This window comes from uncultured Corynebacterium sp. (assembly GCF_946998835.1).
Taxonomy (GTDB): domain Bacteria; phylum Actinomycetota; class Actinomycetes; order Mycobacteriales; family Mycobacteriaceae; genus Corynebacterium.
Genome location: NZ_CAMQAZ010000013.1, coordinates 1 through 57,671, shown reverse-complemented (window position 1 = coordinate 57,671; position 57,671 = coordinate 1). Strand labels below are relative to the sequence as shown.

The following is a 57,671-nucleotide window of genomic DNA, read 5'->3' as shown; positions in this document are numbered from 1 at the left end:
ACGAACCTGCAACCGTGACAGTGACCTTCTGGCCTGGGAAAAGCTCCTGTGCCATTTAGATATCCATTCCTTCGATACGAATGACGTTATTGATAGCCAGAACAGCGTCGTTAGCGCGCAGCTCCTCGACGGTTGCCTCCAGGTCCTTCTCCAGCGCCTTGTGGGTCACGATGACCAGGCGAGCACCATTGGCCCCCTCTTCCTGGCGGACCGTGCGCAGCGAAATGTTGTGGTCTGCGAAGGTGTGGGCGACATCGGCAAGCACTCCGACGCGGTCATCGACGTGCAGGTCGATGTGGTAGCGGGTGCGAACGTCGCCGAAGTCCAGAATCGGCAGGTTGGCGTAGGTGGAGTCTCCCGGTGCACGACCACCGTGGATGATGTTGCGAGCAGCGGCAACCAGGTCGCCGAGCACTGCGGAAGCGGTCGGATTACCACCAGCGCCGTTGCCGTAGAACATCAGGCGGCCAGCGGCCTCGGCCTCAATGAAGACAGCATTGAAGGACTCACGCACTGTTGCCAGCGGGTGGCGACGTGGAATCAGCGCCGGGTATACGCGGGCTGAGATAGCTTCCTTGCCGTCCTCGTCCTCGACTCGCTCACAGGTAGCCAGCAGTTTAATGGTGCAGTCAGCGCTCTTGGCTGCAGCAATATCATCAGCGGTGATCTGGGTAATGCCCTCACAGTGAACATCTGCGGCAGTCACGCGGGTGTGGAATGCCAGGCTGGCCAGAATAGCGGCCTTCGAAGCGGCATCGTGACCCTCGACATCTGCGGTCGGGTCGGCTTCGGCGTAGCCCAGGCGGGTGGCCTCTGCCAGCATCTCGTCGTAGTCCGCACCAGTGGAGTCCATCGCATCGAGGATGAAGTTGGTGGTGCCGTTGACAATGCCTATGACCTTGTTGACAGTGTCACCGGCCAACGAACGGCGCAGCGGACCGACGACCGGAATAGCTGCAGCCACAGCTGCCTCGAAGAACAGGTCCGCCCCGGAGGAATCGGCAGCCTCGGAGAGCTCCTCGCCGTGAGCAGCGACAAGTGCCTTGTTGGCGGTCACGACCGACTTTCCTGCACGCAGTGCCTCCAGCACAACGCGACGTGGGTAATCAATCCCACCGATAACCTCGACCACCAGGTCAACGTCATCGCGCTGAACCAGCGAAAACGCATCGTCAGTAAGAAGGTCCTGATCGACGTTCGGACGCGGCTTAGTCTTATCGCTCACAGCAATGCCGACGACCTCAACCGGGCCGCCAATGCGACGCTCAAAGTCCTCAGCCTTTTCGTTCAGCAGGCGGTAAACCTCAGTACCGACTGTGCCAAGACCTAAAATGGCGACGCCGACCTTGTGGCCCTCGCCCTTTCCAGGATTATTCGTTGCGGCAGTCATTATGGCGTTTCACACTCCAGGCTTAGTAAGTCTTGTACGGTTTCTCGTCTTAACAGTTGGGTCGCTCGACCATCACACACTGACACTACTGGTGGGCGCGTCAGCATGTTGTAGCGGCTAGCCATTGCGTAACAGTATGCCCCAGTAGCAGCCAGCGCGAACAAATCCCCCTCGACAATGTCATTCGGGTAGTTCGCGTCATTAATCAGAATGTCTCCCGATTCGCAGTGCTTTCCGACGACACGGGTGGGAATCCTGGAACCTGACACTTCACGATTAACGATGCGACCATCATAGTTGGAGCCGTAGAGCGCCGGACGAATATTGTCGCTCATTCCGCCATCGACAGATACGTAACGACGGGTCATGCCGTCATCGATGGTCACATCCTTCAAAGTGCCCACTTCGTACACCGTGACCATGGACGGCCCCACGATGGCACGACCTGGCTCAACCGCCACGGTCGGAGTCGCAATGCCGATACGCTGCGCGAGCTTGTCGACGGCAGCGAGAATCTCGTCGGCAAGCGGAGCAACATCAAGGGGCTGCTCCCCGGCCGTGTAGGCGATACCGAAACCGCCGCCGAGGTCGAGGGTGTTGAAGTGCTCGGAGATTTCAGTGCCGTGGCGTTCAACAAGCTTTTCCACCAGCGAGAACACACGCTCAGCGGCGAGAATGAAGCCATCGGAGTCAACAATCTGGGAGCCGATGTGGCAGTGTAGGCCGATCAGGCGCAGATTGTCGTCCTCTTCTACGAGGCTGGCGGCTTCCAGCGCAGATCCGGACGCAAGAGAGAATCCGAACTTCTGATCCTCGTGCGCGGTAGCGATGAACTCGTGGGTGTGTGCCTCTACACCGGGCTTCACGCGGACGAGCACGTCCTGCACCACGCCGGCTTCAGCCGCCACCTGGGACAGGCGACGCAGTTCCGAGCGGGAGTCAAGCACAATCTTGCCGACACCAGCGGAGACAGCATCGCGCAGCTCCGTGGTGGACTTGTTGTTGCCGTGGAAGGTCATGTCCTTGGCCGGGAAATTTGCGGCCAGAGCGATGGCCATCTCATTGCCAGAAGCGACATCGAGATGCAGCCCCTCCTCCATTACCCAGCGGGCAATGGTCTTGGACAGGAATGCCTTGGACGCGTAGTGAACATGCTCCGCACCGCGGAAAGCCTTGGCCATCGCGCGGCAGCGGGAGCGGAAGTCCTGCTCATCGACGACAAAAACCGGTGTGCCAAATTCCTTGGCAATGTCGACCAGACTCATACCGCCAATTTCCACCGAACCGGGGTTTTCTTCGTCATCGCCGCGACGACGGGCGGTAGTTGGCCAGACATGCGCTGGTAGTTCATTGAATTGGGTGGAATCGGGTCGGGTGTAACCACCCAGCTCGAAACCGTTGCCGTCGATAGGCACGAAATAGCTCTCTTTCTCCGTAGCCTCGGGCAGGACCACGGGGTGCGTAGTTCTTGAGGGCGCGTTCGACTACATGCGCTCAGGCGCGGTAACACCGAGCAGCTGCAGAGCATTGGCCAGCGTCTGACGGGTGGCCTCTGCCAAGCCGAGACGAGCGCGGTGCAGCTCGGATACCTCTTCACCGGTCTTCGGCAGAATCTGGCAGGTGTCGTAGAAGCGGTGGAAGACACCGGCGAGCTGCTCAGCGTAGCGAGCAATGCGGTGCGGTTCCCGCAGGTCGGCAGCAGACTTGATAATGGCCGGGAATTCACCGATGGTGCGGATGAGCTCACCCTCGCGGTCCTCAACCAACAGGGAGAAGTCGGCACCTTCACTGGTAACACCGGCCTCTTCGGCACGACGCCCGATTGAACACAGGCGCGCGTGGCCGTACTGAACGTAGTAGACCGGGTTGTCGCTGGACTGTGAAGCCCACAGTCCCAGGTCGATGTCCAGGCTGGAGTCCACGGAGGAACGAATCAGCGAGTAGCGAGCAGCATCGACACCGATGGCCTCAACCAGGTCATCCAAGGTCACCACTGTGCCCGCACGTTTGGACATTCGGACGGCCTTGCCGTCGCGAAGCAAATTGACCATCTGACCGATCAGGACTTCGACGCCGTCGGCGTTGTAGCCGAGCGCAGCAGCGGCGGCGCGCAGACGTGCGATGTAGCCGTGGTGGTCAGCGCCGAGCATGTAAATGCATAGGTTGTGGCCGCGGTCGAACTTGTTCTTGACGTAGGCGATGTCACCCGCGATGTAGGCTGCGTCGCCGTCGGACTTGATGACTACGCGGTCCTTGTCATCGCCGTAATCGGTGGATTTGAGCCACCATGCGCCGTCGGACTCGTAGAGCTTTCCGTTTTCCTTCAGGGAATTGACCGCCGCCTCCACCTCTCCGGACTCGAACAGCGAGTTTTCATGGAAGTAGACGTCGAAGTCGGTGCCGAACTCGTGCAAAGACTCCTTGATATGTTCGAACATCATGTCCACACCAATGGCGCGGAAATTCTCCCGAACCTCATCTTCGGAGCCCTCAAGCGCCTGCGGGTTCTTTTCCAGCACGGCAGCGGCGATGTCCTGGATGTAGTCTCCGCCGTAGCCGTCCTCCGGGGTCGGCTGATTACGAGCGGCGGCAACCAGCGAGTTGGAGAAGCGGTCAATCTGGCGACCGTGGTCGTTGAAGTAGTACTCGCGGGTGACCTTGGCGCCGGTCGCGGACAGAACGCGACCGAGAGCGTCACCAACCGCGGCCCAGCGGGTTCCGCCCAGGTGGATTGGGCCGGTTGGGTTTGCAGAGACGAACTCCAGGTTCACGTCGAGGTTGGAGTTGAAGTCAGCATGGCCCCACTTCTCCCCTGCTGCCAGGACATCTTCGACGATCTTGCCCTGGGCATCCGAGGCCAGGCGGATGTTAATGAAGCCCGGGCCTGCGATGGTTGCCTCATCGATGCCCTCAGAAGCACCGAGTGCTGCGGCGATTTCGGTTGCCAAGTCGCGCGGCACCATGCCGACGCGCTTGCCCAGCTGCATGGCGATATTGGTTGCGTAGTCGCCGTGCTCAGGGTTACGCGGACGCTCGACGGTCGGGTTCTCCGGCACGATAGAGACATCGGCATCGTGGGACGTCAAAACCTCGACGGTGACGTTTCGGACTAGTACAGCAAGATCAGCAGGATTCACGATTGCCTATCCTATTAGGTCAATCGCAGTCGTGGAAACATCAGCCACCAAAAGATTGATTTGAGGGGCAGCTGCGGGGTGAGATGCTCGGCTTAAGCTCTTTACTTTCATGTTTTACTTTCACACGTTTTCTTTCACGATCCAGCCGAATTTGCGTTGAGGACAGATTTAATCCGGACCTAGGCGTAGCATTCAGGTAGGAAAACATTGCCTTACCCTCAACCCATTTTTGGAGCGACCGTGAAAGTAGCACTTTTCGCGACCTGCATTGGGGACATCATGTTTCCAGATGCAGTGAGCGCTACCGCCAGAGTCCTCGCACGCCTCGGATGCGATGTGGTCTTTCCACCACAACAAACCTGCTGTGGCCAGATGCACGTCAACACCGGGTACCAGAAGGAAATCCTCCCACAGCTAGACACGTACGCCGATGCGTTTGCAGATTCCTCCATCGACTACGTCGTCGCCCCGTCCGGCTCCTGCGCCGGCGCAGTCCGCCACCAGCATCCGATGATTGCTGCCCGCTACGGCACTCGCGCACAGACCCACGCAGCACAGGCCTGTGCGAACAAGACGCTGGATCTCTCAGAGTTCATCACCGATGTCGCTGGAGTGACGGATGTCGGCGCGTACTTCCCCCACTCGGTGACCTACCACTCCACTTGCCACAGCTTGCGTGTGCTCAAAGTGGGCGACCGCCCGTGGCGGCTGCTCAGCGCAGTCGATGGCATCGATTTGCGCGAGCTGCCCGGCGCGGCGGAGTGCTGTGGTTTCGGCGGCACCTTCTCGGTGAAGAATGCGGAGACTTCCGCTGCGATGGTTGCCGACAAGACAGCCAATATTCGCGCAACGGAAGCAGAGTTCGTCACCGCTGGTGACGCCTCTTGTCTGCTCAATATCGGTGGCGCGCTACGTCGCCAGGATTCGGGAGTGCACGCTATCCACTTGGCCGAAATTCTGGCCTCTACTAAGGACACTCCTTTTGACTTGCGCAACCGCCAAGAGACTCCATTGCGAGGTGAGAAGTAATGGTTGCAATTAACGTCGGCATGCCAGCTCTTCCCCCACGCGCGTCGCACGATGTCGGCCATCTGCGCGGTGAGCGCGGATTCACAGCCGCGGCGCACGAGGAACTCAAGAACACGCGCATGCGCGAAAATGTCGGTCACGCCACGCGTTCGATTCGTGAGAAGCGTGCGCATGTCGTAGCGGAGAAGAATGATTGGGAGCAGCTGCGGCTCGCGGGCAGCCACATCAAGCGCGATGTCATGGCGCGTCTGCCGGAGCTGCTGGAACAGTTCGAAGAGTCGGTCACAAACGCTGGTGGTCATGTGCACTGGGCGCGCGATGCCGCCGAGGCGAACCGCATCATCACTGACCTGGTCAAGGAGACTGGCGAGGACAAGGTCGTCAAGATCAAGTCGATGGCCACCCAGGAAATCGGTTTGAACGAAGCGCTTGCCGACGCCGGCATCACCGCCCGCGAAACTGATCTGGCGGAGCTCATCGTTCAGCTTGCCGACGATATGCCGAGCCACATCCTGGTGCCTGCTATCCACCGCAATCGCGAAGATATTCGCGAGATCTTCCTCAATGGAATCCCCGGAGTCGACCCAGGTCTGAAAGCAAATCCGGCCGATTTGGCCGAGGCATCCCGTAAGTTCCTGCGCGAGCAGTTTATGGAAGCCAAGGTTGCAATCTCCGGTGCCAACTTCGGTGTCGCCGAGACCGGCACCGTGGCCGTCGTCGAGTCTGAGGGCAACGGCCGCATGTGTCTCACGCTGCCGGAGACACTGATTTCTGTGATGGGTATTGAAAAGCTGCTTCCCACCTTCCAGGATTTGGAAGTTTTCTTGCAGCTGCTGCCGCGGTCGTCGACAGGCGAGCGTATGAACCCCTACACCTCCCTGTGGACGGGGACTACGGAGGGCGACGGCCCGAAGAATTTCCACGTTGTACTGCTGGATAATGGGCGCTCGGCAACACTTGCCGATCCGATTGGGCGCGAGGCACTGAAGTGCATTCGCTGCTCTGCGTGCCTGAATATCTGCCCGGTTTACGAGCACGTGGGCGGTCATGCTTACGGTTCGGTCTACCCGGGCCCGATTGGTGCGATTTTGTCTCCGCAGCTCACCGGCATGGATTCCTACGATGATCCGAATGCTTCGCTGCCCTACGCCTCCTCGCTGTGCGGGGCTTGCTTTGAGGTCTGCCCGGTGCGGATTGACATCCCCGCGGCACTGCTGGAGTTGCGCCACCGTAAGGTTTCCGAGCATCGTCCGCCGGTGGAGGGCAAGCTCTTTAGCACTCTCGGGTTCATTATGGGCAACGAGAAGCTGTGGAATATGAGCGCCAAGATGGCCTCCCTCGCCCGCGTACTCGGGTTGAAGGACGGCGAGATTCACTGGCTGCCGCTCTTCCTCGGTGGGTGGTCGGATGTGCGTGATACTCCGGTTCCGCCAAAAAAGCCGTTCCGCTCACTGTGGGGCTCGCAGGATCTGACCACGGAGCTTGCTCACGAATCCGCCAATCAGGTTCCGACCAAGATTAATGGTCTGTCGGATGCCAACAAGCCCGACATGTCTGACAATTCCGGCAAGTCCAGTAATTCCGGCAAGGAGGCCTAGCGATGTCCCATTCCTCAACATCTGCGAACATTGCCAAAAGCGACATTCTCGAACGCATCCGCAGCGCTCAAAAAATCGCCTTCGAAGGCCGTGACTTGGCCTCTGACGTGGGCATTATCCCTGGCGAGCCCGGCGCGCATTTCGATATCCCCCGCGACTACGAGCGATCCTCCGACCTAGCGGCCGAAGAGATCATTTCGCTTGCCGACGAGCGCATTGCCGATTACAAAGCCGACGTGCGCCGCTGTGGCAGCTCGGCAACTGAAATCAATGAGGCTGTGAAGAAGGCGATTGCCGAGGCCGGCGCTCATCTGGTTGGTATCCCCGAGGGTTTGGACCGCCAGTGGGTGGCGGGGTTAGGTGACGCTGCGGATGGGTCAGCTGCTGATGGTTCGTCGGTTGAGCTGCGCGTCGACACCGGTTTCAACGCCCGAGAACTGGACGAACTCGATGCAATCGTCACCAGTTCGGCCGTCACCTGCGCCGAGACCGGCACCGTCTTCTTGGATGGATCGGCTACCTCAGGGCGTCGTGCGCTGACCTTGGTGCCGGACATTCACATCTGCGTTGTGCCTACGTCCACAATTGTCTATGGCATTCCGGAGGCTATTTCCCGCCTCCGCGAGAGTGATCCGACCGCTCCCATCACCATGATTTCGGGGCCTTCTGCGACCTCGGACATCGAGCTTGCTCGAGTCGAAGGTGTCCACGGACCACGTACGCTGATTGTGATTATTGCTGGGTAGGAGCCACCAGGGAGCATTTTTTCATGAGCGGCTCGCATAACGGATCGACACGCAGTGATGAATGGTTCGAATCGAACGGAGTGCGGTGTGCAGCCGCGGTCTAACGGCCCAATGGCAACCTGGGCACGAGTGTGACGAAAACTCTGGGACTGAAGACTCCGGCTGTAGCGATGGGGCATGGCTTTGGTACTCCCCGAGCGCTGTGCCTCTACCGCTACGCTGAAGAGTTCGCGCAGGCCAGCTATATTATTGTGGTTTTCGATTACCGATACTTCGGCGAAAGCGACGGTGAACCTCGACAGCTTTTAGATATCAAGCAAATCACTTTACGAGTTCACCGTAGTGGCCACTTCGCGCTGTACATGGAGCCGGAGTTCACCGAAATCATTGCCGAGCAACTCGAATTCCTCCATCGGGCTGTGCCGCTAGAGCAACGGTGATTTAAAAACACTCTAAAGATTTTGAAAGACTCCGCGTCGATACAGCGCAAACGCCATTATGTTCGAATTAATTGTTTTTAAATCCACCAATGCTGATATTTCTTTAGGTGCGGCGTTTCCTTATCCCCTCGCCGTTGGTCACAGCACCTATGAAAGAAAGATCAAATGAAGAAGAAACGAGTACTCTCCTATACCGGCCTGGTAATCGGAGCCCTACTTCTCATAAACGGATTCACCGCTGGCACGTCGGAGCTACTCCCCTCCCTGCTACTAGCTTTTGCTATTGGAGGGCCAGCAGTGTGGTGGTTTCATTGCGAGAAAAAGGACCAAGAGTACCTCGACGAGCATGCGCAACTCGCAAAGACCTACGAATATCTCAACGAGGAAGATCTCCGCTTCCTAGCCCCGCTGGAAGAACCGAAAAAGTATGACAGGAAGTGGAAGATTGTTGCTCCGGTAGCTATTGCAGCTTTTCTTCTCGGCGGATCGCTGTTGCCAGAGCAAACAGGTGCAGCCACTATAAACACCGCACCGGTGCCCACAACATCAACCGTCCCCACCAGCAGCTAAAATAAAAATCCCTCAAGCAATCAGGCGAACCTAATCAGACCTAATCGCTTGAGGGATGACCCGTGCCCCCGAGAGGAGTCGAACCTCCGACCTTCGGTACCGGAAACCGGCGCTCTATCCACTGAGCTACGGGGGCGTATGGCACAAGTACAACAAGTGCAACGAGAAAAGATGTTACCACTTGGCTGGGGCGATTAGCGAAAGGCCCCACACCCAAGCTAAACACCCAGCCTAACCCCGACCAAAACCGCACTACGCAGCCTCAGAGACCTGCACTTCCTCAATGGGGCAGACAACAGGCACGCCACCGTCATCAAGCACGCGGGCTCTAATTCCATAGGCGCTGGCCAGAAGATCGGGAGTAAGTACGTTAGCAGGACTTCCCTGGGCAACCACGTGGCCGTCGTGAAGCATGACCAGCTCATCGCAGTAGCGAGCTGCGAGATTGAGATCATGGATTGCGACGAGCGCCAAGGAGCTCCGTGAGGCGACCTCCGCGCGAATCAGCTGTAGCAGTTCCACCTGGTGGCGTAGGTCGAGGGCCGAGGTGGGTTCGTCGAGAAGCATGATCTCGGGTTCGCGGACGAACATCTGCGCGACGGCGACGAGTTGGCGTTGGCCACCCGAGAGTTCTCCGACGAAGCGGTCGGCAAGGTGCTCAATTCCGACCTTTCGGAGAACCGCCGCCGTGTGTTCAATCTCGGAGCCCCGCACACGTAGCCGCCCAGCACGTCGCCCAGAGACCAGCACCGACTCAAACGCAGTCAGCGAGGCACTGGCAGACAGGTCCTGCGGCACGTAGCCCACGACGTCGCGCAGCTCAGAGCCGGTAATCTGCTTGTTGTCACGGGTCACGGTAATCTCGCCGGACATCGGCTTTCGAATCCCCGCCAGTGTCGTCATCAATGTGGACTTGCCCGCAGCGTTTGGCCCGAGCAGCCCTGTCACCGTCCCCGGTTTCAGCGTGCACATTGATGCCCCGCGCAGCACTTGTCGTTTACCATAGCCCGCGACTACGCCATTGACATCGAGAATTACACTCATTAGTTCCACACCGTCCTCTTGCGTAGGAAAACCAGGCCGATAAAGAATGGGACACCGACGATTGCGGTGATGATGCCAATCGGCACCGCCACGCCGGGCACCACCGTGATGGACACCGCATGGGCCCCCGCAAGCAGCGCCGCGCCCGCCGCCATCGACGCCGGGGCAAAGAAGCGCTGCTCCTCACCGACCAGCATGCGTGCGATATGCGGACCGACCAGCCCGATAAACCCGATGATGCCGGCAAAAGCCACGGCCGTGGCCGCCAACAGCGAGGCCACAATCAGCGTCGTAATGCGCAGCCTATCCACATTGATACCCAGGGCTTTGGCGCGGGCATCCCCCAGCCTCAGCACTGTCAGCGCCCAGGCATAGCGAATAGTAAACGGAATCGCGATCAGCAGCGCTGCCGCGATGATGCCGTTGGCCACCCAGTTCGCACGCTGCAAAGAGCCCATCGTCCAAAACACGATCTGTTGCAGCGCCTCGGTAGTCGCGCGGTACTGCAGCAGCGCCAGCAGCGCCTGAAACAGAAATACCAGGCCAATACCCAGCAGAATCATCGACTCCTTACCCGAGCCGCGCCACACTGATGCCGCCGCCACGATCGCAACGGCAATCACCGATGACACCCAGGCCACAGCTGCGAGGTTGAACTGCGGATGCGGAATAATCACCCAACCGAGCACAATCGATGCCGCCCCACCAAATGCCGCTGCGGCCGAAATGCCGAGAGTAAAAGGCTCGGCCAGCGGGTTGTCGAGGATCGTTTGCATCTGCGCTCCGGCAAGCGACAGCGCTGCACCAATCAGCACAGCCATCACCGATGCCGGCAGACGCAGCTTCCACAGCACCGTGCGAGTGGTTTCGTCAACATCATTCGGGCGCACGATGCCGTGGACAACGTCACCCACACTCAGCGCCATCGGCCCCACGATTGTGGCCACCACAAATGCACACACGGCCAGGCCTACCAGCACCGCAATGATGGCGATCTTCCGGGCCGAGCGTCGTCGGTACTGTCGCGCAGAGTCGTAGGTCATGCTTGACGACGGACACTCGTGCTGTTCGGCAGCGGGCCGCGCCTTTTGACCGCCCGTGTCGTTGGTGGAGGTGGGCTCGCGGGGTTCGTCGTCAAGCCCTGACGCGGGAGCGTGCAGGTTGGTGTATGTCATCGGAATCCTTCTTCGGTGGTGGGAGGTGGGTTACTTGGTCGGCTCCAACGAGGTGAAGAAGGTGCCGCTGAGCTCGAAGGGCAGGTAATCTTTGTGGAACTTGGCGAAGTCCGCGACCGGATCGAGGTCCGTGAACTCTTCGGGGTGGATCCACTTCGCAAACTGCTCAAGGGCAAAGACGTTGTACGGCGAGTCGTAGAACTGGTGGAAGGCGGCGTGCAGTTCGCCCTTCTTCGGTGCTGTTAGCGTGTCGAAGCCCGGGGTCTTCAGCAGGCCTTCCAGAGTGCGCTGAGCAGTCTCCGGGGAGGCGGTGTAGCCGAGTTCGACGTGCGGCAGAACTTCAGGCTTCTTCGGGTCGAGTGCCCAGGAACCACCGGTGGCGATGATTCTCTCGGGCTGAACGGACAGGACCTTCTCTGCGGTCACGTCGCCGGACTCGGTGTCGAGGAGACTGTCACCGAGGTTCTCACCGCCGACGGCCGTGACGAGGTCGCCGAGGTTGGACTTGTTGACTGTCGAGCAGCAATCCTTGAGGCCGGCTGCTCGCCAGACGAAGGTCTTTGGCTTGTCTTCGAGCTTGGCGGCACGCTCGGTGATCTCGTTGACGCGTTTGGTGTAGAAGTCAGTGAACTTCTTTGCCGTGTCCTGCTCGTCGACAATCTGGCCGAGAAGCTCGACGGACTTGGCGGTGTTCTCCAGCGGCTTTTGGCGGAAGTCAGTGAAGATGTACTGCAGACCCGCCTGATCGAGCTTGGTGAGGAAACCAGACTCTTCAGCGGCCTTCTTGTGGTCGAGGGTCATAACGACCACGTCCGGGTTGTGCGAGATGAGGTTTTCCACCGTGACATCGCCCTTGGCTATATTGCCGATGGTTGGCATGTCCTTCAGCTCTGGGTTCGACTCGAAGAGCTTGGCTTCGAAGGACGGTGCGGCCTTGTGGAGGTCGCTGCCCATGGCGACAATATGTTCGCCCGGGTTATCGCGGTCGAGCATCGCGGTGACGAACATGGCGCGGCCTTCACCGAGCACGACTCGCTCTGGCTGCTTGTCAAAGGTCACCGTGCGACCGGCGACGTCAGTGACCGTGAGTTCACCCTTGTTGACGGCAGCCTCGTTCGACTCCGCGTCGGCACCACAAGCTGTGGCGACGAAGCTCAGCGCTGCGCATCCGATGGCAGCGAGGGTTTTGGTTTTCGGCATTCCTTTTGCCTTGGCGAATATATTGGCTCTCATACTTTCTTATTTCTGTGTTGTTTTTAGTGCGTAGCTTTTGGTGTTTAGGGTGCACAAAATGAAGTTGACACTTACCTTTTTGCATTAGGCACGCCTTACCTTACAGCTTGAGTCGAGAATAAAAAAGAGCCCTGCTAGTGGCAGTTTTTGCTAGCAGGGCAGAGCGGACGTGGTCGTAGAGAATTTATTTCCTATCGAGGACCGCTTGGAAACACCTCAGCATCACTTCGCGGTCTCCGTCGGCAAGTGGTGTAATTACTTCCTCTCGGACGGTGTCCACATAATCTGGTGCGGCCTCGGCAAATACATGGCGGCCGACGCCTGTCAGGACGACGACGTAATCAGAGTCGGGGTCTTCGCCGTGATCTTCGGTGTGAATAAAACCGCGCTTTTCCAGCCTTTTGGTGTGCAGCAGCGCGCGGGGATGGTTCCACTTCAGCCGGTCACAAATCCTGTCGACATGCAGGATGCCATCTTCCACCTCATGCAAAGCGATAAGCAGTGTAAAGTCCGCGAACGTTAGCCCGGTTCGGCTGCGTAGGCTGCGCTCAATATTGCGCTCTACCTCGCGAAAAGCAGACACCATCGACTGCCAAAAGAGCTGTTCGTCATCGCTTAGCCATTCATAGGAGTTCATACTGCTCAAGGCTAATGGTGAAAGCCTAGGCAGTGGAGGCAAATGGGAAAACAGCTTCAAAAAAGTTTTAACTACTCCCCTTTTTCACCAATTGGGTTGGTGACCGTTGCATCGGCGGTCTCGGTGATTCTGTCCAACACAGCCGAAATCCCCTGATAGTCGATATTTTCGCCCAATACATCAAACAAAACGTGGCGCACGAGCTTCACATGGTTCGGCGCGGCTTTTTCAATCACGTTTCGGCCGTGTTCGGTGAGTGTGACATCGATACCACGGTTATCGCAGGCACAGCGCTCCTTGGTTACCAGTCCGCGTCGCTCCATCCGGGTAATTTGATGCGACATTCGGCTGCGGTCCCAGTCCAGGGACTCGCACAGTGTGCGCATGCGCACAACGTTGTTTTCGGCCTCGGAGAGAACAACAAGAACCGAAAAATCTGCAGTGGAAATATCGAGAGATTCTTGCAGTTGAAGGTCAATTGACCTATCAACGGCCCGTTTTGCATTCAGAATTGAACGCCATAACCGCTGCTCTTCATCGGTTAACCACTGAACATCTTGCATGTGTACTGAGCCTACTATCTTGAAACCAAATCCTGAATTTTCATAAATTCCGCTCCTGTCACGCGATCGAAGCGCGCTTCGTCACATGTCAGGACTAGCACCTGCATATCCCGCCCAGCTTTGGCGAGGGCATTGTTCATTCGCCGCAAGCGGTGTTCGTCTGAGTAACCTAGTGCGTCATCGATAATCACAGGAGCGCCTTGTCCGCCTTCCATGACACCGGCCACGGCCATGCGCAGCAGAATGTCCAATTGTTCCTGCGCTCCACCAGACAGCTCATCGACGTCGAACTTGCCGTCAGCATTGGACCGTGACTCAATCTGCAGGTCCTCGTTCATCGTGAACTGGGTTCCTGCGCCGAACACGCCACCGCCGTACTCTTCAAGTTTACGAAGCAGCGGTTCAGCCAGTGCATTGCGCGATGCCGCACGCGCCTGCGTCATTACTTCCACCAGGGTTTTAGCAGCGGCCGCACGTCGACGAACCGAATCGAGATCTCGCTGTATCCGCTCCACCGCGCCTTCCGCGGCTGCCAGCTTTTCATTCGCGCTATCGAAGTAATCCAAGTGCACACGAATTTCCTGCCGACGGCTTTCCAGCTCACTCAGTCGATTCTCGACAGCGTCCCTTCGTTGCTTAGCACCCGCCAACGATGCTTCCACATCGTCTGCGTCCCGCTGTTCCAACTCCTTCTGTGCCGCAGTGAGCTTCTCTTCCGCTGCCTGGAAATCCTTGGCACGGTTCTCGACCGCAGCAAAAATCTCAGCATCCGAGGCTTTTTCTCGCGCTGTAGTAAGCGAATCTTCCCGCACTTTCAGAACGGATCGAAACCCTTCCAGCTCGCTGCTGGCCTTCGTATAGTTAGCGTGTGCAGGGCGCTTTTCCAGCTTCGATAGGCGCATATCAGCATTGTCGCGCTCAGATTCGGCATCTCTACGCTGCGCGGCAGCTTCCTCCAACCGCGTCCTTGCCGATGCCAAATCAATCTCCGCCGGCGCCTCCTCGCCCGCGAGCTTTCGGTACCGCTCGCTGTGTACGCGCGCTTGTTCGGCTACATCATCTAACTCGGCTGTGAGCTGGTGATACTGGGCCCCGTCGGACACCGCTGTAATGGATGTCTCCACCTGGAATTTCGCTTTCTCCGCTTCACGACGCAGTGTAAGGGCCTTTTGCGCTTCTGCGACGGAGTCAGCGCCTGCCGCCTCCAGCTGTTCCTTGAGCGATGTCTCAGCTTTTTCTAACTTCCGTTGCTGAGAATCGGATCCGTCGCCGGGTTGGATAGCAACCGTCACGTGGCCCACTTCAATAGCCAGCGGTTTCGTGACCGCACGCTGAATCGTCTCAGCCCCAGGCGTTAGCTCCATTTTCTCGCCATCGACCGCAATCTCTTGCGCGCTGCTAGCCGAAAGCTCCACGCTCGGGCTTGACGCTTCCAACACCGCAGTGGCTGTTGCGACCTCGCGCTCACAGGCCAACAGCTTTTCCATTACATCATCGGTAACGGCGTGCCGAGCGATAACGTCCTTGTGCTGCGCCAGTTGCGCACGAAGTTCATCGAGCTTCTCCACTCGCTTCGTCAGCGTTTCAACCAAGCTCCGCTTCTCCCCCAGCGTGACTTCAGCGGCAGCCAGCTCTTCCGACTTCCGAGCCTCGCGGTAGGAGACCACTACCGCATCGCGTTCTTCCTGCGCCTTCTTTAAAGCGGTGACCTCCTTATCAAAAGCTTCTTTGAGTTCAGCGACTTTCTTCTCTGCAGCGGAGTGCTCGTCCGTGGCATCCTGGGCCTGCTGAATAAGGGTCTCCCGCTCTTGCTGCGCTTGCTTCGCTAAGTCCAGCTGCTGCTTTGCCGCTGCAGAGACCTCTTGCGCCTGGGACACCGCAACCCTAAACTTCTCGAGCTCTTCTAGCGCCTGGCCCCAGTGCTCGACCTCCGCCTTGGCCTCTGGCAGCAATGCCCGCTGAGTGTGCTGACTTTCTTCATTACGAGCAGCTTCCTCGTTGAGCGCTTCGAATTCTCGAACCTTCTTCACAGCTTCGTCACGCACGTGCTGGGCTTCTTTTAGCTCCTTGTCTACGTCGGTAAGCTGCTTTCTTTCCTTGCCATTTTTTTGGAAATATTTGCCGTACTCAGCTTCAATAGCTTCGAAAAGACCGACTTCCTCTGCGGTTTCTGCGCGCTGCCCAGAGGCAGATTGCAGTGCACTAGTAACCTGCGCATAGCCTCCCAAGGACAGGGTCTTTTGCGCCTGTCCTTGCTCGGCAACGAAGACCTGCCACAGGTTTTTGGTGTCCGCATTATTCATTCGGGCGGCCAGCCACTCTTCCGCCTGATCGTCTTTGAGAACCACGGACGTCGGCGAATGGACGGTCACAATTGTGCCAGTGTCTTTGGTGTTTCCGAAGACTTTGTTCAGAGTAAATTCGTAGCCGTCAAGCTCCATCCTCAGCTTGACTTGAGGCTTTTCCTGGCTGAAGTGGCTGTTTAGGCTGAGTGCCTCGCTGGAGCGGGACTTCCATTTTGTCGTCAACGCAACATGAATGGCCTTCGCGATAGTGGTCTTGCCCGACTCATTTTCACCGGAAATCACTACCACGCCGCGCTCGGCGAGCCCGGTGATTGAGAGCGAATCAATCGCACGTACATTGTGTAATTCGATGTCGTGGAAACGCATGCTTTATTCCTTCTCTCCTGCCAGACGGGCCAGCAAGCGAAGCGCATCGGCTGCTGCGGTGGTTTCTGCTTCTGATAGTGGGCTACCGGTCTCGGTTCGCCCTTGGCTGAGTTCTGTCAGCTTTTCTGCAGCTGCCAGCGGATATCCGGTGAGATTGAGGTTAGAGATATCTCCCTCGGAGGGAACCACTGTCAAATCTGAGCCACTCTGCCGCCTGTAAAGAGCGGCGAAAAGCTGTTGATATTGCTCTAATCGGTTTTCAAAGGCCGTTGACTCCGACAGTGTCACGGTTCCTCGCAGTGAATACTTCACCGCCGTGTCCGTCTTCGCCTCAATACCGTCAAGTTCAGCAAAGAATTCGTCGAGCTCTTCTGCGTCAGTGATATCCATGTCGATCGAGTGAAAAGCCCACTGCCCAACTCGGTGGGAGGTAACGGTGACTGCCCCCTTTTCGGCACCGCCTTCTGCGATGTCGACGACTAGCGCATTGCCAGAATCTCTCTCTTTGTCGTCATACGCCGTGGTCTCATGTGCACCGGAAAAATAAACTCTGCCAGCATGGTCCAGCTGGCTCGTAGAGTGCGAATCCCCCAATGCAACGTAGTGCAACGCTTCGCGCTCAATCGCCTGTTCCAAACTCGTCAGGTCAATAGTGGCACCGGCATCAGCGCCAAATCCCTCCACTTGCCCATGCGCGACCATTACTCGAATCCCATCAGTTGGTTCAAGCTCCATGGCCAACTCCGCCACTACGTCGTCCGCCGAATATTTCCCGCGTACTGGCACACCAATGAGTTCCACCGCGTCCCGGATGGTGATGGGATTGCTGTCGCGTATCACGAAGACTCCTTGGTCTTCCAGGGATTCGAAGGCGCTACGTCGATATATGGAAGAAGCGTCAAGTGCATCATGGTTTCCCGGTAGGAGGTATACCGGCACCGGTAGTTTGGCGATTCGGTCGAGGGCCCGCAAGAACACCTTGTCCGGCAGTGTATTGGAATCAAACACGTCACCGGCGACAACGATGAACTCTGCGCCTTCTCTCGTCGCCAACTCTCCGATGCGGTCGATGGCACTCAGGCGGCTTTCGTGGAACCGTGCTTGAGCTTCGCCTCCATCGAGTTCGAGGAACCACCGCGTCATTCCCAATTGCCAATCTGAGGTGTGAATGAATTTCATGATTAGCGCTCCTTTTGTCCCAGGCTCAGTGATTCCTGCAGATGCTGCCAACAGTCTTCCAAATCGGCGACTGCACGAATGGTTTCTCTCGAAATTACGCAGGTTGGCTGCAATGCTTCATGCAGCAAGCTGCGGTCGGTAACTGCTAACGGGTCAATAATCTCAAGTGATGGAACACTGACCCGTTCCAGGTCATTGCCCCAATAATCGGTCTCGACAGCGAAGAGCTCGGTAGCCTTTTGCTGATTGTTGTCACCGCCATGTGCTCCACTGTCATCATCCGACTGCTGCTTAGATTGATTGGGATTCTCGCGAACAGCACCACCGAGGCCGAGTCGCTTCGGTGCAGTTCGCTTTTGCAGCAGCGTTAGTTCCTGCAGTCGCCGCTGTAATTCCCGCTGGGGATAATCGCGCAGTTGCATCAGTGACAGCGGGTTGCGGTCGATATCAGCGACAAGTTGAGCTCCCACTGCGACGATGTGCTTACACACGGGCGCCGGATCCGGGCAGGTGCATTCGCTGTAAATGTGCTCTTCGCCATCGCACAGAAGCATTTCCATTTGTTCATACGGCAACTCGCCGCGTTCAAACTCCGTAAACGCCGAAGGATTGCTTACCAACCACCTCAGTACGTCGTCAATTTGTTTCTGTTCTCGTCGTGGGAATCGGATGAAGACTGAAAAAGGTTCCGGTTGGCTACCTTGGACTTCGCCGATGATGTAGCCATCGGCGATTCGAAGCCCAAGCACATTGCCGTCAAACCTGTACTTCTCACCTCTGTGGACACGGCCCGAATCAGCGCCGCGGATGATGAACTCCCACACCCACCGAGCAAAGGTTGTCCGTGGCTCGACCGCCACTCGCGCCGCGGTTCCACGTCGCTGTTGCCCGGTAAATGCACCTGCCCAGTCCTGGGTGGCCAGCAGCTTTTCTATCGTCGAGCTAGTTGCCGGCGCGCTTCGTCTCGTAGACCTTTTGCGACCGCGTTTTCCCGAGGGGCCCTTACCGAACTCGGCAAAGATGACATTGTCGCCCCATTTCACATCTCCATCGCCGGCCATTAGTACCACCTCTTCTGGGCTCGAAACGGGGTCACATTATTTGGGATTGGAGCAGAATCCGAAGTCGTGGCATCCGAGGAAGCGGAATCCCGCTCGCTTGCACCAGCGGAACCACGTCCGGTCAAAGCCCCATCCGTCGAATCCTTCATTGAACTGCGCAACGACTGAATCTTGTCCTTGTCCAATTGCCATAGCGAACGCAATCGGTGAAAGTCCATCTCCGTCAACTTGGTTTCACCAGCGCGCACCACCGCATCGGCCAATTCTGCCTTTTCAAAAATCAGCTCGTCGATGCGTTCTTCGAGAGTTCCCACGCTAACCAGCTTGTGCACGTGCACATCTTTACGCTGACCTATGCGGTAGGAACGGTCCGTCGCTTGATTCTCCACCGCTGGATTCCACCATCTGTCGATGTGAATGACATGGTTGGCGGCCACCAGGTTAATACCAACACCCGCAGCTAGGGTCGACAGCAAAATAATTGGTGGCCCATCCGGAGCATTGAATTCTGCCACCACTTTTTCACGCTGTGCCGGGGTCATCGAGCCTTGAATAAACGGAATGTCTACGCCCAGTCGCTTACTGAAATGGGGAGCAAGCATCTTGCCGAACTCCACAAACTGGGTGAATACCAGCGCACGTTCACCGTTTTGGACAATCTCATCTACGAGCTCTTCCAGCCGCGCGACCTTTCCTGAGCGATGCTGCCCATGATTGAGCAGCCCGGAGCCATCATGCTGGTAATGCGCTGGGTGGTTGCAGATTTGCTTCAACTTCATGATTCCGCCCAGGATGATGCTCTTTCGACCGAAATTGCCAGAGCGATTCCGCTTCGAGCGCTTGAGCTTGTCTTCGAGATCCTTCACTGCCTCTTGGTACAAGAACGCTTGCTCCGCAGTGAGTGGAACCATCTCCACCTGCTCGTTCTTCTTGGGCAGGTCTGGGGCAATAGCGGGGTCAGACTTGAGCCTGCGCAGGATAAAAGGCGCTGTAATCGACTGCAGTTGCAGCAGCATTTCCGCGTTTCCATCGCGCTCAATTGGAATCGCGAACTTGTTGCGGAATGCATTCGCCGAGCCGAGCATACCGGGATTACAAAAATCCATGATGGTACGCAATTCGCCTAGGTCATTTTCCACGGGAGTACCGGTCATGGCAATGTTGTGCCTCGAACGTAAACTACGCAGCGCCCTCGATACCTGCGCGTTGGGGTTTTTAATCGCCTGTGCTTCATCAGCAATCACGTGGTCCCATTTCACTTGGACCAGTTCATTCACATCGCGAGTCGCGACACCGTAGGTCGTCACAACCACATCGTGGTCCGCAATGAAATCCTGTAGTTCTTCCCCCTGTGGCCGATTTGAACCATGCAACAGCCCGACCTTGAGCTCTGGCGTGAACTTTTTAGCTTCGGCGGCCCAGTTGCGCAGCACGCCTGTCGGAACTACCAGAAGCGATGTTTTGTGCTCTTGATTCACAGCATCCGCTTGACGACGGCAGCGTTCGTACTCCAGCAGCGCCAAAATCTGCACCGTCTTACCAAGCCCCATGTCATCAGCGAGGATGACACCGAAGCCGCGGTTAGACATATCCGCCAACCACTCCACACCGCGCTGCTGATACTCCCGCAGCTCACCAGTAAAACTCGATGGCACCTCGACTGCCCCCGAGGAGGGTGTGGAACCGTCGGAGTACTTCAACACCAGAGCCTTTAGCCACGAGGGATCCCTGGGTGCTACCGGCACCGGTGCCGGAGTTTTCGCCTCCAGACCGCCGTCAAATACCAGCTCTTTCAGAGTGGCTTGCCCCTTACCGGTTTCTTCTCCAGCCTTGGTCTGTTCCACCAAGAACTTCAGGGCTTCTCTGGCTACCTCCGGGTTCGCGTGAACCCAGTGATCACGAAGATGGACAAGGCCGGTACTCGATGCAGCGAGCTCCCTCATTTCCGCTTCCGTCAGCACCGTGTCCCCCACAGCCAGCTTCCACTCGTAATCAACCAGCTGGTCAAATCCGAGCTTCGGTTCCGAACGGCGGCCTGCCGGCCCCGTCGGATCAAGCTGCGGGACTTCCGTATGCAACTGCAGCGTCGTCTCCACCGACTTCCAGTTTGGCGGCAGCATCACATCGATATCGACCTTTGCCAACCGAGAGATTCCGCTAGTCATCAGCTCGATAAGTTGCTCCGATGTCAGCAACAAATCCAGGCCCGGATGCCCTGCGGCTTTCGCATTTTTCAGTGTTGGGAACGCCTCTTGGGCTGCTAATAGTTGGGGCCGAAGCAGCGACAGCACCGACCGACGGCACATCTCAGGATTCAGCCGCTCTGGAGCTGCCACGCCAATGCGGTAGTACATCCGCAATGGCCACAGAGTCTCGTGCTCCACCGCGGCCGCACGCGGGTCAAAGCGGGTCACAGAGCCGCCTTCTGCATCCGCCCGGTCGCGCAACTCCAACAGTTGTGGAAGATCCACATCGGGCAAGTCTTCCAGTTGGCCCTCAAATCCAACCGGTTCCTGCACCATTAGCTGCAGACGAACATTCTCGCCATCGGCTGACAGCCTCCACTTTGCCAGCGACTGCGCCACTCCCGGTGTCGCCCGCCCAAGTGACTCGGACTGTAACAACGACCGCACAAAACTCTGCCGCTGTTCCGCCGGTTCATCCAGATCCGCCAGAAGTGCGTTAGTGACCCAATGGAACATCCGATTGATGAAGTCTTCAGCCACCGTGGCACCTCCGTTATCTATCAACACCGGTGGGGTGCGGGAGATGACCTGGCTTTGCCAGGCAATCTCACTAATCCCCTCCGACATCCGCCACGTCGGCCACCACTCGTTGTCTTCCCATGCCAGTGCCACCAAAGCCCGGCCCGACCGGGCGAAAGCATCTAGCCCCTGCACGACATCTACAAAAAACCGAAGATCCGGGGCCATGGCCGCGGAAGAGACATCCTCCTGTAACTGCACCAGCACCGACACAGCAGACCACGGCGGAAACACCCACGTGGGGACAACTTTCTCTACCTCCCGCCCCTTCGGGGTGCGCAACTTTAACGTCAGTTGTGCTCGATGCCCCTGCCCCAGAACCGCGAAGAGTCGGCGTTGATGAGCCGGAACCTCCAGCAAATCCACATCCGAAACAATCCGGTGCCCCTCTGGGCGCTCTACCCACAGGTGAAGACCCGAATCGTCCTTCCAGACCGCGTGCAGTAGCAACGGCACCGTCGACTTTGCAACTTCGCCCATTACTTCCTCCCCACTGCTTGCTCAGTCATCCTTTTACTCAGTCAACTTCTACTCGGTCATCTTTTTCGGCCATCACTGTCCAAACATCTGGCGGCTTCGCCACCGGATTTTTCTTCACAGAAGATTGTGCCACGCACCCCGGAGTAGGCTTTTCACCACACCACTAGATTAGCACGCCTGTTCGAATTCCGTTTTTGGTAAAAATACTTCACTCCTACTCAAATACCCCTTTTTCCAGGTAAATTATCCGTCTTAACCGATTTTTACGACATTTTTCGTCGCGTCTTATCTTGCAATGCAGCGCGTCACATGCAAACGTCGTATGGGCTACAAGAATTAAAAATGTGTGACTCGCGCAATAGTCCTGTCACAGTTCGACTCACAGCTGCCGCCATTTCTGTCGGCCGCTTTATGGCCCAATATGGCTCGATAGTGTTAAAGCGCTGTGAACGTCGCCAAGCAAATGCTGGCAAGGGAAATTGAGTGATACGCCGTCGGAAGCGTTTTCTGACGTGCTGGGACAGTGTGCGAGTCCGACTGTACGCCTAATAAATAATGAGGAGTTGACCTGTGGACCAACACACATGGTTCATCATCGCACTAGTCATTTATCTGCTGTTGATGGTCTACATCGGCTGGACCGGATGGAAAAAGACCGCAGAGTATGACGAATACATGATTGGTGGTCGTGGCCTGCATCCGTTCGTCGCGGCACTATCGGCGGGCGCATCGGACATGTCCGGCTGGCTGCTGATGGGTCTTCCCGGCGCGATTTACCTTTCCGGTCTAAATCAGACGTGGATCGCAATCGGCCTGGTCGCAGGCGCATGGCTGAACTGGAAGTTCACCGCACCACGCCTGCGTAGTTACACCAAGATTGCTCGTAACTCGATTACCGTGCCGTCGTTCTTGGAGAATCGTCTGCACGATACGTCGAAGGTGCTGCGCGTTGCCGCAGGCCTGATTATTTTGCTGTTCTTCACCTTCTACGTCTCCTCGGGCATGGTCGCAGGTGGCCGCTACTGGGAGTCGACGTTCGGTGGCAACTACCTTGTCGGCATGCTGTTGGTTGCGGCTATCACTGTCGCATACACCCTGTTCGGTGGCTTCCTGGCTGTGTCCTACACGGACACTGTACAGGGCGTCATTATGTTCATCGCGCTGCTGACGGTTCCGACTGTCGGCATCATCTACCTGGTCAACAATGGCAATTCCTTCTCGGACATCTTCAGCTTTGCTGCTAACAACCCCTACCCGGGCAGCGAGGGACAGCCGGTCGAGACCTTCTTCGATCCGTTCGCTGGCATTCCGTTCATCACGATTATCGGTCTGCTCGGTTGGGGTCTGGGCTACTTCGGCCAGCCGCACATCATCGTTCGCTTTATGGCTCTGCGTAGCGCAAAGGACGCAACCGAGGGTCGTCGCTGGGGCGTTGGCTGGCAGGCATTGTGCATGCTCGGCTCGGTCCTCGTGGCGCTGACTGCAACTGTCTTTTTCGCTACGAACCCGGATGCTTCGGTCACGGATGCATCTTCTTACGAGACCATCTTCCTGGACATGACCCGCATCCTGTTCCACCCGCTGATCGCAGGTCTGATTCTGACTGCGGTGCTGGCCGCAATTATGTCCACCATTTCTTCGCAGCTGCTGGTGTCTTCCTCCGCGCTGATTGAGGACTTGTTCAAGGCAACGGTCAACAAGTCGCTGCGTCCGAAGACCTACATGACTCTCTCCCGCGTCGCTGTCGCACTAATCGCCGTCATCGCCGCAATCATCGCGGCTAACCCGAACAGCTCCATTCTGGATCTGGTTGGCTTCGCGTGGGCTGGCTTCGGCTCGGCATTCGGCCCGGTTCTGCTGGCTTCGCTCTACTGGTCGCGTCTGAACACCCCAGGTGCGGCAGCCGGCATGATCACTGGTGCGGTTGTCTCCTTCGTATGGGGCATGAGCTCGCTCAGCGATACTCTCTATGAGATTGTCCCGGGCTTCGCCGCTGCAACTGTCGTGATGATCATTGTCACGCTGGCTACGAAGGAACCGAGCGAGAAGATTAAGGAAGAGTTCGACCACGCAGCCAAGCAGGCTCTGGTCTAAGACTTTGGTCTAGGCTCCGCCTCCGCTAGCCCCGCAGGCTAGCCCCGGCGCATACCTCAAAGGGAACCGAAAAAGTATTTTTCGCGCCCAATTAGGTATGCGCCCTTTTTTATTTGCCACCCTCGCCGCCCTCTTCCTCTCATCTTTTGCCGTCACGCGACTTTTCGTTCCACCCTCCCCCGCTGGGCCGGGCGCGGAGGCCGTCGTCAAGCAATTGCGTGCCGTGCGCGTCGTAGCCGACCGCCCTACCGTCACCGGCTACAAGCGCGAGCGCTTCTCAGTGTGGGACGGTTCTGCTGACTGCAATACGCGCCACAAGGTGCTGGCGGCGTGGTTCGGGGGTTCTGCATGTTCGCTTGACGACGGCTCCCCGCGCGAGATCCCCGACCCTTACACGGGTGATCCGGTGGGTGCGCATGAGGTCGATATTGACCACATTTATCCACTGGCGGCGGCGTGGGATTTCGGAGCCTATGCCTGGGATACTAAGCGGCGTCGGGAATTCGGCAACGATATGGAGACCAACCTCGTGCCCACGCGGAGTGCGGTCAACCGGGATAAGGGCGATGCCAGTCCGGCGGAATGGCTTCCCGAGGATGCGGAAGCGTGTGACTATTCACATCGGTATTTGACCGTGGCCATTAAATGGAATCTGCCCGTGTCCTCGGCAGATTGGAAGGCGATGGCCACGGCGTGTGGAATCCGCACTGGAAAAGGTGCGAAATAGAGAAAATAGTGCGAGCACGTTAAGTTAGGGACTGGTCTTAACAAGGAAAATTTTCAGGCCATTCCTCGCTTAAACGCGAGGCCTACATTTTTCAGTCGTGGAAAGGTAATACGTGCAAAACGTAGTTCTTATGGTTCACGTCCTGGCGGCAATTCTGCTGCTGGGGCCGGTGACTGTCGCAATTTCGATGTTCCCGAAGCTCGCGCTTGCAGCCCGCGGCGGAGAGGCTGGAACGGTCGGCGCCGCTCGCACCATGCACGCCATTTCGCGCACCTACGGCATGTGGTCGCTGCTCGTGCCACTGCTCGGCTTCGGTGTCATGTTCACCGATGTGTCCACCTACATGAAGTCCGGCGCAATGCACGCAGCAATTCTGCTGGCAATCATCGCCTGGGCGCTGCTGTTCTTCCTGGTCATCCCGCGCCAGCGTCTGATGATGGCCGGTCTCGGCATCGCTGACGAAGATGAGGATGCAAACGATCCGGAGTTCATCGAGCGCCGCAAGAAGGCCGAGGAGCTGGACTGGGACAAGCAGAAGGGCCAGCTGGCCATGTTCTCCGGCATCTTCTCCCTGCTGTGGGTTGTCGCCGGCATCCTGATGTTCTTCATCTAAGAATTGAGCGCTAGCGCTTAGGACTTGCGCCTCAGCGCTCTGCCTCGGACATAGTAAAACTGCCGGTGCGCCTGTACGTTTCGGCCCGACTAATCGGGTTTGGAAGTACATGCGCACCGGCAGTTTTTGGGTTGAGTAGCAAAAAGTATGTCAGCCCGACGTGTCGCCGGGTGGGCACCATTTGCTACTTAGACCTACTTAGGCCCAAGGCAAGTTAGTGACCGCGTTTATGGCTGGCGCCGGTGGGCCAATGCGAATTACTGACCCCGCTTATAGCAAAAATGGCCAGAAAAATTGCCTGAAAGTGCTATAAACTCACACAGTTTCACATTTGCAGCCCGTATTCACGTGTGTATTTACATGTGTATTCACATGTGCAGCCCAATTTATAGGGTCTGACCAGGCACCATCTTGAGAATCAGACACACTTTTGTCTATTAACCCCAGTTTTGTATTGAGGTCTGTGTTTAGGTTCGCGCCAAGGGCGGTAATCGGTAGTCGCCTGACGACGACCACCTCACTCACCTAGCAGGTTTAGCGGCGTCCGCCACGGTAACCACCGCGGCGGTCATCACGGTCACCACGGTAGCCACCACGGCCACGGCCACCGAAATCGTCACCGTCATCGAAGTTGCCACGGTAGCCACCACGGCCACGTCCGCCACTACGACGATCACCACGGTCGCCACGGCCACGGCCACCACGGTAACCTCCGCGACCACGGCCACCACCACGACGATCGCCACGGTATCCACCACGGCCACCGCGGTAGTCATCGCTGTCGTCGACCGAGGTGCCGTCGTCAAGCGTCAGCCCAATGAGCTGGCCGGAGATGCGGGTGTCGGAGAGATTGTCGATGACCTCCTGCGGAAGGTTGGCCGGCAGTTCGACCAGAGTGTGATCGCCGCGGATGTCGATGTGGCCGAAGTCCTTGGAGGACAGGCCGCCCTCGTTGGCGATTGCGCCGACGATGGCACCCGGGCGGACATGCTGGCGACGACCGACGCTGATGCGGTAGGTTGCGGTGCCCTCGCGGTCGAAGTCGACCAGGTCAGCGCGCTTGCCCTGACCGCGCTCACCACGGGAGCGACCATCGCGGCCACGGTTGCGGTCGCGGTCGAAACGATCACGGTCGCGATCATTACGACGGCCGCGCGGCGGCTCCTTCATCAGGAAGTCGCCCGACTGTGCCTGTGCAGCAATCGCAGCAGCAATATCGACCAGCGGAGTGTCGTGCTCTTCTGCGTACTCCTCGATGAGCTCGCGGAAGACCGGAACCTGCGAATCGGCAAGAGCCTCAGTCAGGTCATCGGCGAACTTCTGCTTACGGGAGTCGTTGACCTCATCGACGGTCGGCAACTTCATCTCGTGCAGCTGGGACTTGGTCGCACGCTCGATCGAGCGCAGCAGACGTCCCTCGCGCGGGGTGACAAAGAGCAGCGCCTCACCGGAACGACCTGCACGACCGGTACGACCGATGCGGTGGACGTAGGACTCGGTGTCGTGCGGAATGTCGTAGTTGACCACGTGGGAAATGCGGTCGACATCCAGGCCACGAGCAGCCACGTCCGTTGCCACCAGGATGTCCAGACGACCGTCCTTGAGCTGGTCAATCGTGCGCTCACGCAGGGTCTGCGGGATGTCGCCGTTGATTGCGGCAGCGGAGAAACCACGGGCACGCAGTTTCTCGGCGAGCTCCTCAGTCTCATGCTTGGTGCGCACGAACATGATCATCGCTTCGAATTCCTCGACCTCGAGGATGCGAGTCAGCGCGTCCAGCTTGTTGCGGTGGCTGACCATCAGGAAGCGCTGGCGAATGTTGTCCGCCGTGCGAGTCTGCGACTTGACGGTAATCTCTTCCGGCTCCGTCAGGTACTGCTTAGACAGGCGACGAATCGCAGCCGGCATGGTGGCCGAGAACAGCGCAACCTGCTTGTCATCCGGGGTGTCGGCAAGAATGCGCTCGACATCCTCCTGGAAGCCCATCTGCAGCATCTCGTCGGCTTCGTCCAGCACCAGGAAGCGCAGATCGGAGATGTCCAGCGAGCCCTTCTCCAAGTGGTCGATAACACGACCAGGCGTGCCGACGATAATCTGCGCGCCTCGGCGCAGACCCGACAGCTGTACTCCGTAGGACTGACCACCGTAGATTGGCAAAACCTGAATCTTGCCCAGGTGATCAGCGAAAGACTGGAAGGAGTCCGCAACCTGCAGCGCCAGCTCACGAGTCGGAGCGAGCACCAGCGCCTGCGGCGCACGGACGGAGCGATCAATGCGAGCCAGAATCGGCAGCGCAAACGCAGCGGTCTTGCCGGTACCGGTCTGAGCCAGGCCGACAACGTCGCGGCCACTCATCAGAGTCGGGATAGTTGCAGCCTGAATTGGGGACGGAGTCTCAAACCCAACCTTGCGAACTGCATTGACAATGTCATCCGGCAGCTCAAGCTCATCGAAGCCGACAGTATCTTCGTCGTTGTCGGCTTTGTTCTTCTCGACCTTCACAATTGCGTCTTCGCGCTGGTTTTCGCGCTGATCCTCGCGGTTTTCCTCGACGCTGCCATTCATTTCATTATTAGCCATTTGGGGCTCTTCCTGGGCCTTCTCGCCCGCACACTCAATATTCAACAGTTAATTACTCACAGTTGGGTCGCACATACATGACCCGCCCAATTTACGTTCTTGTTTTCAGTGCTCTCACGTCGGAATTGCGATGACATCGCTTCTCTTGCACATACTTCGAAAATTCGCACCCCAAAACCCATTTCAGCTTTTACTACTAAGGAGGGGCGCCCATCATGCGCTATGCACTTTCAAGCGTTTCACCAGCGAATTTTTACCGCTGCCAGATTCTCTGCGACATTGTCGTCAGGATTTCACACCGACTGTCCAGGTTACGCCAGCGTCGGTCAAAAAACCATTTACCGTCAGCAAGGTCACAATACTGGGGCCATCGTCAAGCAACCGAATCGCACCCACTTCGGGGTATCTATTTTGCAATTGTATGGGGTGAGGTAGTTAACATTTCCCTTACACGTTTGTACACATATCACCTATTTTCCGCCTTGGAACACCCACCATTTGGCGGATTTTTGCAATTACGCAACGTATAAGTCCAAGGTCGCTAGAAAATGTCCAGTAATAACAACCCACCAGAACCGCAGCCGTCTTCGCCCCTGCAGTCCCCGCTAAAACCACATTCTCCCGAGGAGATTTCTGCGAATGACGGGCAGAATAATGACGAGCTGTCGAAGCTCTCGGCAATGATTGAGGTTCTCGGTTTTCCGGGCTTTATCTTGGCGGGTTCGGCGCTAGCATTCTTCTTCCCCGCCCCATTTACGCCGCTGACGGATTACATCACGTACTTTCTGATGATCATCATGTTCGCGATGGGCCTCACCTTGACCATCCCGGATTTCAAGCAGGTCGCTAAGCGCCCACTGGCGATTCTGTTTGGCGTGATCGCACAGTTTGTCATCATGCCGCTGCTGGCAATCGCCGTGGCGAAAGCACTCGGACTCAACCCGGCGCTCGCCGTCGGCCTGCTGATGCTCGGTTCCGTTCCCGGCGGCACCTCGTCAAATGTCATCGCCTATCTAGCGCGCGGCGACGTCGCACTGTCTGTCGCCATGACTAGCGTGTCGACGCTGGTCTCGCCGATTATGACGCCGTTTCTCATGCTCGTGCTTGCCGACGCGCACACGGAGGTCGACGGCCTTGGAATGGCATGGAGCCTCTGCCAGACAGTCCTTCTGCCTGTGATCGGCGGCCTTGTTATTCGCTTTGTGGCCGACTCGTTTATTAATAAGATTTTGCCGATTCTGCCGTGGATTTCCATCCTCGGTATCGGTGGCGTAGTTTTCGGTGCCGTGGCTAAGAATGCGGAGAGCCTGACGCACATTGGCCTGATTGTGTTTGTGGCCGTGATTATTCACAACATTCTGGGTTATGTGCTCGGATTCTTCGCCGGTCAGCTGGTGGGTATGCCGACTGCTGGCAAGCGCACGGTGGCCGTGGAAGTCGGTACGCAGTCTGCGGGCCTGTCCTCCGGTATGGCGGCGAAGTTCTTTTCTCCAGAGGCAGCGCTTCCGGGTGCGGTGGCCGCTGTCGTGCACAACATCACTGGCGCTATTTATGTGGCTATCTGCCGCAAGCTGGATGAAGGCAAGGCAGTTGAGGAAACCGCCTCGATTTAAGCAACTTTCGCTTAGCTTTGTTTGACCTCACGGTTTGAGGAGTGAGCTGGCAGCGTCTCACGGCCAAAGATCCAGCCCACCATTGCGACCAGCGAAATCACACCACAAACCAGGAAGCCTGCCTTGAAACCGGCGGCATCCACAATTGCACCGACAATCAGCGGGCCCGAGATAGCTCCGAAGTCCTGAGCCATCTGGAAATTGGCGAGCACCTTACCGCCTTGACGGTTGGCGCCGATGACGTCGGCAAGCACGGCCTGCTGCGACGGGTTAATCATGCCAGCTCCGAAGCCCGCGAAGACTGAGAGAATCAGCAGTGGAATGGCGCCGCTGCTGAATCCGATTGCGCCGGTGAAGACGCCGTTGATGAATAGGCCAGTGATGAGCAGCGGGCGACGGCCAATACGGTCGGAGAGACGGCCGGAAAACTGCAGTGCCGTGACGTTGCCGAGCGCGAAGGCCGTCAGCGCGAAACCAGCTGTTGCGGTGGCGGCCACTGCCCCGTCGCTGCCCGGTTCAGGGGCGCCAACGTGGGAGAACGTTGCCGCTGCGAAGAGCGGAACGATTGCGACGCGCACACCGAAGTTTGACCAGCCGTTAGCGAAAGCTCCGACAAGTGCGCTTCGGTAGGCCGAGTCGCGGATTGCCTCGGAGAACGTCAGTACCGGAGTCGTGCGTTTCGGCACAACGTGGCGCAGATGCTCAGCGCTTAGCGACGTGCCAACCACAATCGTTGCCACAATCAGCGCACCACCGTAAATGAAAAACGGCACCCGCATGCCCCAGGCACCCATCGCAGCACCAATGATGGGGCCAAAGACATTGCCCAGCAGGAAGGCTGTGCCATAAGCGGCCGAGCTTTTTCCGCGAATCTCCGGCGGTGAAATCCGCACAATCAAGCCCATTGCCGAAACCGTGAACATCGTCGAGCCGATTCCACCGAGCGCACGAAACGCCAACAGTTGCCAATATGTCTGCGCGACACCGACGAGCAAAGTCGAGATTGCGACGATGCTGATGCCGGTTAGGTACGTGCGCCGGTATCCGAGCTTTTCCACCAGGGAGCCCGACGCCGGCGCGAAAATCAGCCGGAAGATGGAGAACGAACTGACCACGAAGCTGGCCGCGAACACGCCCACATCAAAGCTGCGCGCGTACTGCGGAAGAATCGGAGCAATCAAACCGAAACCCAGCGCAATGATGAACGCGGCGCTGACCAGAATCCAGATCTCTCGCGGAATCGGTTGTTTAGTTCGGTCTAATTCACTCGGCTGAGGACCCGAACCTTGTGGTTTACTTCCCACCTCCGACGTGATGTCTGGCTGGGATTCGCACTTTGCTTTACGACGAAGCAGGTCGCGCGAACGGGAAGCTGACAAGGTAACGGTCCTTTCTAAAACCCTTTAGTCACAGTTGCCGGTTTCACTTTCAATTCGCCGGGCCAACTCTTTGCCAATCAAATGAGGAATTCCAACTACAAGCGCATTACCCATACAAAATGCACGGTGGCCGTCGGTCATTCCAGTGTCCGTCCATCCTTTAGGGAACCCTTGCAATGCATCCAGTTCATCTGGAACTAGACGGCGCAGTCTTCCATCCACCTTAACCACATGCTTGAAACGGGAGGCTGATTTTCCGCCTTCACCAGTCAAAATGGTCCGAGAGGGCTTTTCAGTCGAATCAGGGAAAGACATGCTTCCCTCACTGTATAAATACGTGAAGCCAGTCTTCTTGTTGACTCGTTCTTCGCGCTTTGAGCCCTTTAGATACTCCCACTTGTGAACTTCATCCGCGTGAATGACGAACGAATCTGGGACAGTAGATTCGTCAACGAGGATGTCCCCAAGAACTTTTCGAGGCCCATCATAGGACTCGACCACGGAAAATGTCAGTGCCTTGAAGTTCTGCATTACACCCCCGGTTTCAAACGGAGACTTTTTTGCGCCCAGCGAGAATGTCTTTGTCGCTTCATACGGATCTTCTGGGATTGCAACTTCCGTGAAGCGCAGAGGTTCCTCAATCGGCAGAGCAGCTGCCATCACGCCATCCTTAGCGCGCTGTTCTAAGTCCCAGGTACCGGGATTCTTGACCGCATAAATGTAGACGCGCTTACGTCGCTGCGGAAAACCATATTCAGCGCTATTAATCACTCGCCACTCGACGGAGTAGCCGAGGTCCCCGAAGCATGACAACATAATTGCAAAATCACGACCCCGCTGAGTAGCAGGGCTCTTCAGCAGCCGATCAACGTTTTCCAACAAGACATATTTGGGGTTCTTCAGCTTAAGGAACCGATAGATATCCCACCAGAGAACACCTTTTTTGCCTTCGATTCCACCAGCCTGAGAAAGCGGTTTTGCAACTGAGTAATCCTGGCACGGGAAGCCTCCCACAACCATGTCGACCTTGGGAATCTCAAATGTTCCAGCTTCGGCCTTGTCGAGGACAACGTTGATGTCCTCATTTACACAGCTATTTTCCCCGAACCTGTTTTCATAACAGCGCCATGCAAACTGTCGTGCTGGTGTCCCTGGTGGTTCCCACTGGTTAGCCCACACAGTCTCAAATGGTCCTGCCGCCGGTAGTGGATCTATGCCGTTGCTTTGATTATGGTAGCCATCTAATCCAAGGCGAAAGCCGCCTACCCCGGCAAACAATTCGGCCACGCGGATGGTTTTATCAGACACGTTTCTCCAATCGCTACTGTGTTCTGATACGTCAGAGTGATTCTAACCATGACACAGAGGCCGGATCAAACTGGCTGCAAGTTCACCAAAACCATCCAGAAATTCGAACAGGCTTACTATAGAAGCTAAGGGTTTAGAACCCGACGAATCTCGTCCCCTACATACTTTGCATTCAGCCAAAAAGACTTTTTGACCACAGTCTCACCCTGAGGGGTAACAACGGTATCTGCGGCATTTCGTGCCTTCGGCCGAACATGGCAACAACGGTTTTCCGTACTCTTGACCGACTCACTAGCGCGCCCGCCGATTACACGCTCCCGCATTAGGTCGTAACATGCACGAGCCTCTACCAAGTCATAGTCCGGCATTTGCCAGAACACTACGTCAGCTAGTCGAAACTCTCCAGCATCTGATTCATCTTCGCGAAAGACAACGAAAAGGTACTTTTGCGCCAACTGTTCATTAAACTCACTTTGGTCAAAACCCTGTTCCACCAGGTCATCGTAGGAAAATCTGGGAAAAGATAGAGATTCTTTGGGCCGCCCATTCCTCTTTAAGCGGATAACCTTCGGGACAATTCCAGCTTTCACAAACTCAGCAATTTCAGATTCCTTATCGACGCCGAGAATACTCTTAGCTATAAGGCTGCCAATATGTTTAGGGAGGCGCGCACCGCTGTAGCCCAAATCTTCCGCCAAGCTAGTGAGCGTGCGACCCATATATGGAGAAAACCGCTTCTTTACCAACGCAAGCAGATCCATATCTGCTTCTGATTGCTCTCGCTCAATCTCCTGGGCATTAAGCATGCCGTTGAGAATGACATCAATATAACTCCGCTTAAATGCCCAGGCGCGAGGCTTCGCAGGCTCATCTGAGAATGGCTGTTTCCGCGTAACCGAACTATTCGCAGCCTTTGTGCAGGCTTCCAGGTACATTGTGTCCCCAGAAGAAATGGTATGCGCTTGCCCCAAGCTGACCTTCTTCTGAATCAATTCCCAATCACTGCGCAGCTGAACGATATCGTCCTGTGAAAGCTCCCAGAGTTTCGCGAGTAGAACCTGGTAATCAACAGGATTTTTATCTTTTTCAAAGAGATACGCCACCAGCAACATGCGGTGAATCTTGCCCAACAGATGCGACTCAACCCACTGCTCCTCAGGAAGCGAAAAGTAGTCGATCATCGACAGGACCAGACGTTCCTTGGCGGAGTACGTACCTTTTTTGGTTAATTTCATGGGCGTGCTTTTTAATTCAACGCCGATTTTGGTGAAATCTGCTTCCGCGCTGTTATTAGCAGGAATTTTGAAATAAAGAGTCTCCAGCGCTGAACCAAATGCTCCTCGCTTCACCCTTGGGTCATCCAAATCCTCAACGCCAAGTGTTTCTCGAAGAGTCTTTCCCACTATCTTTTCGGCATAAGTAACAACTGACTCTATGTCCGAATCATCATAACCCAGATCAGTCGAAAAACTCTTCATCTTGAAAAATCCCAACACTCTAAACTTGGCAAGGCATTTATCGCATATACCTTGGTCCAGCTTATAAAATTTTTGAACCCAAACAACCGAAAGCTAAACCCCTACCCCGCCACTGTGGCGGAATAGGGGTGCAACGAGCGTCGTCAAGCGAACGCCCTATCTACGAAGCTGCGGTGACCTGACTAGAACAGGTTCGGCAGACCTGCCTGGGCGGAAAGGTCATTGACAGCCTGAGCTGCCTGAGCGGTCGAACCCGATACCTGCTGAGCGGTCAGATTCGGCAGAGCTGGGCTTTCCGAAATGATGTCCGCGATTTCCGGTGGGAGCTCGATGTCCTCTGGCAGCAGATCAGCAATCGCTCCCAGGTCCGGCTGCTCCGGCTGGACGTGCTGCTTAGTGAATTGAACGTCTTCGTCAATCGTGCGGAACTCCGACTGCGGCTCGGCGGAGGACTCCACCTTGAATCGGTCGTTGACCTGGCCGTCCGGGATGCCGTACTGCTCTTCGAGAGCGACATCAATAGGCTGGAAGCGGCTCAGCGGACCAATGCCCATGGAGTTAACGCCAATGGCCTCGCGAGTCACCGGATTGTAAGCATTTCCACCCGAGTCGCCGTGGTCAATCGGCGAAATTGCCCAGATGCCGTTGCGAACGCGGAAGAGCTGGAAACCACAGCCGCGACCGGTACGGGAACCGTCGGTGCACACCGGCTCACCAAGGTTGTCGATAGCAATTTCCATCGGCGCAAGAGTGCGCTTATCTTCGATACCGACAATCTGAACCGGCTCGCCGTGAACATTGCCGAACTCATCCACGGAGTGCGACATCGAGGTGGTCTTGGTGTCATCCCGAACGGCAACGATGCCGTAGTCAGCGCTGTTGAACAGCGTGTTGAAGTACTCCTGGACGGTAGTGTTCTCGTCGAAGGTGTCTTCATCGGGCATGACGTCGGTGCCCATGTAATCCCCACTGAACAGCTTGTCGCCATCCTTGGTTGGGATGAAGAACTGGCCCGTGAGCTCCTCGCCGGAGTCTTCGTCCTTCGCCACGACACAGTGGCCAGCGGTCATAATAACTCGGTGCGAAACGCCGTTCTGATCCACAACGGTGCCTGGAACTCCCAGCGAGCACATCGGGGACTCAATGTGACGGCCCTCAATGTTCTGACTGCTAGGGAACGGCATACGCATCGGCGAACCTGGGCCGATAACGATGCCCGAGCTTGTCGGCGCCACCTGCGCCGGTACCCCCTCAGCTGGGGCTACTCCAGCTTGCGCGATCCCCGGTACGAAGCTGCCCGCCGCTACCGACAGTGCGGCTGTTAACGTGACTGCCTTCTTCGAACTGGCCATAGTGTGCGGTACTCCATTTCTGTACAGAAAACTTGTACGGCACAGTGTATTAGCGCCCGCTTTGAGAATCTTGGGAGTTTTAAAAGCTAGGGTGAAATTCGCCACCGAGGACTAAGTTACCTTCATTCATCTCGCCGGCGTTACAAATCAAAATAGATTGTTCAACAGGGAAGCAAGAGCCGAAAGTATCCGAGGTGGAAAATTTTAACTTCTTTGATGATTCGGGGGTGATTTTTGCCAGCCCCTCGGGCTAGTGCTAGCACCACGACTTAGAAACTGGATTTTCACCGGCCGAGGGAGCGTAGACAACCGTAAATCAAGATTTCCCGGCGAGGGCTACTGACCACACACTCCAATTAACATCAGGCACTAAAGCTATATCGAACAGCTGTTCTATTCGTTCGAAACTACCAGTCCGGGGTGTTCGATAACTTGTGGGCCATGAGCACAGCACACGAATTTCCCTTCCATCGCCGTCTGCCCCTTCCCCCACTATCCGCTAGGTATCGCGCCGAATGCTCGGAAGATCTGGGCCTCATCCGCGCGATACTCTGCCACCCCAGCATCGGACGAAGGCATGCGCCCGGCGCGCTGGATCACACCTTCTCGCTTCCCGACGGGCCGGTGGTCACCGTCCGCGCATCCCGGATAACTCTCCCTCGCGCGCTGGTCTCCCAGCTTGCTGACATCTACGCGGAATACTTCATCTTGAAGGATGAGCCCATGTTTATGTACTCCGTTTCCATCAAGGTGGAATCCTCATCGGAGGTAGTGCTCCGTGGAATTGGCGGCTCAAATCGGACACGGGAAGAAAACCGCCGTCGCACACGGGCCGTGGCTGAGGCACTCCATCGTGCTCAAGACGGCAGCAAGATACACGAAAACGGCACCGACCTCGCACTTCCGGGGCGCCGTTATAGCTGGATTGGCACCCGGGACGCGCGGCCACTGCCGTGTCCTACCGAGCTCGTTTCGCCTCGCTCATCGGCGGCTTAGCGCTGGTCACAGCGCTGCCCACAGTCGCAGTACCGCTACTCGTTGTCGTCACTTTCATCGTCGTCGGTGTCTTCATCGTCATCGTCGTCGTAGTCACCGTCGTCGTAGAGGTCGTCATCATCGTCGTCCTCGTCATCATCTTCCAAGGAGGCAACGTGGTCCGAGTAGATGTACTCCGCATACCCATCATCGACAGGTGCGAGCTGGTCTTCCCACTCCTCTGCACGATCTACCACGAGAGCAAGGACATCCAGCAGCTTGTCAAAATCCTTGAAGGCGCCCAGCGCCAGGACCTCATTGCGCAGTGTCTGGATATCAGCGTAGAGGTCTGCGAACATCTTACGGCGGTCATCATCAGTGAGAACCGTCTCCGTGTCAGAGTCCCAGAACTCTGCGATGGCCTGGTCAACGATGTCGTCCAGGTTAGCGTCCTGAGAGATGAAGCGGACGTGCGCGCTGGGCTGGTTGTTGTGGGCAGTGACCAGAACCTGAACCAGCGACGAGGTACCGACTTCCGCGGTGACCAAGGTTGCCTCTTCCGGATCCTGCTCAAACTCCAAATCGGCAATGCGGTCATCATCACCATCGAGCAGAGTGCGCAGCAGGCCTACAACCTGGTCCGTGGCTACGTGGTGGGCAACCGCTGCGACGGCATCTTCGACAGAGAACACAGCGGAGACCAGAACAGCTTCGAACTCGTCGTCCTCATCATCCACATCAGCAGCAGCTACGTAAACTTCGGCGGCCGGGATGTTCTCATCGATGGTGACGAACTGAACCTCCAGGTCAGAGGTAATGGGAACGAAGAGGGTGTCGTCATTGACACGGCTTTCAATGCCCTCGCGGTCCAGTGCCGCAGCAATCTGCTCGAAAAAGCTCATGGGTGGAATCCTCCCTTGAAAGATAATTGGCCTCTACCCGCAGCCAATCGTAGCGAGAAACGCGCAATCATGGGGCAGCCTATGCCCCCGGCAATCACTGCAAAAGATGACTTCGGCAGCCTTGACTCTAGTTCGAAGTCGGCAACGTGGCCGGTAAGGGCGCGGTCTGACGGCTTTCAGACACCGCAAACAGAGCAGTCAGTAACGTGCCCAGAGTTGATGTCGTTCTTCACGCGAGCGTTTCGGACACGAGACGCAAAGGTCGGCGCCTGGGCAATGAAAGATCATGCAACAAGTGGCTCGCTCCAAATGCGTAACTACGCCAAAATCCGGCTCCTCTTGCGACTCAGCAGCAACTTCATCCCAGGGGCGTACCTCGCCGTCACAAGAATCCACAAAGCGTGGAAGAGGAACCTTATGTATTCCCTGCATCCCTTCCACGACATGTTTGCCGATAAGCGCTCCGCGCCAGGGCTCCATCAGCTCGTTTCCGGCAGCAATTGCTGCGTTAGCCACCGCATCTGCGGCTACGGCCCACAGAGGAGCGGGTTTTATTTCTCCGACTTCTCCAACGACTTGAGCCAACGGCTCCAGGAAGCGGGCCAGCCCCTCGCCACATTCTCGCAACTCGTCCGGATCCTCAGCGGAAATGTCTTCAAACTGTTGAGCTTGGAACCCGACCCAATAGTCGTCTCGGAGAAAAGCGAACCACGACGACCACTGCCACACCGGCACCCGATCGGAAACCAACATGCACGCAAGCGATGGCCCCACCAATGCTCCGCACATGGACCACCACCACAGCTGGGCTTGGAATCGAGTATCGTGTTCAACTTCGGGCATGGGAAACAGCTTCCTCCCGGCTTCAATCGCATCAGTCACCGACTCAGCAGAAAGCTGCCACTCCGCGGCACCGTCGTGAGGCATGACATCCGCGGAAAAGCGGGGAAAGTCTGCCAACAACTGGGAGTACTCGGAAGGAAATGCGGCACCTCGCGCGATGTTGTTCACCAATCTCACCCTTCTCTTATTGAAAATGCGCCGAACACTGCTCTGGCCTCAACAGCTACCAACACGTCACCGCGGCGCTGCATTCGTGGCCCTTCGCAGTCTCAGCAATCGGCTACAAGTAACCGCCGTACACCTATCCATTTTCCACCGATTCCGGAATTTTCCACAGCTCAGTAGTGTTTATAGAGGCATATGGCTCTCAACAGAGCCCTTTTAGGAGGTCTACTACTTTGTTCCAAAAGACGAAGAAGGATTCGCAACGCCCAGTGACTGATGCGGTGAATTCAACTCCCGAAGCCATCGAACGTGATGCCGGAAAGCTGGGAACACTGCTTATCCAAACGCTAGATAAGACGATGAGCTGGCAGTCGTCGGCCATCACCGGCTACGTAGGTTCCCTGCACAAGCGTAAAAAGGATGAGACTCCAGCGCAGGTGCAGGAGCGTATTGATGCCCACTATCTCAATCTGGTCACTGGCACCGGCGGCGCAGCTGGTGGCAGCGCATTCCTGCCCGGTGTCGGCATGATTACAGGCTTGGCTGCGGTTACCGGTGAATCACTGTTGTTCTTGGAAGCCTCGGCTTGGCATACATTGGCCTCGGCAACTCTGCGCAATATTGACATCACCGACCCAGAGCGCCGTCGCACGTTGATCCTTGCAGCCATGAGTGGCTCCGAGGGAACGGCTATCATGGCCTCCTTACTTGGCGAGGAATCTCTGCGAAAGCAAACCAAAACCTCGGTGAATTCCCTGCTGCCACGGCTTGGTGTACCGCAGTTGGGAGCAGCAAACAGGCTGCTGATTCGCGAGGCACGCAAGCGCTTGATGAAGAACGCGCGCTTGGCAATCATTGGCAAGCTACTGCCATTTGGCATTGGCGCCGCAGTCGGAGCCTCGGCAAACCGAAAACTCGGCCGTAGCCTCATTAGCTCTACCCGCGCTTCTCTGGGCCCGCTGCCCCAAGACTGGTCGGAATTTGAACGCCAACTGCCGGCTAAAACCGACACGCCTGAGGGCTCAGAGTCCTCGGGGTTCTCTATTCCCTCCGCACTGAAGTGGCCGAAGAAAAAGAAAAATAAGTAAGTCCTCCACCCGATTACCCGTCCCACGTTACCCTTCAGCGATGTTTTCAATGGAAGAGCGGTACCACCATGGCCGAGAGCAAACCACGCAGAACTTCACCCATGAAGTTCTTGTGGAAGCAGTCTCTTCACAGGCCATTACCGCTCTATAGCGTCATAGTCGCAGCGCTGGTTGTCGTCGGCTTAGAGTCCGTACTTCCCCTGCTCACTCGAGATGCCATCGATGTGGCAATCGGTTCTTCCGACGGTGGCATCCCGGCACAGCTGCTGCCTTCTTTAACTCCCCTACAGGCAGTCATTTCCATATTCCTGGCCATCGCGTTGGTGCGCTTCGTCGCCCAGGCGGGACGCAGGTTCTTCTCGGGCAAACTCTCCATCGATGTTCAACACGACCTGCGGCTAAAAATCCTTCGCTCCCTGCAGAATCTCGATGGCCCAGCACAGGACCGAGTCAACACCGGCCAAGTTGTATCTCGTTCAATTTCAGACCTCCAAGCAGTATCCGGGCTGCTGGCAATGTTGCCGCTGACGCTGGGATCCGTCGTCAAGCTATTCATTACCGTCGGCATCATGCTCGCGCTCTCACTACCACTGACTTTGGTCGGCCTGGCAGTGACCCCGGCAATCGTGTACATCGCGGTAAATTCGCGTGACAAACTCCATGCAGCAACGTGGGCGGCACAACAGCAAGCTGGCGAAATCGCCGGCCAGGTAGAGGAAACGGTTTCGGGCATCCGCGTTGTCAAAGCGTTTGCGCAGGGCGACAACGAAGTTGCGAGGATGGAGCGCAACTCCTCCCTGCTCTATTCCCTCCGCCTGCGCGCAGCTAAACTCAGCGCTCGGTTCCAACCGGCACTGCAATCATTGCCGCAATTGTCCCTCGTGGGAAACATCGCTGTCGGCGGCTGGCTCGCTATCAACGGGCATATTACCCTGGGCACGTTCGTGGCATTTGCTACGTATCTCACCAGCCTGACTACCCTGTCACGCTTGGTCTCCAACATGGTCATCTCGATACAGCTGACGTCGGCAAGCATCGACCGCATCTCCGATGTCATCGACACCCGTCCCGACAATCACGAGCCCACCGACCCGCTTGCCCTCCCCGACGGCCCCGTGGGCATCAGCTTTCACCATGTCACCCACACTCGCGGCGGACGCACGCTTATCGACGATGCCTCTTTCTCCGTCGCCCCGGGGGCAACCTTGGCGTTGATTGGCCCGCCGGGCTCTGGCAAGACTATCGCCACGGAGTTGCTCGGACGCCACTACCTGCCGGATTCAGGAACCATCACCATCGATGCGCCCAGTCATGGCATTTCCACTGACACCGCGCGAATCCTCTCCAGCGATGTGTATGACGCTATTACTGTCGTGCCGGATACTCCTTATCTATTTGCAGGTACGTTGCGTGAAAACATCGCCTTCGCCAACCCCGATGCCTCCCAAGAGGAAATCGTCGCCGCAGCGACGGCCGCCCAGGTTAACTTCGTCGACGACCTGCCACAGGGTTGGGACACCGCAATTGGTGAGCGCGGGCATAATCTCTCCGGCGGGCAAGCTCAGCGAGTGGCATTGGCGCGGGCATTTCTCGCCCGTCCGCGAATCTTAGTTCTCGACGACGCGACCTCAGCAATCGATGCCGCAACAGAGTTGGAGATTTTCAACGCGCTGACTTCTCAGCTGGCGGATACAACCATCGTCATCGTGGCACATCGCTCTTCCACCCTAGAGCAAGCGGACCACGTCGCGATTTTCGAAAACGGCACTATCACCGGCATTGGCACCAAAGCCGAACTGATTGCTTCTCATCCGCGCTTTACCGAACTGATGGATATCGACCGGAGCGCCTACCCAGAGATTGAGAACCTCGTCCTCGACCCCATCGACAGTGAGGACCCCAGCCCCGAAGAACTCTGGCCCGATGAAGCCGTACTGGCGGCTATCTCCCCCGCTTCTGGCACTGCTTCTCGACGTCCCGGAGGCGGCACCTCGCAGATGAGCGGTCGCACTAGTGGAGCTGCTGGCCGCCCCGGTGGCCCCGGTGGCTCTGGTGGTCCTGGCGGTCCGGGCGGCGGTGGCCGCGGTCGCGGTGGCGGTGGCATGGGCGCGGCTCTTGCCAACGCTCCTGCAACGCCCGAGCTTCTCGAGCGGGTACGCAACCTTCCACCCGCCACGGAAACGCCACGTGTACCAGCTGCAGCGCTCGACAACTCCGAACCGTTTTCGCTACGCAGACTGCTCTCTTACGTCCGTGGCCTATTTATAAGTGTCATTGCTCTGCTCGCGCTGATTGCCATCGCTGATCTGGCGTTCCCCATGCTCGTACGCTACGCCATTGACCACGGGATCAGTGAGCGTAACGAGGCCGTGCTTTGGGCCTGCGCCGCCGGTGGTTTGGCCACAGTCCTCATCAGTTGGATTGCCGTCGCAACAAACGCTGTAGTTACAGCGCGCACCGGTGAGCGGCTGCTCTATGCCCTGCGTGTGCGCTGCTACCGCCACCTACAATCACTTGGCATTAATTATTTCGAAGCCAATCGCTCGGGCGCCATCATGACCAGGATGACAACCGACATCGACGCTCTTTCCTCGTTCCTTCAAACCGGATTGGCGCAGGGCGCGATAGCCACGTTTACTCTGCTCGGTGTCTCGGGCCTATTGCTTGCTACCCAGCTGTCTCTCGCTGCGGTGGCGCTGGCGACGCTTCCTATTATCGTGGTGGCCACTCTGGTTTTCCGCCGCATCTCATCGCGCCTCTACAAAGCCGCACGCGAGCAGCTTTCCCTGGTTAACGCTGACTTCCAAGAGACCATTGGTGGGCTGCGCGAAATTCGGATGTACCACCGCGTCGCCGATATCGAATCTTCCTTCGCCGAGGAGTCCAATAAATACCGCGCTATTCGTCAGCAGGCACAGATGGCCGTAGCCCTGTTCTTCCCCGGCATCAACTTCATCTCCGAGCTGGCTACGGCCGCCGTCCTGGCAGTCGGTGCCCAACAAGTTGCAGCGGGGACAACGACCGCCGGTGTCCTCGTGGCTTTCACTCTGTACCTGGGCATGCTCTTTGGCCCAATTCAGCAGCTGTCCCAGGTTTTCGACGGCTATCAGCAAGCCAAGGTCGGGCTCAACCGCATTAGTGACCTTTTACAGACCGATCCCATGCCAGATCACGGCACAGCCGACGGCGCTTCCCGCGCAGCTGCTGGCGACCTTCGCTTGGACAAGGTGACATTCTCCTACCCGGTCGTTGACTCCGACCACGAACGCCCGCAGGTTCTCGATGCCCTCGATCTGCATATTACGGCCGGCGAAACGGTCGCAATCGTCGGATCCACCGGTGCTGGGAAATCGACAATCATTAAGTTGTTCGCCCGCTTCTACGACCCGGTCAACGGTGTGGTGCGCGCCTCCGAGACCGACATTCGCGACTTCCCTCTTAATGATTGGCGACGCACCCTCGGCTACGTCCCCCAAGAATCACACCTGTTTTCGGGGACAGTAGCAACAAATATTTCCTATGGTTTACCGAACAGCAGTCATGCTGAAATTCAGCAGGCCGCGAAGAACGTCGGTGCCCTCAGCACCATTGCTAGCCTGCCCGGTGGTTTCCACCACCCCGTTGGCCCCGACGGCCGCGGACTCTCCTCCGGCCAGCGTCAGCTCATCGCTCTCGCTCGTGCCGAAATGATGCGCCCTGAACTGCTGCTTCTCGACGAAGCCACCGCGACCTTGGACCCTGCAACAGAATCGGCGATCCTTGAGGCCACTGACCGCGCTTCACGTCAACGCTCGGCAATTATTGTGGCACACCGCTTGGCAACAGCTGCGCGAGCCAACCGAATTTTGGTGCTGGACCACGGGCGTATTGTCGAGGACGGCTCCCATGACGAACTCCTCGCGGCGGGTGGCCCGTACTCTGAGCTCTGGAGCAAGTACCATATGGGGAGCGCGACGGTGTAGTAATTCAGAATTTTCGTTATCCTTGAATGACACTTTGAAGCTTGCGCTCATTAGAATAAACGTGAGTTAGTAAAACTAAGACGAAAAGAGGCGAGTACCTGCCGTGAGCAGCGACATGAGCTTCGGCCAGAACGAATGGCTGGTCGACGAGATGTACCAGCAATTCCAGAAGGATCCACAGTCAGTGGGTCAGGAATGGCGCGAATTCTTCGCAACCCACACCCCGTCCCGAAAGGGCGAGGAACTTTCCGATATGGCAAAGCCCGCAGCAGCCACGAAGGTGGAGGCTAAGGCAACCGGACGTCGTGAGTCCAAGGGGCTCGAACCAACTAAGACCCCGAGCAAGCCGATGTCGCCGAAGCCAAAGAAGTCCCCAATGGATGCAGCAGCCAAGGTTTCCGCTGTTGAATCCGGCGAGGAACCTCTAAAGGGCGTCGCACGGGCTATCGCCAAGAACATGGATGTCTCCCTGGAGATGCCGACTGCTACGTCGGTCCGCGATATGCCGGCACGTCTGATGTTTGAAAACCGCACCCTGGTTAACAATCATCTGGCTCGCGCCCGCGGTGGCAAGATTTCCTTCACCCACATCATTGGCTACGCCATGGTGAAGGCTGTCATGCTTCACCCGGATATGAACAACAACTACAAGGTTGTTGACGGCAAGCCGGTTCTGGTTACTCCGGAGCACATTAACCTCGGCCTGGCTATTGATATGCCGGCTAAGGACGGCTCTCGTTCGCTCGTCGTTGCCGCAATCCGCGAGTGTGAGACCCTGACCTTCAAGCAGTTCGTCGATGCCTACGAGGACATCGTCGTTCGTGCACGCCACGGCAAGCTGACCGGTAAGGACTTCCAGGGTGTCACGATTTCCCTGACCAACCCGGGCGGCATCGGTACCCGTCACTCTGTCCCGCGTCTGACCAAGGGCCAGGGCGCGATTATCGGTGTCGGCTCCATGGATTACCCGGCTGAGTTCGCCGGTGCTTCCACTGACCGTCTGGCAGAGATGGGCATCGGCAAGCTGGTGACCATCACCTCTACCTACGATCACCGCATTATCCAGGGCGCAGAGTCCGGTGAGTTCCTGCGTACGATGAGCAACCTGCTTGTCGACGACAAGTTCTGGGACCACATCTTCGAGACCATGCACGTCCCGTATACCCCGATTCGTTGGGCACAGGACCTGCCAAACACGGGTGTCGACAAGAACACCCGCGTTATGCGTCTGATTGAGGCCTACCGCTCCCGCGGGCACCTGCTGGCTGACATCGACCCGCTGCGTTATGACCAGCCGAATACTACCGCTCCGAACCACGCTGACCTCGATATCGAGGAACACGGCCTGACCCTGTGGGATCTGGACCGTACCTTCAACGTCGGTGGTTTCGGCGGCAAGGAGACCATGACGCTGCGTGAGGTTCTCTCGCGCCTGCGCAACGCATACTGCCTCAAGGTCGGCTCCGAGTACACTCACATTCTCGACCGCGAAGAGCGCGAGTGGCTGGAAGAGCGCCTTGAGGGCGGTCAGCCGAAGCCGTCCCACGCTGAGCAGAAGTACATCCTGCAGAAGCTCAATGCTGCTGAGGCATTCGAGAACTTCCTGCAGACGAAGTACGTCGGCCAGAAGCGCTTCTCCCTTGAGGGCGCAGAGTCGCTGATTCCGCTGATGGACTCTGCTATCGATACCGCTGCTGGTGCTGACCTGGATGAGGTCGTCATCGGTATGCCACACCGCGGTCGACTGAATGTGCTCGCAAACATCGTCGGCAAGCCGCTGCGCCAGATCTTCACCGAGTTCGAAGGCAACATCGACCCAGCACAGGTCGGCGGTTCCGGCGACGTCAAGTACCACCTGGGTACTACTGGCCGTCACATCCAGATGTTCGGCGAGGGCGAGATTGACGTCACCTTGACGGCAAACCCGTCCCACCTTGAGGCCGTCAACCCAGTCGTTGAGGGTCTTGCTCGTGCACGCCAGGACCAGATCAACAAGGGCGAAGAGGGCTACTCCGTCATGCCGCTGCTGCTGCACGGCGACGCATCCTTCGCTGGCCTGGGCATTGTCCAGGAGACCCTGAACCTGATGTCCCTGCGTGGCTACAAGGTCGGCGGTACCGTCCACATCGTGGTGAATAACCAGATTGGCTTCACCACCTCGCCGGATTCCGGACGTTCCTCCTACTACGCAACCGACATTGCCAAGGCATACGGCTGCCCGGTCTTCCACGTCAACGGTGACGACCCGGAGGCTGTTGTCTGGGTTGGTCAGCTGGCTGTTGAGTACCGTAACCGCTACGGCAAGGACGTCTTCATCGACCTGGTCTGCTACCGCAAGCGCGGCCATAACGAGGCCGACGACCCGTCCATGACCCAGCCGTTGATGTACAAGATTATCGACGACAAGGAAAGCGTTCGCGCTCAGTACACCGAGGACCTCATCGGTCGCGGTGACATCTCCGAGGAAGAGTACGAGGCAGTTCGCCGAGACTTCCACGATCAGATGGAAGCGGTCTTCAACGAGGTCCGCGCAGCTCAGGACGCAAAGCCGGGCGACCAGTCCGGTATTGCAGGCTCCCAGCCGCTGCCGCACGGTCTGAAGACCGGCATCGACAAGGCTGAGATTGTCGAGATTGGTCAGTCTTACGTCAACCTCCCAGAGGGCTTCAAGATTCACCCGCGTGTTGCGCCGGTCGCTAAGAAGCGCGCCCAGATGACGCAGGAAGGCGGCATCGACTGGGGTATGGCCGAGCTGCTGGCAATCGGCTCCTTCACCGGTGCTGGCATCGACGTTCGCTTCGCAGGTGAGGATGTCCGCCGCGGTACCTTCACCTCTCGCCACGCAGTTCTGATTGACGCCGAGGACGGTTCGGAATACAACCCGATTGACGCCTACGGTAAGTCCAAGAACGGCGGCCGCTTCATGATCTACAACTCGGCACTGACCGAGTACGCAGGCATGGGCTTCGAGTACGGCTACACCCTGGGTAACCCGGACGCAGCCGTGTTCTGGGAGGCACAGTTCGGTGACTTCGCCAACGGTGCTCAGACCACCATTGACCAGTACGTCTCCTCCGGTGAGGCTAAGTGGGGTCAGACCTCCAAGCTGATTCTGCTGCTGCCGCACGGCTACGAGGGCATGGGCCCGGACCACTCTTCGGCACGCATCGAGCGCTTCCTGCAGCTGGCAGCCGAGGGTTCCTACACCGTTGCTCAGCCGTCCGAGCCGGCTAACTACTTCCACCTGCTGCGTCGCCACGTACTCTCGGACCTGCACCGCCCACTGGTTGTGTTCTCGCCGAAGTCGATGCTGCGCAACAAGATGGCAGTCTCCTCCGTCGAGGACTTTACCAACCCGAACAAGTTCCGCTCGGTCATCGATGATCCGAACTTCGCCTCCAAGGACAAGTCCGGCATCAAGACCCTGCTGCTGTGCTCGGGCAAGGTCTACTGGGAGCTGGAGAAGAAGCGCAAGAAAGACAAGCGCGACGACATCGCTATTGCTCGCCTGGAGATGCTGCACCCGCTGCCGCACAACCGCCTCCGCGACCTGTTCGAGTCCTACCCGGACCTCGAGGAAGTCCGCTGGGTCCAGGACGAGCCGGCAAACCAGGGTCCATGGCCGTTCCTGGCACTGAACCTCCCAGAGGTTCTGCCGGATATGCCGAAGCTGACCCGCGTTTCCCGCCGTGCTCAGTCCTCCACCGCAACTGGTGTGGCCAAGGTCCACCAGATTGAGGAGAAGGCTCTGCTGGAAGAGGCTCTCAAGTAGGTCTCACGAGGCCGCGGTGAAGCCGCGAGTTTAAGCTCCGCTTCACCGGCTGGCTTTCACCAGCTGGCGTGTCAACGTTAAGGGGCTCCAACCACTCGGTTGGAGCCCCTTACTTTCTGTCTGGCAATTGCCAGTCGCACAGTAGACAGAGGTTAATAGACAAAAATGTGTCCGCTCAGCGTGTCGACCGGTGGACACCTTTTGGCTACCTAGCCCTCAATGCGAGTTACTGACTACTTTTATGTCAGCGGCGGTGGGGCAATGCGAGTTAGTGACCCCACTTATAGCACAAATGGCCCGAGAAATAGCCTGAAAGCGCTATAAACTCACACAGTTTCACATTTGCAGCCCGCGTTCACGTGTGCATTCACATTTGCAGCCCGTAATATTTGGGGATGAGGCCATTTTTCTTCATCTGGCCTGCACATATGGGGCTTCGGGGGTCTGTTTCGTGTCCTCTGGAAAGCAATCCAAGACCCGACTACAGCCCTTCAAGCCACTCCCGGGCCACCAACTCTGGGTTAGCACCGCTGGCTACAGCTCGAGTCATCAGCTTTAAATCCTCTGTACTCAGAGATCCGGCGATTTCGTTGAGTACACGGACCCGGTTGTCCCGATCCAACGCAGGCTTGACGTAGAAAGGCACAAGCCATTGCGGCAAGCCCGCCCCTGGATTCTCAGCGGAAACACCAGCACACCCTTGTGCCATACCCGCGTCGGTGGCCATGACTTGCCCCGGTAGCGAGCGCGAGAAAGCATCATAAACGCGGTCACGCCACTCACCACTGAATTGCTTGTCCGGGGTGGAATCCTCCGCGTAATCCTCAGCTAACAACGCCGCCGACGCCGGATCACTCAGACCTAGCAGCTCACCAGTGCACCCGAAAGAGACCAGCACCGCTTCATTGCGCACAGCCCGCAACCGGTCGTCAGCATCGTGAATGCCGACGACCTCTGCCTGCCGCCCTACCCTCTCAAAGCTTTGCGCATAAAGGTGTGCGAGAGCTGCTTGCTCGGGGTTTCGGAGGTCTGCTCCGACAGTTACTACTGCCTCCTGTTCTGGTGGAACAGGCATCTGCGGATCCAAATCAGAACATGCGACGAGGCCAATCCCCGCTGTCACAGCGCTCAACGCCAAGGCTACAAAAGTGCACGCCGCAGCTTTGGATCCACCCCTGCGACCTATTGAGCCGATGCGAAAGTGGAACCCGGCGTTCGCACGTCTAAAATCAATCATCGACACCAGCGTAACCTACCAACGGATTGTGAGGTCTCCCGGAATGGGTGGAGAGAATAGCCGCAAGAACAGCGCGTCGGCGAAGGCTCGCAATCCGCGAACTAGCTCTGCAAGTAAAGGCTCAACACCACCGGCTACAACAAAGCCCGGCAAGACTGCTCGGGCGACGAATGCGGCTAAATCCGCAGCAAAGTCGGCTGTCTCGAAGGTGACGCGCACCAACGGTTCGTCGTCAAGCACGGGAGAAACGCAATCGATGGCGGTGAGAGATGCCCTGCGCGATTGCGGCGTCTACATCGGCGGAAAGCGTCTGCCGGGCACCTTCGACCACTTCTCCGGCCTTTCCGAGGTGCGCAATTTTGGCGAGGGCTTCACATGGCTGTCGTTGTCGCGCCCCAACGCAACCCAGATGGATGCCATCGCCGAGCTCTACGGCCTGGACGAGCTGACGGTGGAGGACGCACTGACCAACCGTCAGCGCCCAAAGATTGAGATTCACGATGATCACGTGGTTTTTGTGATTCGTTCGATTCACTACTCTCCGGAAGGTCTCGCGGGCGACGAAAATGAGATCATTCGCTCTGGTCAGCTGATGATTGTCATTGGCCCGGAGTATGTAATCACCATCCGTATGGGCATGCCGAGCTCGGATATGCAGCGCATCAGCGCGCGCGTGGAAAACACCACTGACGCCATCGACTACGGTCCGGCGGGCGTGCTGTGGGCGCTGACGGACAACCTTGTCGACGCATACCTGCGCATTGCGTTGCAGCTGGAAGATCGCGTGGAAATTATGGAAGACGAAGTCTTCGAGCCGAATCTGGATTCGGATATTGAGGACATTTACATCCTCAAGCGAGAGATTCTGGAAATGCGCCATGCCATCGATCCGCTGACACCGGCGCTGCGCTCGCTGATGAACCTACGTGAGGACATCATGCCGAGGGATGTCAGCCGTTATCTCTCCGACGTTCTCGACCACCAGCTGGTCGCCGCCGACCTCGTCAACGGGCTTGACGAACGCCTCTCCGCCCTTATCGACGCCGCCGCAGTGAAGATCCAGCTGCAGCAGAACCAGGACATGCGTACCATCTCGGCGTACGCGGCTATTCTCGCCGTCCCGACCGCTCTGGCCGGTATCTACGGCATGAACTTCGACCGCATGCCCGAACTGCATTGGGAGTACGGGTACTTCTTCGTCCTCGCCATCATGTTCGCCATCGTGGCGTTTTTGGTATGGCTCCTGCGCCGCAACAAGTGGCTGTAGCCTCAGCTTCCGGCAGGCATCGCTTTACGACGGCCATTGCGACCCATCCGCTGGGTTATCTCGGTGGCTTGTTGCACGCGTTTCCCCCGGGAAGTTCGCTAGCTTTGCGCTGGTAATTCCTGTAGGTGGGGAGCTTTCCCCATTGGGGATCGGCTGCGCTGGACAGGTTAGTAGACTTAATTAAGGTTTAAAAAATTTCTTACTGATTTTAAGGCGCCTTAATGAGTAACAATCCCTGGGAGCTCCCACCACCTGAGGAAAATGGTTCCGATTCCTGGGCCCTTCCTGCAGATGACCATGCCGAGTCGCGTCCGAGCTTCGATTCGGCTGGAACTGGTGACTCGGTTGAGCGGGAGCAGGTTGAGCGGGAGCCGGAGCAGCCAGCACCCGAACCGTCGGCACGACAGGATGACGCGCCGGAGTTTGCGTGGAGCAAACGCGCTCCCGATCCCGAAACCTTGCAGTTCGCTCCCGAGCGAGCCCAAACGGAATGGACGCAGTGGGGAGAGTTCAATCCGGACCGCCAGATACTTCCGCAGTCGTCTGACCAATATTCCGAGCAGGCGCCGTCGGACACAGAGCGCGGCAAGAAGAAATCCGGCCTGAGCGGCAAAGTGTTAGCACTTATCGCTGTTGTCGTTTTGGTCATCGCCGGCGGCACCACTGCCTTTTTCCTTACCGGTCGAGGCAGGAGTCTTGCAGCGATGTCTTACATTTCTTCCGAAGACCCTGGACCGAGTCCTTTTATGGATTCCACGGTCAACGAAAAAGCGGTCGCATCACCTGATGACTCCGACTTGGTTAACACGTCTTCTCAAGGAGCTGTCGCCGGAAATGACCCCAACCTCTACGGCGGCTCCGGCCAGCTCAGCGTCTGCGATGCAGATGCACTCGTTGCGAACCTCAACGACAACGACGACCTCAACACCGCATTCGCCCAAGGAATCGGCATCAATGCGTCTGATGTGCCGAGGTACGTTAAGTCCTTGACCCCAGTTGTCCTACGCCAGGACACATGGGTCACCAACCACGGCTACGACAACGGACGCGCAACTCCATACCAGTCAGTGCTGCAGCGCGGCACTGCAGTCATGGTCGACGCTTACGGGGTGCCCCGCGTTCGCTGTTCCTGCGGCAATCCACTTGCTGAGGCATGGAATGGTTACACCGCGCCAGAGGTAAGTAAAGCCAACTGGGACGGTTACGAACCACGCAGCGTCGTGACCATCTACGAAACCGACATCACCATCAACAACATCAACGTCATCGATATTGAAGACGGCACATCAATCAATATCGACATTGATGATGACGATGTCTCCACGCAGGAAAAAGTACTCGATGCCGTCACCGAAGACACGCCAACAACCACGCCGAAAGACATGGGCGTGCGTCCCGACGGCACACTCCTGGGCGAGCTAGGCCTAGCCGAGGCCGAAGGCGACGCATCCGAGCGCCCCACCGGCGCAGACCGCTTCAACGACTACCAGCAGTGGGCCGAAACTGGCTGGGGTGGGGTCGGCGATCGCACCGATACCGAATCTGACGACTCTGGCTGGAAGTCTCAAACCACCGAAGTTAATCCAGAGGAATTCTGGACCGACAGCGTAGTGAACTACATGGGCCACTACTACGTTGAGTTTTCCGACCGTGACGTAGCGTGCTTCATCAATCCGGACAGACAGGGAATCTATTGTTTCGTTAAGGCATTTTTCGACTCGGGACAGAAGGTACCGTACGTCTCCGTCGACCCTGAGCATACAGATTCGCCCGATGGCGATGGGCCTCTCAATTACCTCATCTCCAACGGGCCTCGGGATAGATTCCTGCCGGTGTCGATGATGCTTGAAACCCCACTCGGTAAATTGAATCCTTCAAAGATGCTCGAGCCAGGAGAATCGGTCACTATAGGCGGAATCTCTTGCTACAACTTGGGAAAAACTCTTGGATGTGACGCCGTTGCGTCCAGGTTCATCATGGACGAAAACGATGATGTTTACATCGACGGCTCGGAGATAGCTGTGTTGGACCAGTAGGGGTTACATAGCAACCAGCTAAAACCGCTGAACAGAAACCTACCCACGGTTCCCACCGAGCGCCCGCTGCGCCAGCAGGTCGCGAGCGCGCTCGGCATTACGCGGGTTGCACAAAACATCGTAGCGACGAGCAACAATCTCCGTCGTGGTGGAGAAATCCCGCTTGCCGTTCTGCATGGCGTATGGGACTGCAGCCAGCACGATGCCGAAGATGGCACCCATACCGAGACCAACAATCAGCGGGCTCACCCAATCTTCCTGGAAAAGCCCCAGAATAAGGCCGAAGAACAGGCCCATCCATAGGCCGTACAGCGCGCCGCCGCCGAGAACCTTCGGCCAGGTCAGCCTGCCCACCACGCGCTCCACCTGCATCAGGTCAACACCGACGATGGTGAGATCTGACACCGGGAACTCATCGCGGTCGCTGAGCGAATCCACCGCCGCCTGCGCGTCAGCGTAGTTGGTGAAGCTGCCCACCGGCCACCCTTCGGGCACCTGACGCTGAGGCAACCGGGACTTAACGCTCCGCTCTCGGTCGCTCCCCCAGCCGCTGTTCGCTTCCCCATTTGCCATCGGTACTCTCACCGTTCCCTTGCAGTTGTTGTCGCAGTAGTTGTTGTCACAGTAATTGGTGACTCAGTTTGCCAAAAGTATTGCTAAACCTATTGCCAAAAGGCGTTCTACCGAAGACAACGCCTAACAGTTTCCAATTGTTCCACCGCCTGCCCCACCAACCAATCCACCACCACCGCTCTTCCCGGAAGGATTGGACGCTGTGACCGTCGTAAAGCGGAAAAATGCTGATTTTGTCAGTGGTTCTTTGTCTTGCGGGGTCTCACGATAAGATTCACTACATAATGTCTACGATTACTGAAGCTGAAGTACGCACTGCCCTGGCGCAGGTCGAAGATCCTGAGGTACGTCGCCCGATTACCGAGATCGGCATGGTCAAGTCCATCTCGGTGGCGGACAACAACGACGTGGCCGTGGAGATTTACCTCACCATCGCCGGTTGCCCCATGAAAAACACCATCATCGAGCGCACCGAAAAGGCGCTCAACGGTATCGAGGGCGTTGGCAACGTCACCGTCACCACCGATGTGATGAATGACGAGCAGCGCCGCGAGTTCCGCAACGCCGTCCGCGGCACCGCCTCCGAACCGGTGATCCCATTCGCCCAGCCAGACTCCCGCACCCGCGTATTCGCCGTGGCCTCCGGTAAGGGTGGCGTTGGTAAGTCCTCTGTGACCGTGAACCTCGCCGCCGCGCTGGCCGCGAAGGGTCTGTCCGTCGGCGTGCTCGATGCCGATGTCTACGGCCACTCCATCCCGCACATGATGGGCTCCGAGGAAAAGCCGCACCAGGTTGACGACATGATTATGCCTCCGCAGGCACACGGCGTGTCGCTGATTTCTATCGGACACTTCGTCGACGACAACGCACCGGTTGTCTGGCGTGGCCCAATGCTGCACCGCGCAATCCAGCAGTTCCTCGCGGACGTGTTCTGGGGCGACCTGGACGTCCTGCTTTTCGACCTGCCCCCAGGAACCGGCGACATCGCCATCTCCGTGGCGCAGCTCGTACCGAACGCTGAGCTGCTGATTGTTACTACCCCGCAGATGGCCGCCGCCGAAGTCGCCGAGCGCGCCGGCACCATTTCGCTGCAGACCCGCCAGCGCATCGCCGGTGTCATTGAGAACATGAGCTGGATGGAGATGCCCGACGGCTCCAAGATGGAGGTCTTCGGCACAGGTGGCGGCGAGACCGTTGCCCGCCGTCTTACCCAGATCACCGGCGGTAAGGTCGAACTGCTCGGCCAGGTGCCGCTGGACACTGAGCTCCGCGAGGGCGGCGACAAGGGCACCCCGATTGTCCTGTCCAAGCCGGATTCTGGCGCGGGCGAGGCTCTGAACGCTATCGCTGACAAGCTGGTTGTCCGCCGCGAGTCGCTCGCAGGCAAGTCGCTCGGCTTGGGCGTGACTCCGAAGTAGGCCTTCGCTTTACGACGGTCACAGCGACGCCCCCTTTCCGGTATTTCGGTACTGGGAAGGGGGCTCTACTCATTGTGGCCGCGGTGTCTGGGGCGTATGTGTTGCGGATGTTGCTGGTGTTTTCAGTGGTGTAGGTGTTTTCGGTGGTCCAGGGGTTGCGGGTGTTGCTGGTGGTGTATCCGCCGACGCGGCTGTATGCATTTACTGGCTAGGTTTATGACAGTTTCGTGGCAAAATTTATGCTCAAAGCGTCATAACCCTGGTCAGTAACTTGCGGTCGGGAACGGTTTGCAACTGCTATAGGTTGTCGTCGTCGACCCAGGCCTGCACCCCACGGGGCTGCTGAGGTTGTTGCGGTTGTTGCGGCTGCTGTGGTGTTTGCTGCGCTTGCTGTTGACGGGCCTGGGCAACCGGATCCTGCCATGTGCCCGGCTGCGGTCCCGGCTGTTGGTACTGCGGGTTCTGTTGTGGCTGAATTGGCTGGGCTGGCTGCTGGTTCATGTTAGACTGCTGATTTTGCTGACCTGCAGCACCAACGCCACCTGCAGCGCCGGCTGCTCCACCAGCACCAACAGCTCCGGTACCGCCAGCCCCGGCACCGCTAGTTCCGCCACCGCCCGCTGCGGGCTTACCGGAGAGCATGTCCAGGTAGGTATCATCGCCGTCGAAAAGCGTCTTGGTGATGGCGGTCTTCGGGTTGAGGCGACGGAGATCGTTGAGCTCCTGCAGTGGCTTGCGAAGATCATCAAAGTCTTCGCCAAACTCGTCTGAGAGGTTATCGCGTGCGTCATTGATTGCGGTGCGCGCAGCCAAGACCATTGCGCGAATGTCCTCAATTACCTTCGGCAACCGCTCAGGTCCGATGAGAATCAATCCGAGGATAAAGAGGACGAGAATCTCGCCCCAGCCAACATTAGAAAACACGTTATATCACCTTAGTTGCAGTGAAACTCACATGCAGCATTGCGCGCTTGCTCATTCTCCGGCCAATCTCTGCACCAGCGCCAACCTACTCCGGCGTGATCTTCGCCTCCAGTTCGGCGCCATGTCGAACAATCTTCAATACCGCCTCATTACCAGCACCAACAGTCCACAGCGCAACCGTGAGCTCATCTGCGGAGGATACCGCGCGGTCTCCCACAGCCGTAATCACGTCGCCTTCCTGCAGGCCTTCCCGTTCCGCGACACCGCCCGGCAGAATGCTGGCAATCTCCGCGCCGGTCAGTGCGCCGTTGGACACCGTGCGCGCTGTCACGCCGATTCCCGGGTGAACCGGCTGCTCACCGGCCATAAGCTGCTCGGCGATGGCAACGGCCGAGTTGATTGGGATCGCAAAGCCCAAGCCCTGTGAACCACCCGAACTACTAAAAATCACCGTATTAATACCAATGATTGCACCCCGGATATCCACCAGCGGACCACCCGAGTTACCCGGGTTAATCGAAGCATCGGTCTGAATCGCATCGGCGTAGCCGTCCGTGTCGGTCCCCTCAGCGGCCAGGCGCACCGGGCGATTAAGCGCCGAGACAATTCCCGAAGTCACCGTTCCGCCCAGGCCCTGCGGAGAGCCCATCGCAATCACTGTGTCGCCGACGGCCACCTCGTTGGAATCACCCAGCTGAGCCACGGTCAGCCCCGCGACATCCTCGACCTTGATCACCGCCAGGTCGGTCTTCGGGTCACGGCCAATGATCTTGGCCGGCACCTCTTTCAGCTTGCCACCGTCCCAAAACGTCACGGAGACCTGCATATCATGCCGGTCCGCAACCGCTGAAACGACGTGGTTATTCGTAATAATATGGCCGTCCCCATCAATGACGAACCCCGAGCCCACGCCCGAAACTTCGCCGGCACTGACCGCAATCGACACCACGGCGGGCCGCAGCGCTTCCGCCACCTTGCCGATTTCGGTCAAATCACCGTTACCCGGCCGCCCTTCAACCTGCTGCAACTCCACACGCTGGTAGTCCGAACGGAAAGTCTTGCCAGCCCAGCCACCGACAAAACCGCCGACACCACCGATGAGCAGCACCACGGCCGACGATGCCGCAATCACACGCCACGGCACCTCGCGGCCGAAAATCACTTCCCGCGCGCTGACGCGGGGAGCCGTCTTCGGTCGAGGTTTCTTCTTCGCTTCGGGTTTGCGGGCTGGACGCCCCGTCGTCATGCGTGACGACGAATCCTGCCACGGCGAATACTCTTTGGCGGTGGCGCAGTTATCGTCGTCAAGCTTTTGCCCTGGTGCACGCTGTAACCCGCCAGTTGCGGCGGAGCGGTCGGCGTCCGGGGCAAACGCGGAGTCATCGAAAGAGCGATGTTTGCCCACTAGTGACTACCGCCTTTGCGGAAACTGCGCACAATCTGCTCTAACGCAGCACTCAGCGACTCCGGCCGGCGGTGCGCCAGATGACGAGTGGACCGCGGAGAGGCGCAATCTTCGCCACTGCCTGCGAAATCGGCGATACGAGCACGCAGCTCAGCGGGAATGTGCAACGCCGCGCTATCACGCAGACGCTTGGCCGCCTGGCGTTGCTTCGCGACCTCCCGGCGACACTCCGGACACGCCATCAGGTGCGCCTGCGCACGGCGCTCAGCCACGAGCGACAACTCCCCATCAACAAAAGCGGCAATCGCCTCGGTGCCGAGATGCTCCGTCGACAAAAAACGCTTGTCATCGTCCTGCCGGATCACAGACTGCAGCACCTCCAGAAATCGCACCTATATAACTAGCCCCACAATAGCCGCTCCCGCGGATTCCGTGCGCAAAACCTAGCTCGCAGTTACCGACTCCGGCAGCTCCTGCCGTTCCTTTTCCAGACGCTCCAAAGTCGCCCGCAGGCTGGAACGTGCCCGGTGAATGCGTGAACGCACCGTGCCCATCTTGATTCCAAGCGTGCTAGCGATTTCCTCATACGTCAGCCCCACCACATCACAGAGGACTACCACCGCGCGATAGTCCGGCTGCAGCTCTGCCAGCGCGATCTCCAAGTCGGGGTCAAGCATCGCGTCATCGACAGCCTGCTCCGGTGTCTTCAGCGTGCCAGGGACGCGGTCATAATTCTCCGGCAGCGCCTCCATCCGGATGACCTGCCGGTGCCGGACCATATCCAAAAACAAGTTAGTGGTAATCCTATGCAGCCAGCCTTCAAAGGTGCCGGGACGGTAGGACTTCAGCGAGCGGAACACACGCATGAACGTCTCCTGCGTCAAATCTTCCGCGTCCTGCTGGTTACCAGTCAACCGATACGCGAGACCGTAAACGCTATCCGCATGGGCCTGGACGAGTTCCGACCACGATGGCATCTCCCCCACACCTGCATCGAAAGCCGCGGTGCCGGACAGTTGCTCTTTGGCATCAGCAGCCGAGGCATCCTCGCGGGTGTCACCAGCATTGGCTTGTTCGGCGTTGACTCGTTCGGACACGGCTCGTTCGGGCATGGGGTTCAGTGTTCCTTACCAACCTTAGGTTTGTAGTGACCTTATCCTGAAAATAGTTTGAGAGTCCAGAGAAGTCTGGCCCCAGTTTGGCCCAAGTTTGGCTCAAGCTCGACCCAATCTAGGCCCACGTTTTTGACCACCTACTCCGACGCCAACCGGCGCGCCCCACTGCCCTGCACGGAGTTTTTCCCTACGCTATAAGGCGTGTCCGAAACGAGTTCTTCTGCTACCCCGCTATCCGCACGTGACGCTATTGCGCAGCACGTCAACAACACGACCGTAATCTCCGAGGCCCTCGACAGTGCCCGTGAGAGCGCTCGCGAATACGGAGTTGCCGTCCCCGATACCATGACCGGCGCCGCTTTGACCTCGCTCATGGCTCTGGCCAGCGCCCGCCGCGACGGCCACCCCGCCGCAGTCATCGCATCCCCGGCAGCAGGCGTAGTCGGGCTGCATCTCGCTGACGGTCTCGGCGATGACGGTGTGCTGACCTGCATCGACCCGGAGCTCGAACACCAGTCGCTGGCCAAGGCCGCTTTCCGAGCCGCCGGCATCCGCCCCAACCGCCAACGCTTCCTGCCTTCGCAGCCACTGGAGGTCATGGACCGCCTGGCCGCCGATTCCTACGATTTGGTCTACCTCGATGTCGCCCCGGCAATCCTGCGCGCTGCCCAGGAAAAGGCCTGGCCGCTGCTTCGCTCCGGTGGCGCACTCGTACTGACCGGTGCACTGCTCGACGGCACCATCGCTGACTCGTCACGCACCGACCGCGACACCGCCGCTGCCCGCGAAGCCGACGAATACATGCTCCAGCTTGACGACGCCTACGTGATGCGCCTCCCCCTGGCAGCTGGCACCACTGTGCTGGTGAAGAAGTAGTTTTCTCCTGTTTTCCAGCTGGCTGACAACCGCGGGCCGAGCCGAGTTACTGACCGCGTATATGGCAAAAATGGCCCGAAAAATGGCCTGAAAGTGTCATAAACTCGCACAGTTTCACATTTGCAGCCCGTATTCACACGTGTATTCACATTTGCAGCCCGCAGTTTTTCGGGGTTGCCAGTCCTCGGGCTAGCCGGGTTAAGGCTCAAAAAGTGTGTCTGGCTCGGCGTGTCGCTGGGGTTAGATGTGG

At 57.7% G+C, this 57,671-nt stretch carries 43 protein-coding genes and 1 tRNA gene (1 of these 44 running past the window's edge); 17 read left to right on the top strand and 27 right to left on the bottom strand.

Annotated features, from left to right (window positions below; all coding sequences use genetic code 11):
- The 4 genes from thrB to argS form a co-directional block, all read right to left on the bottom strand.
- Positions 1-55: the beginning of a homoserine kinase gene (gene thrB / locus Q0U90_RS06115; RefSeq protein ID WP_297452578.1), read on the bottom strand. It extends 872 nt beyond the left edge of the window; only the first 55 of its 927 coding nucleotides appear in the window; it begins with the start codon at positions 53-55; the stop codon falls past the left edge of the window.
- Positions 56-1,390, bottom strand: a complete 1,335-nt coding sequence (locus tag Q0U90_RS06110; protein ID WP_297452576.1) for a homoserine dehydrogenase — start codon at positions 1,388-1,390, stop codon at positions 56-58. It abuts the gene before it with no gap.
- Positions 1,390-2,805 carry a diaminopimelate decarboxylase gene (gene lysA / locus Q0U90_RS06105; RefSeq protein WP_297452574.1) on the bottom strand — a complete coding sequence of 472 codons (1,416 nt, stop codon included), beginning with the start codon at positions 2,803-2,805 and terminating at the stop codon, positions 1,390-1,392. The genes Q0U90_RS06110 and lysA overlap by 1 nt, the downstream gene beginning before the upstream one ends.
- Positions 2,806-2,874: 69 nt before the next feature.
- The gene (argS, locus tag Q0U90_RS06100) at positions 2,875-4,527 is read right to left on the bottom strand and encodes an arginine--tRNA ligase (protein ID WP_297452572.1); all 1,653 of its coding nucleotides are present in this window, start codon (positions 4,525-4,527) and stop codon (positions 2,875-2,877) included.
- A 240-nt stretch (positions 4,528-4,767) separates the two neighbouring features.
- Here argS and Q0U90_RS06095 point away from each other — a divergent pair, with 240 nt between their 5' ends.
- The 5 genes from Q0U90_RS06095 to Q0U90_RS06075 all read left to right on the top strand — a co-directional run bounded on the left by Q0U90_RS06095 (position 4,768) and on the right by Q0U90_RS06075 (position 8,910).
- On the top strand, positions 4,768-5,556 hold the full coding sequence (locus Q0U90_RS06095) for a (Fe-S)-binding protein (RefSeq protein WP_297452570.1): 789 nt from the start codon (positions 4,768-4,770) through the stop codon (positions 5,554-5,556).
- Positions 5,556-7,154: a LutB/LldF family L-lactate oxidation iron-sulfur protein gene (locus tag Q0U90_RS06090; protein WP_297452568.1), complete on the top strand. Its 1,599-nt coding sequence runs from the start codon at positions 5,556-5,558 to the stop codon at positions 7,152-7,154. Before Q0U90_RS06095 ends, Q0U90_RS06090 begins: the two co-directional genes overlap by 1 nt.
- Positions 7,155-7,156: 2 nt before the next feature.
- Positions 7,157-7,900: an LUD domain-containing protein gene (locus Q0U90_RS06085; protein ID WP_297452566.1), complete on the top strand. Its 744-nt coding sequence runs from the start codon at positions 7,157-7,159 to the stop codon at positions 7,898-7,900.
- Positions 7,901-8,031: 131 nt separating this feature from the next.
- Entirely contained in the window at positions 8,032-8,340 is a 309-nt protein-coding gene (locus Q0U90_RS06080; protein ID WP_297452564.1) for a hypothetical protein, read from the top strand.
- Positions 8,341-8,505: 165 nt separating this feature from the next.
- Complete coding sequence (locus Q0U90_RS06075; RefSeq protein ID WP_297452562.1) at positions 8,506-8,910, top strand: hypothetical protein; 405 nt, start codon at positions 8,506-8,508, stop codon at positions 8,908-8,910.
- 63 nt (positions 8,911-8,973) lie between these two features.
- Here the strand turns inward: Q0U90_RS06075 and Q0U90_RS06070 are convergent.
- The 10 genes from Q0U90_RS06070 to Q0U90_RS06025 all read right to left on the bottom strand — a co-directional run bounded on the left by Q0U90_RS06070 (position 8,974) and on the right by Q0U90_RS06025 (position 21,719).
- Positions 8,974-9,046, bottom strand: a tRNA-Arg gene (locus Q0U90_RS06070).
- A 116-nt stretch (positions 9,047-9,162) separates the two neighbouring features.
- Positions 9,163-9,954 (bottom strand): ABC transporter ATP-binding protein, encoded by a 792-nt coding sequence (locus Q0U90_RS06065; protein ID WP_297452561.1) that lies wholly within the window; start codon positions 9,952-9,954, stop codon positions 9,163-9,165.
- Positions 9,954-10,997 carry an iron ABC transporter permease gene (locus Q0U90_RS06060; protein ID WP_297452611.1) on the bottom strand — a complete coding sequence of 348 codons (1,044 nt, stop codon included), beginning with the start codon at positions 10,995-10,997 and terminating at the stop codon, positions 9,954-9,956. The genes Q0U90_RS06065 and Q0U90_RS06060 overlap by 1 nt, the downstream gene beginning before the upstream one ends.
- A 162-nt stretch (positions 10,998-11,159) precedes the next feature.
- Positions 11,160-12,329, bottom strand: coding sequence for an ABC transporter substrate-binding protein (locus Q0U90_RS06055; RefSeq protein WP_297452559.1), 1,170 nt, complete (start codon positions 12,327-12,329; stop codon positions 11,160-11,162).
- Positions 12,330-12,546: 217 nt separating this feature from the next.
- On the bottom strand, positions 12,547-12,999 hold the full coding sequence (locus Q0U90_RS06050) for a MarR family winged helix-turn-helix transcriptional regulator (RefSeq protein ID WP_297452558.1): 453 nt from the start codon (positions 12,997-12,999) through the stop codon (positions 12,547-12,549).
- A gap of 71 nt (positions 13,000-13,070) precedes the next feature.
- Positions 13,071-13,562 (bottom strand): MarR family winged helix-turn-helix transcriptional regulator, encoded by a 492-nt coding sequence (locus Q0U90_RS06045; RefSeq protein WP_297452557.1) that lies wholly within the window; start codon positions 13,560-13,562, stop codon positions 13,071-13,073.
- Between the two features lie 14 nt (positions 13,563-13,576).
- On the bottom strand, positions 13,577-16,234 hold the full coding sequence (locus tag Q0U90_RS06040; RefSeq protein ID WP_297452556.1) for an AAA family ATPase: 2,658 nt from the start codon (positions 16,232-16,234) through the stop codon (positions 13,577-13,579).
- 3 nt (positions 16,235-16,237) lie between these two features.
- Entirely contained in the window at positions 16,238-17,413 is a 1,176-nt protein-coding gene (locus Q0U90_RS06035) for a metallophosphoesterase (RefSeq protein WP_297452555.1), read from the bottom strand.
- A gap of 2 nt (positions 17,414-17,415) precedes the next feature.
- Positions 17,416-18,474 carry a hypothetical protein gene (locus Q0U90_RS06030; RefSeq protein WP_297452553.1) on the bottom strand — a complete coding sequence of 353 codons (1,059 nt, stop codon included), beginning with the start codon at positions 18,472-18,474 and terminating at the stop codon, positions 17,416-17,418.
- Positions 18,474-21,719 carry a DEAD/DEAH box helicase gene (locus Q0U90_RS06025; RefSeq protein ID WP_297452551.1) on the bottom strand — a complete coding sequence of 1,082 codons (3,246 nt, stop codon included), beginning with the start codon at positions 21,717-21,719 and terminating at the stop codon, positions 18,474-18,476. Before Q0U90_RS06025 ends, Q0U90_RS06030 begins: the two co-directional genes overlap by 1 nt.
- A 570-nt stretch (positions 21,720-22,289) precedes the next feature.
- On the opposite strand from Q0U90_RS06025, the gene putP reads away from it, so the two are divergent.
- From putP to Q0U90_RS06010, 3 genes are all read left to right on the top strand, one after another.
- Positions 22,290-23,813, top strand: coding sequence for a sodium/proline symporter PutP (putP, locus tag Q0U90_RS06020; RefSeq protein WP_297452549.1), 1,524 nt, complete (start codon positions 22,290-22,292; stop codon positions 23,811-23,813).
- A gap of 97 nt (positions 23,814-23,910) precedes the next feature.
- Positions 23,911-24,540, top strand: coding sequence for an HNH endonuclease family protein (locus tag Q0U90_RS06015; protein ID WP_297452547.1), 630 nt, complete (start codon positions 23,911-23,913; stop codon positions 24,538-24,540).
- A 112-nt stretch (positions 24,541-24,652) separates the two neighbouring features.
- Positions 24,653-25,153: a DUF2269 domain-containing protein gene (locus Q0U90_RS06010; protein ID WP_297452546.1), complete on the top strand. Its 501-nt coding sequence runs from the start codon at positions 24,653-24,655 to the stop codon at positions 25,151-25,153.
- Positions 25,154-25,687: 534 nt separating this feature from the next.
- Here the strand turns inward: Q0U90_RS06010 and Q0U90_RS06005 are convergent.
- A complete protein-coding gene (locus tag Q0U90_RS06005) occupies positions 25,688-27,733 on the bottom strand; it encodes a DEAD/DEAH box helicase (RefSeq protein WP_366516636.1) in 2,046 nt (681 codons plus the stop codon).
- Between the two features lie 680 nt (positions 27,734-28,413).
- Here Q0U90_RS06005 and Q0U90_RS06000 point away from each other — a divergent pair.
- Entirely contained in the window at positions 28,414-29,346 is a 933-nt protein-coding gene (locus Q0U90_RS06000; RefSeq protein ID WP_297452609.1) for a bile acid:sodium symporter family protein, read from the top strand.
- An 11-nt stretch (positions 29,347-29,357) separates the two neighbouring features.
- On the opposite strand, the gene Q0U90_RS05995 is transcribed toward Q0U90_RS06000, so the two are convergent.
- The 4 genes from Q0U90_RS05995 to Q0U90_RS05980 form a co-directional block, all read right to left on the bottom strand.
- Positions 29,358-30,725, bottom strand: coding sequence for an MFS transporter (locus tag Q0U90_RS05995; RefSeq protein ID WP_297452544.1), 1,368 nt, complete (start codon positions 30,723-30,725; stop codon positions 29,358-29,360).
- 24 nt (positions 30,726-30,749) lie between these two features.
- On the bottom strand, positions 30,750-32,033 hold the full coding sequence (dcm, locus tag Q0U90_RS05990) for a DNA (cytosine-5-)-methyltransferase (RefSeq protein WP_297452543.1): 1,284 nt from the start codon (positions 32,031-32,033) through the stop codon (positions 30,750-30,752).
- A 125-nt stretch (positions 32,034-32,158) separates the two neighbouring features.
- The gene (locus tag Q0U90_RS05985) at positions 32,159-33,511 is read right to left on the bottom strand and encodes a Sau3AI family type II restriction endonuclease (protein ID WP_297452542.1); all 1,353 of its coding nucleotides are present in this window, start codon (positions 33,509-33,511) and stop codon (positions 32,159-32,161) included.
- 182 nt (positions 33,512-33,693) lie between these two features.
- A complete protein-coding gene (locus tag Q0U90_RS05980; protein WP_297452541.1) occupies positions 33,694-34,863 on the bottom strand; it encodes a hypothetical protein in 1,170 nt (389 codons plus the stop codon).
- A gap of 441 nt (positions 34,864-35,304) precedes the next feature.
- Here Q0U90_RS05980 and Q0U90_RS05975 point away from each other — a divergent pair, with 441 nt between their 5' ends.
- Positions 35,305-35,859 (top strand): hypothetical protein, encoded by a 555-nt coding sequence (locus Q0U90_RS05975; protein ID WP_297452540.1) that lies wholly within the window; start codon positions 35,305-35,307, stop codon positions 35,857-35,859.
- A 35-nt stretch (positions 35,860-35,894) separates the two neighbouring features.
- On the opposite strand, the gene Q0U90_RS05970 is transcribed toward Q0U90_RS05975, so the two are convergent.
- Together Q0U90_RS05970 and Q0U90_RS05965 are read right to left on the bottom strand one after the other, a co-directional pair.
- Positions 35,895-36,740 carry a hypothetical protein gene (locus tag Q0U90_RS05970; RefSeq protein ID WP_297452539.1) on the bottom strand — a complete coding sequence of 282 codons (846 nt, stop codon included), beginning with the start codon at positions 36,738-36,740 and terminating at the stop codon, positions 35,895-35,897.
- Between the two features lie 198 nt (positions 36,741-36,938).
- On the bottom strand, positions 36,939-37,751 hold the full coding sequence (locus Q0U90_RS05965; protein ID WP_297452537.1) for a (2Fe-2S)-binding protein: 813 nt from the start codon (positions 37,749-37,751) through the stop codon (positions 36,939-36,941).
- Positions 37,752-37,981: 230 nt separating this feature from the next.
- Here Q0U90_RS05965 and Q0U90_RS05960 point away from each other — a divergent pair, with 230 nt between their 5' ends.
- The 3 genes from Q0U90_RS05960 to Q0U90_RS05950 all read left to right on the top strand — a co-directional run bounded on the left by Q0U90_RS05960 (position 37,982) and on the right by Q0U90_RS05950 (position 46,570).
- Positions 37,982-38,836 carry a hypothetical protein gene (locus tag Q0U90_RS05960; protein ID WP_297452535.1) on the top strand — a complete coding sequence of 285 codons (855 nt, stop codon included), beginning with the start codon at positions 37,982-37,984 and terminating at the stop codon, positions 38,834-38,836.
- A gap of 101 nt (positions 38,837-38,937) precedes the next feature.
- On the top strand, positions 38,938-42,798 hold the full coding sequence (locus Q0U90_RS05955) for an ABC transporter ATP-binding protein (RefSeq protein WP_297452534.1): 3,861 nt from the start codon (positions 38,938-38,940) through the stop codon (positions 42,796-42,798).
- A gap of 103 nt (positions 42,799-42,901) precedes the next feature.
- Positions 42,902-46,570: a multifunctional oxoglutarate decarboxylase/oxoglutarate dehydrogenase thiamine pyrophosphate-binding subunit/dihydrolipoyllysine-residue succinyltransferase subunit gene (locus Q0U90_RS05950; protein WP_297452533.1), complete on the top strand. Its 3,669-nt coding sequence runs from the start codon at positions 42,902-42,904 to the stop codon at positions 46,568-46,570.
- A gap of 481 nt (positions 46,571-47,051) precedes the next feature.
- Here the strand turns inward: Q0U90_RS05950 and Q0U90_RS05945 are convergent, their stop codons facing one another.
- On the bottom strand, positions 47,052-47,693 hold the full coding sequence (locus tag Q0U90_RS05945) for a hypothetical protein (protein WP_297452532.1): 642 nt from the start codon (positions 47,691-47,693) through the stop codon (positions 47,052-47,054).
- Positions 47,694-47,850: 157 nt separating this feature from the next.
- On the opposite strand from Q0U90_RS05945, the gene Q0U90_RS05940 reads away from it, so the two are divergent.
- Positions 47,851-49,074, top strand: coding sequence for a magnesium and cobalt transport protein CorA (locus Q0U90_RS05940; protein ID WP_297452531.1), 1,224 nt, complete (start codon positions 47,851-47,853; stop codon positions 49,072-49,074).
- Between the two features lie 221 nt (positions 49,075-49,295).
- The gene (locus Q0U90_RS05935) at positions 49,296-51,110 is read left to right on the top strand and encodes a DUF6777 domain-containing protein (RefSeq protein WP_297452530.1); all 1,815 of its coding nucleotides are present in this window, start codon (positions 49,296-49,298) and stop codon (positions 51,108-51,110) included.
- 39 nt (positions 51,111-51,149) lie between these two features.
- Here Q0U90_RS05935 and Q0U90_RS05930 read toward each other — a convergent pair whose 3' ends face one another.
- Positions 51,150-51,683, bottom strand: coding sequence for a general stress protein (locus Q0U90_RS05930; protein WP_297452529.1), 534 nt, complete (start codon positions 51,681-51,683; stop codon positions 51,150-51,152).
- A 284-nt stretch (positions 51,684-51,967) separates the two neighbouring features.
- Between Q0U90_RS05930 and Q0U90_RS05925 the strand changes: the two genes are divergently transcribed.
- Complete coding sequence (locus Q0U90_RS05925) at positions 51,968-53,101, top strand: Mrp/NBP35 family ATP-binding protein (protein WP_101738685.1); 1,134 nt, start codon at positions 51,968-51,970, stop codon at positions 53,099-53,101.
- A gap of 297 nt (positions 53,102-53,398) precedes the next feature.
- Here the strand turns inward: Q0U90_RS05925 and tatB are convergent, their stop codons facing one another.
- From tatB to sigE, 4 genes are all read right to left on the bottom strand, one after another.
- Positions 53,399-54,025, bottom strand: coding sequence for a Sec-independent protein translocase protein TatB (gene tatB, locus Q0U90_RS11630; RefSeq protein WP_366516635.1), 627 nt, complete (start codon positions 54,023-54,025; stop codon positions 53,399-53,401).
- A gap of 85 nt (positions 54,026-54,110) precedes the next feature.
- A complete protein-coding gene (locus tag Q0U90_RS05915) occupies positions 54,111-55,430 on the bottom strand; it encodes a trypsin-like peptidase domain-containing protein (protein WP_297452528.1) in 1,320 nt (439 codons plus the stop codon).
- Positions 55,430-55,807, bottom strand: a complete 378-nt coding sequence (locus Q0U90_RS05910; protein WP_297452527.1) for a zf-HC2 domain-containing protein — start codon at positions 55,805-55,807, stop codon at positions 55,430-55,432. The genes Q0U90_RS05915 and Q0U90_RS05910 overlap by 1 nt, the downstream gene beginning before the upstream one ends.
- Before the next feature lie 66 nt (positions 55,808-55,873).
- A complete protein-coding gene (sigE, locus tag Q0U90_RS05905; protein WP_297452526.1) occupies positions 55,874-56,542 on the bottom strand; it encodes an RNA polymerase sigma factor SigE in 669 nt (222 codons plus the stop codon).
- A gap of 204 nt (positions 56,543-56,746) precedes the next feature.
- Between sigE and Q0U90_RS05900 the strand changes: the two genes are divergently transcribed.
- Positions 56,747-57,421 (top strand): class I SAM-dependent methyltransferase, encoded by a 675-nt coding sequence (locus Q0U90_RS05900; protein ID WP_297452525.1) that lies wholly within the window; start codon positions 56,747-56,749, stop codon positions 57,419-57,421.
- Positions 57,422-57,671 lie beyond the last annotated feature (250 nt).

What these genes read in the sequence shown, in the direction of transcription:
- Q0U90_RS06035 (WP_297452555.1), bottom strand. Translation starts at nt 17,413, where the DNA reads ATGAAATTCATTCACACCTCAGATTGGCAATTGGGAATGACGCGGTGG.
- Q0U90_RS06050 (WP_297452558.1), bottom strand. Translation starts at nt 12,999, where the DNA reads ATGAACTCCTATGAATGGCTAAGCGATGACGAACAGCTCTTTTGGCAG.
- Q0U90_RS06025 (WP_297452551.1), bottom strand. Translation starts at nt 21,719, where the DNA reads ATGGGCGAAGTTGCAAAGTCGACGGTGCCGTTGCTACTGCACGCGGTC.
- sigE (WP_297452526.1), bottom strand. Translation starts at nt 56,542, where the DNA reads ATGCCCGAACGAGCCGTGTCCGAACGAGTCAACGCCGAACAAGCCAAT.
- Q0U90_RS06090 (WP_297452568.1), top strand. Translation starts at nt 5,556, where the DNA reads ATGGTTGCAATTAACGTCGGCATGCCAGCTCTTCCCCCACGCGCGTCG.
- Q0U90_RS05985 (WP_297452542.1), bottom strand. Translation starts at nt 33,511, where the DNA reads ATGAAGAGTTTTTCGACTGATCTGGGTTATGATGATTCGGACATAGAG.
- Q0U90_RS05935 (WP_297452530.1), top strand. Translation starts at nt 49,296, where the DNA reads ATGAGTAACAATCCCTGGGAGCTCCCACCACCTGAGGAAAATGGTTCC.
- Q0U90_RS05980 (WP_297452541.1), bottom strand. Translation starts at nt 34,863, where the DNA reads ATGGCCAGTTCGAAGAAGGCAGTCACGTTAACAGCCGCACTGTCGGTA.
- Q0U90_RS06015 (WP_297452547.1), top strand. Translation starts at nt 23,911, where the DNA reads ATGCGCCCTTTTTTATTTGCCACCCTCGCCGCCCTCTTCCTCTCATCT.
- Q0U90_RS06000 (WP_297452609.1), top strand. Translation starts at nt 28,414, where the DNA reads ATGATTGAGGTTCTCGGTTTTCCGGGCTTTATCTTGGCGGGTTCGGCG.
- Q0U90_RS06055 (WP_297452559.1), bottom strand. Translation starts at nt 12,329, where the DNA reads ATGCCGAAAACCAAAACCCTCGCTGCCATCGGATGCGCAGCGCTGAGC.
- Q0U90_RS05975 (WP_297452540.1), top strand. Translation starts at nt 35,305, where the DNA reads ATGAGCACAGCACACGAATTTCCCTTCCATCGCCGTCTGCCCCTTCCC.
- Q0U90_RS06040 (WP_297452556.1), bottom strand. Translation starts at nt 16,234, where the DNA reads ATGCGTTTCCACGACATCGAATTACACAATGTACGTGCGATTGATTCG.
- Q0U90_RS06085 (WP_297452566.1), top strand. Translation starts at nt 7,157, where the DNA reads ATGTCCCATTCCTCAACATCTGCGAACATTGCCAAAAGCGACATTCTC.
- Q0U90_RS05970 (WP_297452539.1), bottom strand. Translation starts at nt 36,740, where the DNA reads ATGAGCTTTTTCGAGCAGATTGCTGCGGCACTGGACCGCGAGGGCATT.
- Q0U90_RS06045 (WP_297452557.1), bottom strand. Translation starts at nt 13,562, where the DNA reads ATGCAAGATGTTCAGTGGTTAACCGATGAAGAGCAGCGGTTATGGCGT.
- Q0U90_RS05940 (WP_297452531.1), top strand. Translation starts at nt 47,851, where the DNA reads ATGGGTGGAGAGAATAGCCGCAAGAACAGCGCGTCGGCGAAGGCTCGC.
- Q0U90_RS05955 (WP_297452534.1), top strand. Translation starts at nt 38,938, where the DNA reads ATGAAGTTCTTGTGGAAGCAGTCTCTTCACAGGCCATTACCGCTCTAT.
- Q0U90_RS06005 (WP_366516636.1), bottom strand. Translation starts at nt 27,733, where the DNA reads ATGGCTAATAATGAAATGAATGGCAGCGTCGAGGAAAACCGCGAGGAT.
- Q0U90_RS05925 (WP_101738685.1), top strand. Translation starts at nt 51,968, where the DNA reads ATGTCTACGATTACTGAAGCTGAAGTACGCACTGCCCTGGCGCAGGTC.
- Q0U90_RS05930 (WP_297452529.1), bottom strand. Translation starts at nt 51,683, where the DNA reads ATGGCAAATGGGGAAGCGAACAGCGGCTGGGGGAGCGACCGAGAGCGG.
- Q0U90_RS06075 (WP_297452562.1), top strand. Translation starts at nt 8,506, where the DNA reads ATGAAGAAGAAACGAGTACTCTCCTATACCGGCCTGGTAATCGGAGCC.
- Q0U90_RS06110 (WP_297452576.1), bottom strand. Translation starts at nt 1,390, where the DNA reads ATGACTGCCGCAACGAATAATCCTGGAAAGGGCGAGGGCCACAAGGTC.
- Q0U90_RS06030 (WP_297452553.1), bottom strand. Translation starts at nt 18,474, where the DNA reads ATGGCCGGCGATGGAGATGTGAAATGGGGCGACAATGTCATCTTTGCC.
- Q0U90_RS06065 (WP_297452561.1), bottom strand. Translation starts at nt 9,954, where the DNA reads ATGAGTGTAATTCTCGATGTCAATGGCGTAGTCGCGGGCTATGGTAAA.
- Q0U90_RS06060 (WP_297452611.1), bottom strand. Translation starts at nt 10,997, where the DNA reads ATGACCTACGACTCTGCGCGACAGTACCGACGACGCTCGGCCCGGAAG.